The sequence below is a fragment of the Bradyrhizobium sp. USDA 3650 genome, assembly GCF_054057395.1.
In genome coordinates this window covers 4,151,881-4,208,184 of record NZ_JBSRZG010000001.1, presented here as the reverse complement: position 1 = coordinate 4,208,184, position 56,304 = coordinate 4,151,881, and the positions used below count along the sequence as shown (strand labels likewise).

Annotated in this window: 51 protein-coding genes and 1 tRNA gene (2 of these 52 cut by a window edge); 27 read left to right on the top strand and 25 right to left on the bottom strand. The window is 64.5% G+C overall.

Features of this window, described 5'->3' with window-relative positions; genetic code table 11:
• The 8 genes from sucC to ACVIN2_RS19505 all read left to right on the top strand — a co-directional run.
• Positions 1–967, top strand: the 3' portion of a protein-coding gene (sucC, locus tag ACVIN2_RS19540; protein WP_007604323.1) for an ADP-forming succinate--CoA ligase subunit beta. It extends 230 nt beyond the left edge of the window; the window shows 967 of its 1,197 coding nt (coding positions 231–1,197); the start codon falls outside the window, past its left edge; the stop codon is at positions 965–967.
• A 4-nt stretch (positions 968–971) separates the two neighbouring features.
• On the top strand, positions 972–1,451 hold the full coding sequence (locus ACVIN2_RS19535; protein ID WP_456766788.1) for a DUF1579 family protein: 480 nt from the start codon (positions 972–974) through the stop codon (positions 1,449–1,451).
• Positions 1,452–1,485: 34 nt separating this feature from the next.
• Positions 1,486–2,370: a succinate--CoA ligase subunit alpha gene (gene sucD / locus ACVIN2_RS19530; protein WP_027515000.1), complete on the top strand. Its 885-nt coding sequence runs from the start codon at positions 1,486–1,488 to the stop codon at positions 2,368–2,370.
• A 137-nt stretch (positions 2,371–2,507) separates the two neighbouring features.
• Positions 2,508–5,477, top strand: coding sequence for a 2-oxoglutarate dehydrogenase E1 component (locus tag ACVIN2_RS19525; RefSeq protein ID WP_456766787.1), 2,970 nt, complete (start codon positions 2,508–2,510; stop codon positions 5,475–5,477).
• A gap of 181 nt (positions 5,478–5,658) precedes the next feature.
• Positions 5,659–6,903 carry a 2-oxoglutarate dehydrogenase complex dihydrolipoyllysine-residue succinyltransferase gene (gene odhB, locus ACVIN2_RS19520; RefSeq protein ID WP_456766786.1) on the top strand — a complete coding sequence of 415 codons (1,245 nt, stop codon included), beginning with the start codon at positions 5,659–5,661 and terminating at the stop codon, positions 6,901–6,903.
• A 52-nt stretch (positions 6,904–6,955) separates the two neighbouring features.
• Positions 6,956–7,717, top strand: coding sequence for an SDR family oxidoreductase (locus tag ACVIN2_RS19515; protein WP_456766785.1), 762 nt, complete (start codon positions 6,956–6,958; stop codon positions 7,715–7,717).
• A gap of 55 nt (positions 7,718–7,772) precedes the next feature.
• Positions 7,773–9,170, top strand: coding sequence for a dihydrolipoyl dehydrogenase (gene lpdA, locus ACVIN2_RS19510; protein WP_456766784.1), 1,398 nt, complete (start codon positions 7,773–7,775; stop codon positions 9,168–9,170).
• 33 nt (positions 9,171–9,203) lie between these two features.
• Positions 9,204–9,734 carry a hypothetical protein gene (locus tag ACVIN2_RS19505; protein WP_456766783.1) on the top strand — a complete coding sequence of 177 codons (531 nt, stop codon included), beginning with the start codon at positions 9,204–9,206 and terminating at the stop codon, positions 9,732–9,734.
• A 90-nt stretch (positions 9,735–9,824) separates the two neighbouring features.
• Here ACVIN2_RS19505 and ACVIN2_RS19500 read toward each other — a convergent pair whose 3' ends face one another.
• Together ACVIN2_RS19500 and ACVIN2_RS19495 are read right to left on the bottom strand one after the other, a co-directional pair.
• Positions 9,825–10,415 (bottom strand): DUF4337 domain-containing protein, encoded by a 591-nt coding sequence (locus ACVIN2_RS19500; RefSeq protein WP_456766782.1) that lies wholly within the window; start codon positions 10,413–10,415, stop codon positions 9,825–9,827.
• 101 nt (positions 10,416–10,516) lie between these two features.
• Positions 10,517–11,482 carry a tyrosine recombinase XerC gene (locus ACVIN2_RS19495; RefSeq protein ID WP_456766781.1) on the bottom strand — a complete coding sequence of 322 codons (966 nt, stop codon included), beginning with the start codon at positions 11,480–11,482 and terminating at the stop codon, positions 10,517–10,519.
• A gap of 110 nt (positions 11,483–11,592) precedes the next feature.
• Here ACVIN2_RS19495 and ACVIN2_RS19490 point away from each other — a divergent pair, with 110 nt between their 5' ends.
• Positions 11,593–13,803 carry a primosomal protein N' gene (locus ACVIN2_RS19490; RefSeq protein WP_456766780.1) on the top strand — a complete coding sequence of 737 codons (2,211 nt, stop codon included), beginning with the start codon at positions 11,593–11,595 and terminating at the stop codon, positions 13,801–13,803.
• Positions 13,804–13,944: 141 nt separating this feature from the next.
• Here ACVIN2_RS19490 and ACVIN2_RS19485 read toward each other — a convergent pair whose 3' ends face one another.
• Entirely contained in the window at positions 13,945–14,454 is a 510-nt protein-coding gene (locus ACVIN2_RS19485) for a septal ring lytic transglycosylase RlpA family protein (RefSeq protein WP_456766779.1), read from the bottom strand.
• Positions 14,455–15,099: 645 nt separating this feature from the next.
• Here ACVIN2_RS19485 and ACVIN2_RS19480 point away from each other — a divergent pair.
• The 6 genes from ACVIN2_RS19480 (at position 15,100) to ACVIN2_RS19455 (ending at position 21,987) form a co-directional block, all read left to right on the top strand.
• Entirely contained in the window at positions 15,100–15,660 is a 561-nt protein-coding gene (locus ACVIN2_RS19480; protein ID WP_007604340.1) for a F0F1 ATP synthase subunit delta, read from the top strand.
• Complete coding sequence (gene atpA, locus ACVIN2_RS19475) at positions 15,660–17,189, top strand: F0F1 ATP synthase subunit alpha (RefSeq protein WP_456766778.1); 1,530 nt, start codon at positions 15,660–15,662, stop codon at positions 17,187–17,189. Before ACVIN2_RS19480 ends, atpA begins: the two co-directional genes overlap by 1 nt.
• 153 nt (positions 17,190–17,342) lie before the next feature.
• Positions 17,343–18,218, top strand: coding sequence for a F0F1 ATP synthase subunit gamma (locus tag ACVIN2_RS19470; protein ID WP_456766777.1), 876 nt, complete (start codon positions 17,343–17,345; stop codon positions 18,216–18,218).
• Positions 18,219–18,270: 52 nt separating this feature from the next.
• On the top strand, positions 18,271–19,713 hold the full coding sequence (atpD, locus tag ACVIN2_RS19465) for a F0F1 ATP synthase subunit beta (RefSeq protein ID WP_007604346.1): 1,443 nt from the start codon (positions 18,271–18,273) through the stop codon (positions 19,711–19,713).
• Positions 19,714–19,799: 86 nt separating this feature from the next.
• Positions 19,800–20,207, top strand: a complete 408-nt coding sequence (locus ACVIN2_RS19460) for a F0F1 ATP synthase subunit epsilon (protein ID WP_456766776.1) — start codon at positions 19,800–19,802, stop codon at positions 20,205–20,207.
• Between the two features lie 151 nt (positions 20,208–20,358).
• Positions 20,359–21,987 (top strand): adenylate/guanylate cyclase domain-containing protein, encoded by a 1,629-nt coding sequence (locus ACVIN2_RS19455; protein ID WP_456766775.1) that lies wholly within the window; start codon positions 20,359–20,361, stop codon positions 21,985–21,987.
• A gap of 77 nt (positions 21,988–22,064) precedes the next feature.
• Here ACVIN2_RS19455 and ACVIN2_RS19450 read toward each other — a convergent pair whose 3' ends face one another.
• The 9 genes from ACVIN2_RS19450 to ACVIN2_RS19410 all read right to left on the bottom strand — a co-directional run bounded on the left by ACVIN2_RS19450 (position 22,065) and on the right by ACVIN2_RS19410 (position 30,450).
• A complete protein-coding gene (locus ACVIN2_RS19450; protein WP_063992361.1) occupies positions 22,065–22,565 on the bottom strand; it encodes an RNA pyrophosphohydrolase in 501 nt (166 codons plus the stop codon).
• A 64-nt stretch (positions 22,566–22,629) separates the two neighbouring features.
• Entirely contained in the window at positions 22,630–23,133 is a 504-nt protein-coding gene (locus ACVIN2_RS19445) for an RNA pyrophosphohydrolase (RefSeq protein ID WP_456766774.1), read from the bottom strand.
• 75 nt (positions 23,134–23,208) lie between these two features.
• Positions 23,209–24,441, bottom strand: a complete 1,233-nt coding sequence (locus tag ACVIN2_RS19440) for a divergent polysaccharide deacetylase family protein (RefSeq protein ID WP_456766773.1) — start codon at positions 24,439–24,441, stop codon at positions 23,209–23,211.
• A gap of 143 nt (positions 24,442–24,584) precedes the next feature.
• Complete coding sequence (locus tag ACVIN2_RS19435) at positions 24,585–25,940, bottom strand: S41 family peptidase (protein WP_018459850.1); 1,356 nt, start codon at positions 25,938–25,940, stop codon at positions 24,585–24,587.
• Entirely contained in the window at positions 25,937–27,283 is a 1,347-nt protein-coding gene (locus tag ACVIN2_RS19430; RefSeq protein WP_456766772.1) for a murein hydrolase activator EnvC family protein, read from the bottom strand. The genes ACVIN2_RS19435 and ACVIN2_RS19430 overlap by 4 nt, the downstream gene beginning before the upstream one ends.
• Positions 27,284–27,316: 33 nt before the next feature.
• Positions 27,317–27,799, bottom strand: coding sequence for a 23S rRNA (pseudouridine(1915)-N(3))-methyltransferase RlmH (gene rlmH / locus ACVIN2_RS19425; protein WP_027566421.1), 483 nt, complete (start codon positions 27,797–27,799; stop codon positions 27,317–27,319).
• 96 nt (positions 27,800–27,895) lie between these two features.
• The gene (gene rsfS, locus ACVIN2_RS19420) at positions 27,896–28,252 is read right to left on the bottom strand and encodes a ribosome silencing factor (RefSeq protein ID WP_007604366.1); all 357 of its coding nucleotides are present in this window, start codon (positions 28,250–28,252) and stop codon (positions 27,896–27,898) included.
• Positions 28,253–28,489: 237 nt separating this feature from the next.
• Positions 28,490–29,134 (bottom strand): nicotinate-nucleotide adenylyltransferase, encoded by a 645-nt coding sequence (locus ACVIN2_RS19415; protein WP_456766771.1) that lies wholly within the window; start codon positions 29,132–29,134, stop codon positions 28,490–28,492.
• 20 nt (positions 29,135–29,154) lie between these two features.
• Positions 29,155–30,450 (bottom strand): glutamate-5-semialdehyde dehydrogenase, encoded by a 1,296-nt coding sequence (locus ACVIN2_RS19410; protein ID WP_456766770.1) that lies wholly within the window; start codon positions 30,448–30,450, stop codon positions 29,155–29,157.
• Between the two features lie 195 nt (positions 30,451–30,645).
• On the opposite strand from ACVIN2_RS19410, the gene ACVIN2_RS19405 reads away from it, so the two are divergent.
• The gene (locus ACVIN2_RS19405; RefSeq protein WP_456766769.1) at positions 30,646–30,924 is read left to right on the top strand and encodes a type II toxin-antitoxin system ParD family antitoxin; all 279 of its coding nucleotides are present in this window, start codon (positions 30,646–30,648) and stop codon (positions 30,922–30,924) included.
• Entirely contained in the window at positions 30,914–31,210 is a 297-nt protein-coding gene (locus ACVIN2_RS19400) for a type II toxin-antitoxin system RelE/ParE family toxin (RefSeq protein ID WP_456766768.1), read from the top strand. Before ACVIN2_RS19405 ends, ACVIN2_RS19400 begins: the two co-directional genes overlap by 11 nt.
• Positions 31,211–31,229: 19 nt before the next feature.
• Here the strand turns inward: ACVIN2_RS19400 and proB are convergent, their stop codons facing one another.
• The gene (gene proB / locus ACVIN2_RS19395) at positions 31,230–32,351 is read right to left on the bottom strand and encodes a glutamate 5-kinase (protein ID WP_456766767.1); all 1,122 of its coding nucleotides are present in this window, start codon (positions 32,349–32,351) and stop codon (positions 31,230–31,232) included.
• 166 nt (positions 32,352–32,517) lie between these two features.
• Between proB and ACVIN2_RS19390 the strand changes: the two genes are divergently transcribed.
• Complete coding sequence (locus tag ACVIN2_RS19390; protein WP_456766766.1) at positions 32,518–33,483, top strand: Bug family tripartite tricarboxylate transporter substrate binding protein; 966 nt, start codon at positions 32,518–32,520, stop codon at positions 33,481–33,483.
• Positions 33,484–33,630: 147 nt separating this feature from the next.
• On the opposite strand, the gene ACVIN2_RS19385 is transcribed toward ACVIN2_RS19390, so the two are convergent.
• The 3 genes from ACVIN2_RS19385 to ACVIN2_RS19375 form a co-directional block, all read right to left on the bottom strand.
• Positions 33,631–35,265, bottom strand: coding sequence for an alkaline phosphatase family protein (locus tag ACVIN2_RS19385; RefSeq protein WP_456766765.1), 1,635 nt, complete (start codon positions 35,263–35,265; stop codon positions 33,631–33,633).
• A 134-nt stretch (positions 35,266–35,399) separates the two neighbouring features.
• Positions 35,400–36,440 (bottom strand): GTPase ObgE, encoded by a 1,041-nt coding sequence (gene obgE, locus ACVIN2_RS19380; protein WP_456766764.1) that lies wholly within the window; start codon positions 36,438–36,440, stop codon positions 35,400–35,402.
• Positions 36,441–36,541: 101 nt separating this feature from the next.
• Complete coding sequence (locus ACVIN2_RS19375) at positions 36,542–37,021, bottom strand: MaoC family dehydratase (RefSeq protein ID WP_219681801.1); 480 nt, start codon at positions 37,019–37,021, stop codon at positions 36,542–36,544.
• 271 nt (positions 37,022–37,292) lie between these two features.
• On the opposite strand from ACVIN2_RS19375, the gene ACVIN2_RS19370 reads away from it, so the two are divergent.
• Entirely contained in the window at positions 37,293–38,207 is a 915-nt protein-coding gene (locus tag ACVIN2_RS19370) for a DMT family transporter (RefSeq protein ID WP_456766763.1), read from the top strand.
• A 142-nt stretch (positions 38,208–38,349) separates the two neighbouring features.
• Here ACVIN2_RS19370 and ACVIN2_RS19365 read toward each other — a convergent pair whose 3' ends face one another.
• From ACVIN2_RS19365 to rplU, 3 genes are all read right to left on the bottom strand, one after another.
• On the bottom strand, positions 38,350–38,943 hold the full coding sequence (locus ACVIN2_RS19365) for a GNAT family N-acetyltransferase (RefSeq protein WP_456766762.1): 594 nt from the start codon (positions 38,941–38,943) through the stop codon (positions 38,350–38,352).
• Positions 38,944–39,099: 156 nt separating this feature from the next.
• Positions 39,100–39,369, bottom strand: coding sequence for a 50S ribosomal protein L27 (gene rpmA / locus ACVIN2_RS19360; protein ID WP_018459863.1), 270 nt, complete (start codon positions 39,367–39,369; stop codon positions 39,100–39,102).
• Positions 39,370–39,466: 97 nt separating this feature from the next.
• A complete protein-coding gene (rplU, locus tag ACVIN2_RS19355) occupies positions 39,467–39,859 on the bottom strand; it encodes a 50S ribosomal protein L21 (protein WP_456766761.1) in 393 nt (130 codons plus the stop codon).
• Positions 39,860–40,192: 333 nt separating this feature from the next.
• Here rplU and ACVIN2_RS19350 point away from each other — a divergent pair, with 333 nt between their 5' ends.
• Positions 40,193–41,332 carry an ROK family protein gene (locus ACVIN2_RS19350; RefSeq protein WP_456766760.1) on the top strand — a complete coding sequence of 380 codons (1,140 nt, stop codon included), beginning with the start codon at positions 40,193–40,195 and terminating at the stop codon, positions 41,330–41,332.
• Between the two features lie 527 nt (positions 41,333–41,859).
• Positions 41,860–41,949 (top strand) — tRNA-Ser (locus ACVIN2_RS19345).
• A gap of 45 nt (positions 41,950–41,994) precedes the next feature.
• On the opposite strand, the gene ACVIN2_RS19340 is transcribed toward ACVIN2_RS19345, so the two are convergent.
• Positions 41,995–42,906: a LysR family transcriptional regulator gene (locus ACVIN2_RS19340; protein WP_456766759.1), complete on the bottom strand. Its 912-nt coding sequence runs from the start codon at positions 42,904–42,906 to the stop codon at positions 41,995–41,997.
• A gap of 113 nt (positions 42,907–43,019) precedes the next feature.
• Between ACVIN2_RS19340 and ACVIN2_RS19335 the strand changes: the two genes are divergently transcribed.
• The 3 genes from ACVIN2_RS19335 (at position 43,020) to ACVIN2_RS19325 (ending at position 46,776) form a co-directional block, all read left to right on the top strand.
• Positions 43,020–44,660 (top strand): FAD-dependent oxidoreductase, encoded by a 1,641-nt coding sequence (locus ACVIN2_RS19335; RefSeq protein ID WP_456766758.1) that lies wholly within the window; start codon positions 43,020–43,022, stop codon positions 44,658–44,660.
• 94 nt (positions 44,661–44,754) lie between these two features.
• Positions 44,755–45,735 (top strand): Bug family tripartite tricarboxylate transporter substrate binding protein, encoded by a 981-nt coding sequence (locus ACVIN2_RS19330; RefSeq protein ID WP_456766757.1) that lies wholly within the window; start codon positions 44,755–44,757, stop codon positions 45,733–45,735.
• Positions 45,736–45,915: 180 nt separating this feature from the next.
• On the top strand, positions 45,916–46,776 hold the full coding sequence (locus ACVIN2_RS19325; protein WP_456766756.1) for a DMT family transporter: 861 nt from the start codon (positions 45,916–45,918) through the stop codon (positions 46,774–46,776).
• A gap of 13 nt (positions 46,777–46,789) precedes the next feature.
• On the opposite strand, the gene ACVIN2_RS19320 is transcribed toward ACVIN2_RS19325, so the two are convergent.
• Positions 46,790–47,998, bottom strand: coding sequence for an EAL domain-containing protein (locus ACVIN2_RS19320; RefSeq protein ID WP_456766755.1), 1,209 nt, complete (start codon positions 47,996–47,998; stop codon positions 46,790–46,792).
• Positions 47,999–48,541: 543 nt separating this feature from the next.
• The gene (locus ACVIN2_RS19315) at positions 48,542–49,705 is read right to left on the bottom strand and encodes a hypothetical protein (RefSeq protein WP_456766754.1); all 1,164 of its coding nucleotides are present in this window, start codon (positions 49,703–49,705) and stop codon (positions 48,542–48,544) included.
• Positions 49,706–50,044: 339 nt separating this feature from the next.
• Between ACVIN2_RS19315 and ACVIN2_RS19310 the strand changes: the two genes are divergently transcribed.
• Positions 50,045–50,668 carry a LuxR C-terminal-related transcriptional regulator gene (locus tag ACVIN2_RS19310; protein ID WP_456766753.1) on the top strand — a complete coding sequence of 208 codons (624 nt, stop codon included), beginning with the start codon at positions 50,045–50,047 and terminating at the stop codon, positions 50,666–50,668.
• Between the two features lie 82 nt (positions 50,669–50,750).
• Here the strand turns inward: ACVIN2_RS19310 and ACVIN2_RS19305 are convergent, their stop codons facing one another.
• From ACVIN2_RS19305 to ACVIN2_RS19295, 3 genes are all read right to left on the bottom strand, one after another.
• A complete protein-coding gene (locus tag ACVIN2_RS19305) occupies positions 50,751–50,999 on the bottom strand; it encodes a hypothetical protein (protein ID WP_027566442.1) in 249 nt (82 codons plus the stop codon).
• Between the two features lie 123 nt (positions 51,000–51,122).
• Complete coding sequence (locus tag ACVIN2_RS19300) at positions 51,123–51,500, bottom strand: Hpt domain-containing protein (RefSeq protein ID WP_456766752.1); 378 nt, start codon at positions 51,498–51,500, stop codon at positions 51,123–51,125.
• A gap of 158 nt (positions 51,501–51,658) precedes the next feature.
• Positions 51,659–52,357 carry a Crp/Fnr family transcriptional regulator gene (locus ACVIN2_RS19295; protein WP_198034912.1) on the bottom strand — a complete coding sequence of 233 codons (699 nt, stop codon included), beginning with the start codon at positions 52,355–52,357 and terminating at the stop codon, positions 51,659–51,661.
• Between the two features lie 739 nt (positions 52,358–53,096).
• On the opposite strand from ACVIN2_RS19295, the gene ACVIN2_RS19290 reads away from it, so the two are divergent.
• Both ACVIN2_RS19290 and ACVIN2_RS19285 read left to right on the top strand, forming a co-directional pair.
• The gene (locus ACVIN2_RS19290) at positions 53,097–53,519 is read left to right on the top strand and encodes a response regulator (protein WP_456769759.1); all 423 of its coding nucleotides are present in this window, start codon (positions 53,097–53,099) and stop codon (positions 53,517–53,519) included.
• A gap of 423 nt (positions 53,520–53,942) precedes the next feature.
• Positions 53,943–56,304, top strand: partial view of a hybrid sensor histidine kinase/response regulator gene (locus ACVIN2_RS19285; protein ID WP_456766751.1) — the 5' portion only. 431 nt of this gene lie beyond the right edge of the window; the window shows 2,362 of its 2,793 coding nt (coding positions 1–2,362); the start codon lies at positions 53,943–53,945; its stop codon lies beyond the right edge, outside the window.

Genomic DNA, 56,304 nt, shown 5'->3' with positions numbered 1-56,304 from the left:
GGAAGTCTCCGAATTCGCCAAGCAGATGCTCGGCGCAACGCTCGTCACCATCCAGACCGGCCCCGCCGGCAAGCAGGTCAACCGCCTCTACATCGAGGACGGCTCCGACATCGACAAGGAATTCTACCTCTCGATCCTGGTCGACCGCGAGACCTCGCGCGTCTCCTTCGTGGTGTCGACCGAGGGCGGCGTCAATATCGAGGACGTCGCGCACAACAGCCCTGAGAAGATCGTGACCTTCTCGATCGATCCCGCGACCGGCATCATGGGCCATCACGGCCGCACCGTCGCGAACGCGCTGAAACTGTCCGGCGATCTCGCCAAGCAGGCCGAGAAGCTCACCGCGCAGCTCTACGCGGCGTTCGTCGCCAAGGACATGTCGATGCTGGAGATCAACCCGCTGGTCGTGACCAAGCAGGGCCAGCTCCGCGTGCTCGACGCCAAGGTGTCGTTCGACGACAACGCCCTGTTCCGTCACCCCGAGGTGCTCGCGCTGCGCGACGAGACCGAGGAGGACGCCAAGGAAATCGAGGCGTCGAAATACGACCTCAACTACGTCACCCTCGACGGCAATATCGGCTGCATGGTCAACGGCGCCGGCCTCGCGATGGCGACGATGGACATCATCAAGCTCTACGGCATGGCGCCGGCGAACTTCCTCGACGTCGGCGGCAGCGCCAGCAAGGAAAAGGTCGCGGCCGCCTTCAAGATCATCACCGCGGACCCCAACGTGAAGGGCATCCTGGTCAACATCTTCGGTGGCATCATGAAGTGCGACGTGATCGCCGAGGGCGTCACGGCCGCCGTTCGTGAAGTCGGCCTCAGCGTGCCGCTGGTGGTTCGCCTCGAAGGCACCAATGTCGAGCTGGGCAAGAAGATCATCCGTGAATCCGGACTGAACGTGGTGCCGGCCGACAATCTCGACGACGCCGCGCAGAAGATCGTGAAGGCCGTCAAGGGAGGCTGAGGCCATGACCCAGGACCATCTCGCTGCATCATCCCCGCTGCCGGAGCACGCGCGACTTGCCGCGTTCGCCGGTGAATGGAATGGCGAAGAGGTGGTCTTTCCGTCGCGCTGGACGGAGGGCGGAACGGCGACTTCTCGCGTCGTGGCCCACATGGATCTCAACGGCTTCTATCTGATCCAGGACTCGGTCCAGACCCGCGACGGCAAGCAGAGCTTCGCCACCCACGGCATCTTCACCTTCGACCGCGAAGACCGGACCTACAAATTGTTCTGGTACGATTCGCTCGGCTACACGCCGCCCTCGCCCGCCTCCGGCGGCTGGGTCGGCAAGACCCTGACGCTGGTGCGCGGCTCGCTCCGCGGCAATGCGCGCCACGTCTATGAAATCATCAACGACGATTCCTATTCGTTGAAGATCCAGTTCTCGCCGGACGCGGAAGGCTGGGCCGACGTGCTCACCGGCGTCTACCGCCGCATCCACTGACCTCTCACTCGTTAGTTTCGCGAAAGCAGACCTCATGTCCATCCTGATCGACAAGAACACCAAGGTCATCTGCCAGGGCTTTACCGGCAAGAACGGCACCTTCCATTCGGAGGCCGCGATTGCCTATGGCACCAAGATGGTCGGCGGCACTTCGCCCGGCAAAGGCGGCGCGACGCATCTGGGCCTGCCGGTGTTCGACACCGTGCGCGAGGCGCGTGAGAAGACTGGTGCCGACGCGTCGGTGATCTATGTGCCGCCGCCGGGCGCGGCCGACGCGATCTGCGAAGCCATCGACGCCGAGATCCCGCTGATCGTCTGCATCACGGAAGGTATCCCGGTCATCGACATGGTCAGGGTGAAGCGTTCGCTGGCCGGCTCCAAGTCGCGCCTGATCGGGCCGAACTGCCCGGGCGTCATGACCGCCGGCGAGTGCAAGATCGGCATCATGCCGGCCAACATCTTCAAGACCGGCAGCGTCGGCATCGTCTCGCGCTCGGGCACCCTGACCTACGAAGCCGTGTTCCAGACCACCCAGGAAGGCCTCGGCCAGACCACCGCGGTCGGCATCGGCGGCGACCCGGTCAAGGGAACCGAGTTCATCGACGTGCTGGAAATGCTGCTCGGCGACCCCAAGACCGAGTCGATCATCATGATCGGCGAGATCGGCGGTTCCGCCGAGGAGGACGCCGCCCAGTTCCTCAAGGACGAGGCCAAGCGCGGCCGCAAGAAGCCGATGGTCGGTTTCATCGCCGGTGTCACGGCCCCTCCCGGCCGCCGCATGGGCCACGCCGGCGCGATCATTTCGGGCGGCAAGGGCGACGCCGGCTCCAAGACCGACGCGATGAAATCGGCAGGAATTACAGTGTCTCCGTCTCCCGCTCGCCTTGGCCACACGCTTGCCGAAAAATTGAAGGGCTGATTCACTCCTTCGTAATTTTCCGGGCGAAGTTTCGCAGCAAATAGGGTAAATGGTGCCTGTCGCGCTGGTCCTCTGCCGGGGAGCCCAGCGCCAGCGCCGTTTGTTATGCGCGAACCGAAATCGCCAGGAACTCAAGCATGTCTCGCCAAGACGCGAACGCAGCCTTTGCCCTCTCCTCCTTTTTGCAGGGCACCAACGCCACCTACATCGACGAAATCTACGCCCGCTACGAGAGGGACCCGTCCTCGGTCGATGCCGAGTGGCAGGAATTCTTCAAGAGCCTCAACGACCAGCCGGGTGACATCAGCAAGAACGCCCAAGGGCCGTCCTGGGAGCGCGCCAACTGGCCGCTGACCCCGCAGGACGATCTGACCTCCGCGCTCGACGGCAATTGGGCGGAAGTCGAGAAGACGGTCGGCGCCAAGATCGCGGCCAAGGCGCAGGCCAAGGGTGGCGACAAGGCCGGCGGCCTTTCCTCCGCCGACCTGCTCCAGGCCACCCGCGACTCGGTCCGGGCCCTGATGCTGATCCGGTCCTACCGCATGCGCGGCCACTTCCACGCCAAGCTCGATCCGCTCGGCATCGAAGCCCAGCGCAATCGCGAAGAGCTCGACCCGCGGACCTACGGCTTCAGCGAAGCCGATTTCGACCGCAAGATCTTCCTCGACCATGTGCTCGGTCTCGAATACGCCAGCTTGCGCGAAATCACCGCGATCTGCGAGCGTACCTACTGCCAGACGCTCGGCGTCGAGTTCATGCACATCACCAACGCGGCGCAGAAGGCGTGGATCCAGGAGCGGATCGAGGGGCCGGACAAGGAAATCTCGTTCACCCGCGAAGGCCGCCGCGCGATCCTGATGAAGCTGGTCGAAGCCGAAGGCTTCGAGAAATTCTGCGACACCAAGTTCACCGGCACCAAGCGCTTCGGCCTGGACGGTGCTGAATCGCTGATCCCCGCGCTCGAGCAGATCATCAAGCGCGGTGGCAATCTCGGCGTGAAGGAGGTCGTGCTGGGCATGCCGCATCGCGGCCGGCTCAACGTGCTGACCCAGGTGATGGGCAAGCCGCATCGCGCGCTGTTCCACGAGTTCAAGGGTGGTTCGGCCAATCCTGATGCGGTCGAAGGCTCGGGCGACGTCAAATATCACCTCGGCGCGTCCTCAGACCGCGAGTTCGACGGCAACCGCATCCATCTGTCGCTGACCGCCAACCCCTCGCATCTCGAGATCGTCGATCCCGTGGTGCTTGGAAAAGTCCGCGCCAAGCAGGACCAGCACGGCGATCCGCCGGATATGCGCATCTCGGTGATGCCGCTGCTGATGCATGGCGACGCTGCGTTCGCCGGCCAGGGCGTGGTCGCCGAATGTTTCGGCCTGTCGGACCTGAAGGGCTACCGCACCGGCGGCTCCGTGCACTTCATCGTCAACAACCAGATCGGCTTCACCACCTATCCGCGTTATTCGCGTTCGTCGCCGTACCCGTCCGACGTGGCGAAGATGATCGACGCGCCGATCTTCCACGTCAACGGCGACGATCCGGAAGCCGTCGTGTTCGCGGCCAAGGTCGCGACCGAGTTTAGGCAGAAATTCCACAAGCCCGTCGTCATCGACATGTTCTGCTACCGCAGGCATGGCCACAACGAGGGCGACGAGCCGGCTTTCACCCAGCCGGTGATGTACAAGAAGATCGCGGCCCATCCCTCGACGCTCGAGCTCTACGCCCGCCGCCTCATCAGCGAAGGCGTGCTGACCGAGGGCGAGGTCGAGAAGGCCAAGGCCGATTGGCGCGCGCGGCTCGATGCCGAGCTCGAAGCCGGCTCCGGCTACAAGCCCAACAAGGCTGATTGGCTCGACGGCAAATGGGCCGGCTTCAAGATCGCCGATCAGGAAGAAGACGCGCGGCGTGGCGTCACCGGCGTCGACATCACCGCATTGAAGGACATCGGTCGCAAGATCACCAAGGTGCCGGATGGTTTCCGCGTCCACCGCACCATCCAGCGCTTCCTCGAAAACCGCGCCAAGGCGATCGACGGCGGCACGGGCATCGACTGGGCGACCGGCGAGGCGCTGGCGTTCTGCACGCTGCTCAACGAGAACCACCATGTCCGCCTGTCCGGACAGGATTCGGAGCGCGGCACCTTCTCGCAGCGCCACTCGGTCCTGATCGACCAGGAAGACGAGAGCCGCTACACGCCGTTCAACCATCTCGGTCACGAGCAGGGCCATTACGAGGTCATCAACTCGCTGCTGTCTGAAGAAGCCGTGCTCGGCTTCGAATACGGTTACTCGCTCGCCGAGCCGAACACGTTGACCCTGTGGGAAGCGCAGTTCGGCGACTTCGCCAACGGCGCGCAGGTCGTGTTCGACCAGTTCATCTCCTCGGGTGAGCGCAAATGGCTGCGCATGTCCGGCCTCGTCTGCCTCCTGCCGCATGGCTATGAAGGCCAGGGACCGGAGCACTCCTCGGCGCGTCTGGAGCGTTATCTCCAGATGTGCGCGGAAGACAACATGCAGGTGGTCTATCCGACCACGCCGGCGAACTACTTCCACGTGCTGCGCCGGCAGCTCCACCGCGAGATCCGCAAGCCGCTGATCGTGATGACGCCGAAGTCGCTGCTGCGTCACAAGCGGGCGGTGTCGCGTCTCGAGGAGCTCGCGAAGGGAACGACCTTCCACCGCATCCTCTATGACGACGCCCAGATGCTGCCGAGCGAAGCGATCAAGCTCGTCCCCGACGAGAAGATCCGCCGCATCGTGCTCTGCTCGGGCAAGGTCTATTACGACCTCTACGAGGAGCGCGAGAAGCGCGGCATGGACGACATCTATCTGATGCGCATCGAGCAGCTCTATCCGGTACCGCTGAAGGCGCTGGTGGCCGAGCTGTCGCGCTTCAAGAAGGCCGAAGTGGTGTGGTGCCAGGAAGAGCCCCGCAATATGGGTGCCTGGCACTTCATCGAGCCCTATCTGGAATGGGTGCTGAACCAGGTGAACGGTGTGAGCCGGCGTCCGCGTTATGTCGGCCGCGCCGCCTCCGCCGCGACCGCGACGGGTCTGATGTCGAAGCATCAGGCGCAGTTGAAGGCGTTCCTGGACGAAGCATTGAGCTGAACTTTTTCGAGCTGCGTCATGCCCCGCCTTGTGTGCAATGGCGCACTGGAGCGGGGCGTCCGGCAAACCGTGGCGTCCGTGGTGAATGCGAACGTTTCGGCTTGCTGGATGGCCTGCTTTTCGCCGGCCGATGACACCTGAAAATTCCCGACCGCATTGGCGATCTCTTAAGGAAAAGACCATGACTGAAATTCGTGTGCCGACCCTCGGCGAATCCGTCACCGAGGCCACCATCGGCCGCTGGTTCAAGAAGGCCGGCGATGCTGTCGCCGTTGACGAGCCCTTGGTGGAGCTCGAGACCGACAAGGTCACCATTGAGGTCCCGGCGCCGTCCGCGGGCACGCTAAGCGAGATCATCGCCGCAGATGGCACGACCGTTGCGGTCGGTGCGCTGCTCGGCCAGATTACCGAAGGTGCCGCCGGCGCTGCCAAGCCGGCTGCCGCTGCGCCCGCAAAGCCCGCGGCTGCCGCTCCTGCTGCCGCCGCTGCGGCTGCTCCCGCTGCGGCGAAGGCACCGCCGGCCGATGCGCCGCTCGCTCCCTCCGTGCGAAAGCTCTCGGCCGAGACCGGCATCGACGCCTCGACCGTCCCCGGCTCCGGCAAGGACGGCCGTGTCACTAAGGGCGACATGCTCGCCGCGATCGAGCGTGCGGCCTCGGCGCCGACCCCGGTCAACCAGCCGGCCGCAGCAGTTCAGGTTCGCGCGCCGTCGCCGGCCGATGACGCCGCGCGCGAAGAGCGCGTCAAGATGACCCGGCTGCGCCAGACCATCGCACGCCGGCTCAAGGACGTGCAGAACACCGCCGCGATGCTCACGACCTTCAACGAGGTCGACATGACCAACGTCATGGCGCTGCGTGCGCACTACAAGGATGCGTTCGAGAAGAAGCACGGCTCAAAGCTCGGCTTCATGGGCTTCTTCACCAAGGCCGTCGTGCAGGGGCTGAAGGACATCCCGGCCGTCAACGCCGAGATCGACGGCACCGATCTTATCTACAAGAACTACTACCACATCGGCGTTGCCGTCGGCACCGACAAGGGCCTCGTCGTGCCCGTGGTGCGCGACTGCGACAACAAGTCGATCGCCGACATCGAGAAAGGCATTGCCGATTTCGGTCGCCGCGCCCGTGATGGTCAGCTCAAGATCGACGAGATGCAGGGCGGCACCTTCACCATCACCAATGGCGGCATCTACGGCTCGCTGATGTCGACCCCGATCCTGAACGCGCCGCAGTCCGGCATCCTCGGCATGCACAAGATCCAGGAGCGGCCGATGGTCGTCGGCGGCAAGATCGAGGTCCGCCCGATGATGTATCTGGCGCTGTCCTACGATCACCGTGTCATCGACGGCAAGGAAGCGGTGACCTTCCTGGTTCGCGTCAAGGAGAGCCTGGAAGATCCGGCGCGCCTGGTGCTCGATCTCTGATCCCTGATGCTCTGCGAGCGCCGTCGCCTTTCGCGACGGCGCGTGTCGAACCATGGAGGCGCGCGTGACCGATAAAGTCGTTGTCATCACCGGCGGCAGCCGCGGCATTGGCCGCGCGACTGCGATCGCGGCGGCCGCTCGCGGCTTCCGAATCGTCGTCGGCTATGCCAGCAACAAGACGGCTGCCGACGAGGTGGTCGCAGAGATCGCGGCCAGCAACGGCAAGGCCATCGCGGTGAAATGCGACGTCGCCGAGGAAAGCGATATCCTGGCGCTGTTCAAGGTCGCGGACGCGTTCGGCACGCTCGGCGCACTCGTCAACAATGGCGGTATTGTCGGGACCAGCGGCGTGCGCGTCGACGAGATGTCGGCCGAGCGCATCCAGCGCGTCATGGCGGTCAACGTCACCGGCTCCATCCTCTGCGCGCGCGAAGCGGTGAAACGGATGTCGACCAGGCACGGCGGCCAGGGCGGCGTCATCGTCAATCTGTCATCGGTTGCTGCCAAGCTCGGCGCGCCGAACACCTATGTCGACTATGCAGCGTCCAAGGGCGCGATTGATTCCTTCACCATCGGCCTCGGCTATGAGGTCGCCGGCGAGGGCATTCGCGTCGCGGGCATCCGCCCCGGCCTGATCGATACCGAAATCCACGCTGCCGGCGGTGAGCCCGACCGCGCCCATCGTCTGGCCCATATGGTGCCGATGAAGCGCGTCGGTACTGCCGATGAAGTCGCCAATGCCATCGTCTGGCTGATGTCGGACGAGGCCTCCTACGTCACCTCAGCCATTCTCGATGTGTCCGGCGGACGCTGACGCGCCGCGCGGACGCCGACACATCCCTCAACGCTAAACTTACGGGACTTCTCTCATGGCATACGATCTCGTCGTCATCGGCACCGGACCGGGCGGTTATGTCTGCGCGGTGCGTGCAGCGCAGCTCGGCATGAAAGTCGCCGTGGTGGAAAAGAACGCCACGCTCGGCGGCACCTGCCTCAATGTCGGCTGCATGCCGTCGAAGGCGCTGCTGCACGCCTCCGAAATGTTCGAGGAGGCCGGGCATTCCTTCGCCAAGATGGGCGTCAGCGTCTCCGCTCCGAAGCTCGATTTGCCTGCGATGATGAACTTCAAGCAGCAGGGCATCGACGGCAACGTCAAGGGCGTCGAGTTCCTGATGAAGAAGAACAAGATCGACGTGCTCAAGGGCGCCGGCAAGATTCTCGGCACCGGCAAGGTCGAAGTCTCCGCCGACGGCAAGTCGCAAATTATCGAGACCAAGAGCATCGTGATCGCCACGGGCTCGGACATCGCACGTCTCAAGGGCATCGAGATCGACGAGACCCGCATCGTGTCCTCGACCGGCGCGCTCTCGCTGGACAAGGTCCCCGGCAAGCTGCTGATCGTCGGCGCCGGCGTGATCGGCCTCGAGCTCGGCTCAGTCTGGCACCGTCTCGGCGCCGAAGTGGTCGTCGTCGAATTCCTCGACCGCATCCTGCCCGGCATGGACGGCGAGATTGCCAAGCAATTCCAGCGCATCCTGGAGAAGCAGGGCTTTGCCTTCAAGCTGGGTGCCAAGGTCACGGGCGTGGACACCTCCGGCAAGACGCTGAAGGCGACGGTCGAGCCCGCCGCCGGCGGCGCTGCCGAGACGCTGGAAGCCGACGTCGTTCTCGTCTGTATCGGTCGTGTGCCGTACACGGATGGGCTGGGCCTGAAGGAAGCCGGCGTTGCGCTCGACAATCGCGGCCGCGTGCAGATCGATCCGCACTTCGCCACCAGCGTGAAGGGCGTCTATGCCATCGGCGACGTCGTCGCGGGCCCGATGCTCGCGCACAAGGCCGAGGATGAAGGCGTCGCTGTTGCCGAGATCATCGCGGGGCAGGCCGGCCACGTGAACTACGATGTTATCCCAGGCGTCGTGTATACCACGCCGGAAGTGTCCTCCGTCGGCAAGACCGAGGAGGAGCTGAAGCAGGCGGGCGTGGCTTATACGGTCGGAAAGTTTCCCTTTACCGCCAACGGCCGCTCCAAGGTCAACCAGACCACCGACGGCTTTGTGAAGATTCTCGCAGATGCGAAGACCGATCGCGTGCTCGGCGTGCACATTATCGGCCGCGAAGCCGGCGAAATGATCCATGAGGCGGCCGTTCTCATGGAATTCGGCGGCAGTGCGGAGGATCTCGCGCGCACCTGCCACGCCCACCCGACCCGCTCGGAGGCCGTCAAGGAAGCCGCGCTTGCAGTCGGCAAGCGGGCCATCCATATGTAGGTCGCGCCCAGCGCCGAATCGGGCGGGAAACACATGCTACGCCGCCTGCTTCAGCCGCTCTGGGTCCTGCTTGCGATCATCTTCTTGATCGAAGCTTGGCTGTGGGACCATCTCGAGCCGATCGTCGCGCGGGTTGTCGCAATCGTCCCGCTCGCCCGGTTCAAGCAATGGCTGTCGGACCGCGTCGATGCGCTGTCGCCGGCGATGACGCTGATCGTGTTCGCTGTGCCGATCGTTCCGCTGTTTCCGCTCAAGCTGGTCGGCCTGTGGCTGCTCACGCACGAATACTGGACCAGCGCGGTCTTCACCATCGTGTTCGCAAAGCTGCTCGGCGTCGGCGTCACCGCCTTCGTGTTCGACGTGACGCGCGACAAGCTGATGGAGATGGCCTGGTTCGAGCGGCTTTATGATCTGGTGCTGAAGCTGCGTGCCAAGGCCGCCGAGCTGGTCGATCCGATCAAGCGGCGCATCAGGGAGCTGATCGCCGGCAACGGCGAAGGCTGGTCCCCCCGCACGCTCCGCCTGATCCAGCGCTTTCGCAAGAGCGTGCACGAAGCGCGGTAACAATAGACGCGGTCCGTAGCCCGGATGGAGCGCAGCGCAATCCGGGAAAGTGTCCCCGCATTCCGCTTCGCTCCATGCGGGCTACAAGCCTCAATGCAGATGCAGCAGATGCGGCGACCATGCGCCGAGCACGGTCATCCCAAGTCCGGCAAGCGACAGCAGGCCCGCGATCCAGGCGAGCGGCAGCATGCCGGTGATGATGGTGGCTGAGGCCAGCACGATGCCGATCTGGAAGGCGGCGGACGCGAGCTCGAAGTGATGATACTTCGCGGTCGCCTCATCACGCTCATGCTCGGCGTGCTTGGCCTTTTCGGCCAGCTGCTCGGTGCCTTCGCCGGTCTCCGGCTCGGAGCGGTAGCGCTGCGCGGTCTTCTGCCAGTCCTCGATCTGCTTCTGCACGGCCACCTTGTTGGCGTCGTCGCTCGCCGCGCCGAGGATGAGCTTGCCCTGGTCGGCCATGGTCTGCACCACGGTGCGGCGGATGCTCTTGGCCTGGAAGAACGCCCAGAGGTTGGAGGCCTCGACGTTCTTGCTGATCGATTCGGTCTGGGCGCCCTTGCCGAGCGTCTCGGAGATCGCCAGGAACAGCGCCAAAACGGCGATCAGGAGCGCGATCTTCTTGTTCGAGCCGGACGCGTGTTCGGCGTGCTCGGCATGCTCCATGCTTTCATGTGCACTCATAAATCCCTCCTGGCTCGGTTCCCCCACGATTGACCGAACCGCGCGCGCCGCGCAAGAGGCATGCGTGCCGAGAGGCTTGCTATGACAGCTTCATGTCAGCGTCAGCGCCGCGGATGCGCGCTGGCATAGACTTCCAGCAGCCGCTCGGCATCGATGCCGGTATAGATCTGCGTGGTCGAGAGCGAGGCATGGCCGAGCAATTCCTGGATCGCGCGCAAATCGCCGCCGCGTGACAACAAATGCGTGGCGAAGGAATGCCGGAGCGCGTGCGGCGTGGCGCTGTCGGGCAGGCCAAGCGCGCCGCGCAGCCGCTCCATCGCGAGCTGGATGATGCGCGGGCTCAAGGGCCCGCCGCGTGCGCCGACGAAGATCGGGCCCTCGGCCGGCAGCGGATACGGGCACATCGAAACGTAGTCCTGCACCAGTTCGAGCACGTTCTGGAGCACCGGCACCATGCGGGTCTTGTTGCCTTTGCCCGTTACGATCAGCACGTCGCCTTCACCGGGACGCGGCACCTCGCGGCGCGTCAGGCCAAGCGCTTCGGAGATGCGCAGGCCCGAGCCGTAGAGGAGAGCCATCACCGCGGCATCGCGCGCCAGAATCCAGGTCTCGCGATCCTCGCCGGCGCGTTCGTCGGCGTCCGCGAGACGTTTGGCCGACGCCATCGGCAGCGGCTTTGGCAGGCTCTTGGCGACTTTCGGCGCGCGGATCGCCGAGAGCGCCCCGACCTTGCCCTTGCCTTCGCGTTCGAGGAAGCGGCCGAACGAACGCAGGCCCGCGAGTGCGCGCATCAGCGAGCGTCCGGCAATATCGTCGGCGCGGCGCATCGCCATGAAGGCCCTGATATCGGTGGCCTCCAGCGCGGCGAACCGCTTCAGCGTCACCCGCTCGCCCCAATGGCCGCAGAGGAAATTCAGGCACTGCCGCAAATCGCGGGCATAGGCTTCCAGCGTCTTCGGCGACAGCCGCCGCTCCGCGCCGAGATGCGACAGCCAGCGCGTCATCTCCTGCGCGATGTCAGGATCGGCGCTGGCGAGCTCGATCTGTGGGGCGGCGGCTTTGCTCATGCGCTCTGGACGTGGTGATTCCACTCAGTATATCGCATCACACTCGTTTATCGTTCGCTAAGGCCGCCTCAGGGCGCTAGCCTTGAAGCCCCGGGTTCCGATTCCCCTCCATGGACCACACGTCGCGCAGCAACGCCGTCTCCGCCAACGCGACCCGCATGGTCGACGTGCTGGTGCCGGTCGCGCTCGACCAGACCTATTCCTACAAGGTGCCGCGCGGGATGGAGCTGAAGGCGGGCGATATTATCGGCGTGCCGCTCGGCCCGCGCGAGGTGCTCGCCGTGGTCTGGGCCGAAAACGCCAATCCGGATCCGCGCCTGCACAACCGCCTCAAGGAGGTCAGCGAAAAGCTCGACATCCCGCCGTTGAAGCCCGAGCTGCGTGCGGTCGTGGACTGGATCGCCAATTACACGCTGAGCCCGCGCGGCATGGTGCTGCGCATGTGCCTGCGGATGGGCGAAAACCTCGGCCCCGAGCGGGTGCGCGCCGGCGTGCGCCTGGTCGGCGATCCGCCAAAACGGCTGACGCCGGCGCGGCAGCGCCTGATCGAGGTGCTGTCGGACCGGCTGCTGCACGGCAAGTCGGAAGCCGCCAAGGAGGCCGGCGTTTCGGCCGGCGTGATCGACGGCCTCGTCGACGAAGGCACGCTCGCGGTCGAGCCGATGCCGCCGCCTCCGCCGCCGCCGGCCCCAGATCCGGATTTCAGCCGGCCGGATTTTTCGCCGCTCCAGCGCGCCGGGGTCGATGCGATGCGCGCGCTCGCGGCCAACGGCAGCTTTCACGTCGCGCTGCTCGACGGTGTCACCGGCTCGGGCAAGACCGAGGTTTACTTCGAAGCCGTGGCCGAGGCGATCCGCCGCGGAAAACAGTCGCTGATCCTGATGCCGGAGATCGCGCTCACCGGCCAGTTCCTCGATCGCTTTGCGCAACGTTTTGGCGTGCGGCCTCTGGAATGGCATTCCGAGCTGACGCCGCGCACCCGCGCGCGCAATTGGGCGGCGATCTCCGAAGGCAGCGCGCCGGTCGTGGTCGGCGCGCGCTCGGCGCTGTTTCTGCCTTACGCCAATCTCGGTCTCATCGTGGTCGATGAGGAGCACGACCAGGCCTACAAGCAGGACGAGGGCGTGCATTATCACGCCCGCGACATGGCGGTGGTGCGCGCCCATATCGCAAAGGTCCCGATCGTGCTGGCGTCGGCGACGCCGTCGGTCGAATCCGAGGTCAATGCGCGCAAGAACCGCTATCAGCGCATCGCGCTGCCGTCGCGCTTCGGCGGCCAGCACATGCCGCATATCGAGGCCATCGACATGCGCCGCGAGCCGCCGGCGCGCGGCCGCTTCATCTCGCCGCGGCTGGCGTCCGAGATCAGGACCGCGATCGAGCGGCGCGAGCAGGCGCTATTGTTCCTCAATCGCCGCGGCTATGCGCCGTTGACGCTGTGCCGCGCCTGCGGCCATCGCTTCGCCTGCACCATCTGCGATGCCTGGCTGGTCGATCACCGCTTCCGCCAGCGCCTCGTCTGTCACCATTGCGGCTTCTCGATGCCGCGACCGCAAACCTGTCCGCATTGCGCGGCGGAGGAATCGCTGGTCGCGGTCGGGCCAGGTGTCGAGCGCCTGCAGGAGGAAGCGGCGGCGCTGTTCCCGGAGGCGCGCACCATGGTGCTGTCGAGCGATCTCATCACCTCGATCGAGACGATGCGCTCCGAGCTGAATGACATCGCGGAGGGCCGCGTCGACGTCATCATCGGTACCCAGCTCGTCGCCAAGGGCCACAATTTCCCGCGGCTCAACCTCGTCGGCGTGGTCGATGCGGATCTCGGCCTGTCCAATGGCGATCCGCGCGCCTCCGAGCGCACCTGGCAATTGCTCAACCAGGTGATCGGCCGCGCCGGGCGCGAGCAGGGCCGCGGCGTCGGTTATCTCCAGACCCACCAGCCCGATCATCCCGTGATGAAGGCGCTGATCGCCTGCGACCGCGAAGCGTTCTACGACAGCGAGATCGATTTGCGCGAACGCACGCTCTATCCGCCGTTCGGGCGGCTCGCGAGCCTGATCATTTCCGCCGGCGACCGGCCGAGCGCCGAAGGCTTTGGCCGCCACCTCGTTGCGCTCGCGCCGCGCGACGAGCGCGTGGTGGTGCTCGGCCCGGCGGAAGCCCCGCTCGCGGTCATCAAGGGCCGCTACCGCTTCCGAATCCTGGTGAAATCGGCGCGCGGCTTCGACCTGTCGGATTATTTGCGCAACTGGCTTGCCGTGTGCCCGAAGCCGAAGGGCAATCAAAAGCTCGAAGTCGACGTCGATCCGCAGAGCTTTTTGTAAGGGGCTGCTCTCGTGCCCCGGACGCAGCGCAGCGTCTCTTTGACGGTGCGCAGCAGAGCCGGGACACACTCGTCATGACGGAACAAACAAAAAGCCCGCCGTCCCCCAAGACGGCGGGCTTATTTTCGGGCGTCGCGCGTCTTAGGAGACGACTTCCGCGGTGACGCGGCCGACGCCGGCGCCGGTGAGGCCGATGGCGCGGGCAGCGCCCGTGGAGAGGTCGAGGACACGGCCGCGAATGAACGGGCCACGGTCGTTGATGGTGACGATGACGCTCGAGCCGCCATGGGTGACCCGCAGCTTGGTGCCGAACGGCAGCGAACGGTGCGCCGCGGTCATGGCGTTCTGGTTGAAGCGCTGGCCCGAGGCGGTCCTGCTGCCGGACTCGTTGCCGTAAAAGGAAGCCATGCCGGAGAAGGAACGTCCGGTGCCCTGCGACGGCGTCATCGACGCATTGGCGTTACGCCAATCAGAGGTCGTGTTGGCATCGTTCTGGGCCTGATGGCGGTGATGATGGTGGGAATACCGATGGTGATGGCGGGATTTGGCGGAAGCTTCGGTGGCAGTTCCACCGATGAGAAGAGTTGCGGCAACAAAGGCGATCGCCGTACGCGGCCGGGTCACAGAGCCCAGCGTCTTCAAACAAAGCATATATTGGTCCCTAAGCTAGTATTGCCACATATGTGGCAAGTGGAGCCCCCGTAAGTTTGCGAGCGGGACCGCGTTTCGATTCCTAATGAGGCGTGAATTGGGCAGTAAATCCGTTCTGTGTCGCCGTGTAATATCTTGTTACCGGCAGGGATATTCAGCCAACATTCCGTAATATTGAAATTTACGATTCATTAACCTATAGATTACTCGCGAATACTGTAAAACGAAGTCATCGCTTTCCGCATTTAGAATTCGGAAAGTATTCGGCGAGTGAAGCTAGGAGCGCCGGAATCACGCCTCAGCGATCCGTGTTCATGGCCGCTATGCGCTGAGGGCAGGAACCAATGGCCGACATCGGCTCGCAGGTGACCTTAACCGCTGTGGCAATTCCGCGGCATGGCAGGTCGTCGCCGCGTCGTCGTGGACTGCGACGAACTGGCGACAGAACGTCATGCCTTTAATTTGGCGTCATGTTGCACGTGCGCGCCTGCTATGTTAGCAAAGCCGCGATTTTAACGAGCCCGGCACTTCCGTGCGGGGTCGAAAATCGAAGTCCCGCTTGAATTCCAAGGGCTTGGATCGCTAGGCGCCGCTTTGTGGCGACGGTTTTTCCCTTGCGAGTTTGACAGCAAAAAGAGCACGTCTGTGGCTGCAGAAGATACGTCCGTTTCCGGTGTGTCGGGCCGTTATGCAACGGCCTTGTTTGAACTGGCCCGCGACCAGAAAGTGGTCGACGAGGTCAAAGCCGATCTCGAGAAATTCGAGGGCATGCTGAACGAAAGCGCCGATCTGAAGCGCCTCGTTCGCAGCCCGGTTTTCGCGGCCGACGCCCAGTCCAGGGCCCTCTCGGCCGTGTTGGACAAGGCGGGCATCGCCGGCATCTCCGCCAATTTCCTGAAAGTGCTGACCGCCAACCGTCGCCTGTTCGCGGTGGCTGACGTGATCCGCGCCTATCGCGCCCTGGTCGCCAGGTTCAAGGGCGAGGCCACGGCCGACGTCACCGTGGCGGAGGCGCTCTCGGACAAGAATCTCGACGCTCTCAAGGTTGCCCTGAAGTCGGTGACCGGCAAGGACGTCGCGCTCAACGTGAAGGTCGATCCCTCGATCATCGGTGGCCTCGTGGTCAAGCTTGGCAGCCGGATGATCGATAGCTCGCTTCGCACCAAACTCAATTCGATCAAGCACGCGATGAAAGAGGCAGGCTGATGGACATCCGCGCCGCGGAAATTTCCGCGATCCTCAAGGACCAGATCAAGAATTTCGGCCAGGAAGCTGAAGTCTCCGAAGTCGGACAGGTGCTGTCCGTCGGCGACGGTATCGCCCGCGTTTACGGTCTGGATAACGTCCAGGCCGGTGAAATGGTCGAGTTCGAGAACGGCACCCGCGGCATGGCGCTGAACCTCGAAACCGACAACGTCGGTATCGTCATTTTCGGCGCCGACCGCGAGATCAAGGAAGGTCAGACCGTCAAGCGCACCCGCGCCATCGTGGACGCGCCGGTCGGCAAGGGCCTGCTCGGCCGCGTCGTCGACGCGCTCGGCAACCCGATCGACGGCAAGGGCCCGATCCAGGCTGACAAGCGCATGCGCGTCGACGTCAAGGCGCCCGGCATCATTCCGCGCAAGTCCGTGAACGAGCCGATGGCGACCGGCCTCAAGGCGATCGACGCCCTGATCCCGATCGGCCGCGGCCAGCGCGAGCTGATCATCGGCGACCGTCAGACCGGCAAGACCGCGATCGCGCTCGACACCATCCTCAACCAGAAGCCGCTCAACGCGCAGCCGGACGAGAACATCAAGCTGTATTGCGTCTACGTCGCGATCGGCCAGAAGCGCTCGACCGTTGCCCAGTTCGTGAAGGTACTGGAAGAGCAGGGTGCGCTGGAATACTCGATCATCGTCGCCGCCACCGCATCCGATCCGGCACCGATGCAGTACATCGCGCCGTTCACCGGCTGCACCATGGGCGAGTACTTCCGCGACAACGGCATGCACGCCGTCATCATCTATGACGATTTGTCCAAGCAGGCCGTCGCCTACCGCCAGATGTCGCTGCTGCTGCGCCGCCCGCCGGGCCGCGAAGCCTATCCGGGCGACGTGTTCTATCTGCATTCCCGCCTGCTCGAGCGCGCGGCGAAGCTGAACAAGGACCAGGGCTCGGGCTCGCTGACGGCGCTGCCGGTCATCGAAACCCAGGCCAACGACGTGTCGGCCTACATTCCGACCAACGTCATCTCGATCACCGACGGCCAGATCTTCCTCGAAACCGACCTGTTCTTCCAGGGCATCCGCCCCGCGGTGAACGTCGGTCTGTCGGTGTCGCGCGTCGGCTCCTCGGCGCAGACCAAGGCCACCAAGAAGGTCGCCGGCAAGATCAAGGGCGAGCTGGCGCAGTACCGCGAAATGGCGGCGTTCGCGCAGTTCGGCTCCGACCTCGACGCCTCGACCCAGCGCCTGCTCAACCGCGGCTCGCGTCTCACCGAGCTCCTGAAGCAGCCGCAGTTCGCGCCGCTGAAGATGGAAGAGCAGGTCTGCGTGATCTGGGCCGGCACCAACGGCTATCTCGATCCGCTTCCGGTCAGCAAGGTGCGCGCGTTCGAGGATGGTCTGTTGTCGCTGCTACGCGGCAAGAACGTCGAGATCCTCAACGCGATCCGCGACAGCCGCGATCTCTCCGACGACAGTGCCGCCAAGCTGAAGTCGGTGGTCGAAGGTTTCGCCAAGAGCTTCGCATAAGAGAACGGTCGCAAGGCCGGGCTTGTTGTCCCGGCCGTCCGTGCCTCACTGCATGGAAACGAAGACGTGGATGCCCGGGACACGCCCGGGCATGACGACTGGGATAGGCTAGCGGCTTGATCCAGGGGATCGAACCGCCGGGGTGAACGAAGAATGGCGTCACTTAAAGACATGCGCGTCCGCATCGCCTCCACCAAGGCGACGCAGAAGATCACCAAGGCCATGCAGATGGTCGCAGCGTCCCGATTGCGCCGCGCCCAGCAGGCGGCCGAGGCGGCGCGGCCCTATGCCGACAAGATGAGCGCGGTGATCTCCAACATCGCCAGCGCTGCCGCCGGTTCGCCCGGCGCTCCGGTGCTGCTGGCCGGCACCGGCAAGGACCAGGTTCACCTGCTGCTGGTCTGCACCGGCGAGCGCGGCCTCTCCGGCGCGTTCAACTCCTCGATCGTGCGCCTCGCGCGCGAGCGCGCCCAGGCGCTGATGGCGCAGGGCAAGGAAGTCAAATTCTTCTGCGTCGGCCGCAAGGGCTACGAGCAGCTCCGCCGCCTGTACGACAAGCAGATCGTCGAGCATCTCGACCTGCGCGGCGTTCGTCAGCTCGGCTTCGTCAGCGCCGAGGACATCGCAAAGAAGGTTCTGGCCCGCTTCGACAACGGCGAATTCGACGTCTGCACGCTGTTCTACGCGCAGTTCAAGTCGGTGATTGCCCAGGTCCCGACCGCACAGCAGATCATTCCGCTGACCGTGGAAGAAAAGGCGGCGAACGCGCCGTCGACGTCCTACGACTACGAGCCGGAGGAAGACGAACTCCTCTCCGGCCTGTTGCCGCGGAATATCGCGGTGCAGATCTTCCGCGCGCTGCTGGAAAACAACGCCTCGTTCTACGGCGCCCAGATGAGCTCGATGGACAACGCCACCCGCAATGCCGGCGAAATGATCCGCAAGCAAACCCAGATCTACAACCGAACCCGTCAAGCCCAGATCACCAAGGAGCTGATCGAGATCATCTCCGGCGCCGAGGCGGTCTGACGCACGAACCAAACGACGGTCGTTCAAGTAAAGAATTTCGAAGGAGAGCTTCATGGCTACAGCAGCTACCCAGGTCGGTCGTGTCACCCAGGTCATGGGCGCCGTCGTCGACGTTCAGTTCGAAGGCCATCTGCCGGCCATTCTGAATTCGTTGGAAACCAAGAACGGCAACATCCGCCTCGTGCTGGAAGTTGCGCAGCATCTCGGTGAGTCCACCGTGCGCACGATCGCGATGGACGTGACCGAAGGTCTGGTCCGCGGCCAGGAAGTGACCGACACCGGTCAGCCGATCTCGGTTCCGGTCGGTGCGGGCACGCTCGGGCGCATCATGAACGTGATCGGCGAGCCGATCGACGAAGCCGGCCCGATCCAGTCCGAAGGCAAGCGCGCCATCCATCAGGAAGCGCCGAGCTACACCGACCAGTCGACCGAAGCTGAAATTCTCGTCACCGGCATCAAGGTCGTCGACTTGCTCGCGCCCTACGCCAAGGGCGGCAAGATCGGCCTGTTCGGCGGCGCCGGCGTCGGCAAGACCGTGCTGATCCAGGAGCTGATCAACAACGTCGCGAAGGCGCACGGTGGTTACTCCGTGTTCGCCGGCGTCGGCGAGCGTACCCGCGAGGGCAACGACCTCTATCACGAGTTCATCGAGTCCAAGGTCAACGCCGATCCGCACAATCCGGATCCGAGCGTCAAGTCGAAGTGCGCGCTGGTGTTCGGCCAGATGAACGAGCCGCCCGGCGCCCGCGCCCGCGTCGGCCTCACCGGTCTGACCGTCGCCGAGCACTTCCGTGACCAGGGCCAGGACGTGCTGTTCTTCGTCGACAACATCTTCCGCTTCACCCAGGCCGGTTCTGAAGTGTCGGCGCTGCTCGGTCGTATCCCGAGCGCCGTGGGTTATCAGCCGACGCTCGCCACCGACATGGGCGCGCTGCAGGAGCGCATCACCACCACCCAGAAGGGTTCGATCACCTCGGTGCAGGCCATTTACGTTCCGGCCGACGACTTGACCGACCCGGCGCCCGCGACCTCGTTCGCGCATTTGGACGCCACCACGGTGTTGAACCGCGCGATCTCGGAAAAGGGCATCTATCCGGCGGTGGATCCGCTCGACTCGACCTCGCGCATGCTCTCGCCGCTCGTCGTCGGCCAGGAGCATTACGACACCGCGCGTCAGGTCCAGCAGGTGCTGCAGCGCTACAAGTCGCTGCAGGACATCATCGCCATTCTCGGCATGGACGAGCTTTCGGAAGAGGACAAGCTGACGGTGGCTCGCGCCCGCAAGATTGAGCGCTTCCTGTCGCAGCCGTTCCACGTCGCCGAAATCTTCACCGGCTCGCCCGGCAAGTTCGTCGACCTCGCGGACACCATCAAGGGTTTCCGCGGCCTCTGCGAAGGCAAGTATGACCACCTGCCGGAAGCCGCCTTCTACATGGTCGGCACCATCGAAGAGGCGATCGAGAAGGGCAAGAAGCTGGCGGCCGAGGCGGCCTAAGCTGCGAAGGGCGAGCGGGGAGTAGCGAATAGTCGCGCTGCTCCCGCTCCATTTGTAATTCGCTACTCACCATTCGCAGGTTTCCAATGGCCACCTTCCACTTCGATCTCGTCTCGCCGGAAAAGCTCGCCTTCTCGGGCGAGGTCGACCAGGTCGATATCCCCGGCGTCGAGGGTGACTTCGGCGTGCTGGCGGGACATGCGCCGGTCGTGGCCGCGATCCGGCCCGGCATTCTCACCGTGACCACCGGCGGCAAGCACGAGAAGATCATCGTGCTCGGCGGTATCGCCGAAGTTTCCGACAAGGGCCTCACCGTGCTCGCCGACGTCGCGACCTCGCTGGCCGAGCTCGACCGCGCCCAGTTCGCCGCGACCGTCTCGGAGATGGAAGAGGGCTTGAAGGAGCACGAAGGCGACGAGCTCGATCAAGCCATTGCGCGGCTCGACCACTTCAAGAGCATCCAGCACGAGCTCAACACCACGGCTATGCACTAAGCCTCGGTGCACCGCGCCGGGGCTCAAGCTACAAATTCCTGAATGAATCCAGCGCTTGTCACGGAAGTGGCGGGCGCTGAAACTTTGTTGCACGGCGCCGCCGATAGCGCCATTCTGCGCCCGCGAACTTTGTTCCGGGGGCCGGCCGCAGATGAAACGCAAGATCGCAGCGATTTTCGCGGCCGATATTGCCGGCTACTCGCGACTGGTCGCGGAAGACGAAGAGGAGACGCTGCGGCGTCTCGCCTCCTATCGCGAGGTCGTCGACGATTTCATCGCCAGGGCGGGCGGGCGCATCTTCAACACCGCGGGCGACGCCGTGCTCGCGGAATTTCCAAGCGCAGTCGATGCGGTGCGCTGCGCGATCGATATCCAGGAATCCCTGCGAACCCGCAACATGGCCTATCCGCCAAGCCGGCAGATGTCGTTCCGCATCGGCATCACCATCGGCGACGTGGTCGAGCGCGACGGTGATCTGCTCGGTGACGGCGTCAATATCGCCGCCCGGCTCGAGGGCCTCGCCGAGGTCGGCGGCATCTGCGTCTCCCGCGCGGTGCACGAGCAGGTCGCCAACAAGCTGTCGGTGCAGTTCGCCGATATCGGCGCGCAGGAGGTCAAGAACATCCCGACGCCAGTGCACGCCTACATGGTGGCGATGCGGCGCGGGGACGGCAGCTACGCAACGCCGCAGATCAAGAAGGTGGCGAAGGCCGCGCCCGCGCCGAACTGGATGTGGCCGCTGGTGGTCGGTGTCGTCTCCGTCGTCGCCATCGGCGTCGGCGGCTTCCTCTATTTCACCAAGCTCGAGACCACGAGGGCGCCGGCGATCGCAGCGACCGTGCCAAGCGCTGCATCAAGCCCTGTATCAAGCCCCGCACCAACTGCACCAAGCCCGTCATCCACCATGGCGGCGAAAGCGCCGATGCCCATGCCGGCAGCATCGGCTTCGCCGATGGCCGGCAAGTTTCCCGCCGACAGCGTCCCCTTCATCAACGAGCGCATCCGCAACTACCTGGCGAGCGACTATTCCGCTGCGGGCGACTACAAGGCGTTCGCGCTCAATGTCGGCGGTTTCACCGGCGCGTCGTTGAATCAGCCGAACGAGGAAGCCGCGCGCAACGCCGCACTCGATCAGTGCCAGAAGCGCGCCGATGCCGCGCAGTCGCCGCGGCGCTGCGAGCTCTATGCGGTCGGCAACAACGTCGTCTACACACACGGCAAGCCGCCGATGCCGCCGCAACCGTTCGTCCGGCATGATGCCATGACCGAACGCGCCTTCGCCTCGAAAGAGTTTCCGATGGTGCGCGATCCCGCCAAGGTCCGGCTCGAGAACATGTTCGTGCCCGCGGCAAAATCCCGCGCGGTCGCGCTCGGCCCGGGCGGTCAATATTTCATGGTGATGGGCGCAGGATCCGCCGACGATGCCGCGCGGCGTTCGCTGGAATCGTGCGGCGCGATCGCCGGCGTCGCCTGCCTGGTCGTTGCGGTCGACGAGAATTTCATCGTGCCGATCCCGACCCTGCTCCGGATCACCGGCTTCTTCCACGCGGCATCCAACGCCTCGATTGTCGCCGACGCGCGCGACGAGGTGGTGCGCAAGCTCGGAGATGGCATGGGCTGGAACGCCGTCGCGGTCGGCACCGCGGGCCGGCCGGGCCTCGGTGTGAGGGCCGCCGACGAGCAGTCCGCCGTCAATTCCGCGCTCGCCGACTGCGCCAAGCGCGACAGCGACTGCCACGTCATCGCGATCGGCCCGTTCACGGTGGGACCGATCAATTAGGCTCGCGCAAATTTCGGGCGAAAGTTCTCTGTTGATTTCAACCCCGTCCTACTGTGCATGGGGTTGTTTTCGCGTTTTTAGTTCGCGAACGGCGCGAACTGCTGCGCCACGGCGCTGTAGACATGGCGGCGGAACGGCACCACGACATCGGGGACGCGGTCGAGCCGCTCCCAGCGCCAGGCGTCGAACTCGGCGGGCTGTCCGTTGCGCGGCGTCAGCGGATCGATCTCGTCATCCTTGCCGGTGAAGCGCAGCGCGAACCACTTCTGGCGCTGGCCGCGGAATTTCGCCAGCCGGTGCGTCTGCGGCCCGTCATAGGGCGGGAATTCGTAAGTCAGCCAGTCGGTCTCGCCGAGATAGGTTGCGCTCTTGACGCTGGTCTCTTCCCAGAGCTCGCGCAGCGCAGCGTCGCGCAGATCCTCGCCCTCATCGACGCCGCCCTGCGGCATCTGCCAGTCCAGGCCCGGCAGGATGATCTCGGGTCCGTCGCCCTTGAAGCGGTGCCCGATCAGCACGCGGCCATCGGCGTTGAACAGCGCGATTCCGACATTGGGACGGTAGGGTTTTTCAGTGCTCACGCGTGGATCTCTCGTCGTCATTCCAGGCTGTGCATTAGCATCAAGCTGGAACGGCGACTTGAACTTAATCCTGCGCCAGCGGGGAAAATTCCTTCACCACGCGCTCGTAGACCGGGCGCTTGAACGGGACGATCAGCCCGGTCAGGTTCTTCATCGGCTCCCAGCGCCAGCTCACGAACTCGGCCTTGTGGCCGCCGCCGGGCTTTTCGACGTTGATCTCGCTGTCCTTGCCGGTGAAGCGGACCGCGAACCATTTCTGGCGCTGACCGCGGTAGCGGCCCTTCCAGGTACGCCCGGCGACCGTGCGCGGAATGTCGTAAGTGAGCCAGTCCGGAACCTCACCGAGCCGCTCGACGGAACGCACGCTGGTCTCCTCATAGAGCTCGCGCTTGGCGGCCTCCCAATTGTCCTCGCCGGGATCGACGCCGCCCTGCGGCATCTGCCAGACATGAGTGTCGTCGACATGCTCGATGCCACCGGCGCGGCGGCCGATGAACACCAGTCCGTCCTTGTTGAGCAACATCACGCCGACGCAGGTCCGGTAGGGCAGATCCTCGTAACGCGCCATTCCGCCAGACCTCTCGCATGCTGTCGGTAAGGCTGAAGCAGGCCCCGCCGGCCTGTGCCGTACCAATCCGTTGATTTAGCTGGATTTTGATTTCAGCATCGCGGTTGTCAATGGCACCAAAAGGATACCTCGGTCGCCCAATGTCTTGGTCCAGGCGCCGATGCGCTCGATCGAGACCGGGAGGGCGGAGGCGGTGCCCACGGCCACGCCGCGCTCGCGCGCCGCCGCCTCGAGCTTGGTCAGGGCGCGGTCGATCTCGGCCGGGGTCGGCACCGCGTCGATCGCGATATCGCCCTTGCCGAACGGCATCGCCAGGCTGCCGGCGGCCTGGGGCGCGATGCTGCGCGGCGAGGAGCCGTCGTCGAAGAAGCCGAGGCCGCGCTTGGCCGCCTCGCGGATGATCGGCTGCATCGCCGGCTCCGTTGCGATGAAGCGGGCGCCCATGAAATTGGTGAGGCCGGCATAGCCCTGCATCCGGCTCAGATGCCAGTACAGCCGGTCCATGTTCTGGTCGGCACTTAGCGACGTCAGCAGCGTCTGCGGCCCCGGATCGTTGTCGGGGAAGTCATAGGGCTCCATCGGGATCTGGAGGAAGATCTCGTGGCGCTGGGCGCGGGCGCGCTCGGCGAGTTTTCCTGGATCGGACCCATAAGGCGTGAAGGCCAGCGTCACCGCCGCTGGCAGCCGCATGATGGCATCGGTGGTCTTGGCGGCGCCGACGCCGAGGCCGCCGATCAGGATCGCGACCACCGGCATCTTGGCGGCCTTGGCGCGATCGGCATCCGCCGCATAGACGTTGAACGGCTTGAGGTCCCCGGACATCGCGGGGATCATGCCGTAGCGCGATTTCTCGAGGAGTTTTGGGTCGATCCCGGCCATGACGGGCGGCGGTGCGGAGGCCGCGGCCGCCTCGCTCTTGCCGGCAGGATCGCCGCCGATCACCACGTCGTGGCGCGTGCCGGTGGAACCGTCGATCATGGTGACGGTCTTCTGCTCGCCCGCCTGCTTCGGTGTCTCCTTGGTCTCGTGCTTGCTTTCCTGCTTGCTGTCCTGGCCGTGGCCGGAAGCGGCCGGCTTGTCATCGCCGGCCTTGTCTGCGGCACTGGGCTCGCGGATCGCGAGCCGCGTCATCGGCTCGCCGCCGAGCGGATCCTTGTTGAAGATGGCGAAGCCGGCAAAGGTGACCAGGAACAGGCCGAGCAGGACAGCGAGCAGCTGCATGGCCGTGAACGGCAGCCGCAGCCGGCGTTTCCGGCGCGGCTTGTCCCGTCCGAGCGGGGCGCTCAGATCATCGGCCGTTTCAGTCATGCGCGATCCCGAATCACTCGAGACGACGATACCACGCCGGGGTCAAGCGGCGGCAGGCCGGGATAGGCCGGGGATATCAGGAGTTCCAAGCAAAAAGGGCGGCTCCGGGAGCCGCCCTTTTCGTCAGATCGCGATGCGCCGACTTAGTTCGCCGCTTTGGGCTTGTCGGTCGTGGCCTTGTCGCCGCCCGGTGTGGGCGCCGCGGACGCGCTGTTCTTGATGCCGTGGAGCAAATCGTCGGCGAGCTTGAGCGCCTTGTCGTCCTTGGCGTCCGGCGGGACGTAGGATTGCGAGCCGGTCTTCTCGTCGCCGTCGTTCTTGAGATGGCCGCGCAGCGAAGCTTCGCCCTTGGTGTCGGTGCGCGACTTCAGCTCGTCCGGCACGTCCTGCAGCACTTCGATGTCGGGCACGATGCCCTTGGCCTGGATCGACTTGCCCGACGGCGTGTAGTAGCGCGCCGTGGTCAGGCGCAGCGCGCCGTTGCCGCTTCCGAGCGGAATGATGGTCTGCACCGAGCCCTTGCCGAACGAGCGCGTGCCGACGATGGTCGCGCGCTTGTGGTCCTGCAGCGCACCGGCGACGATCTCCGACGCCGAAGCCGAGCCGCCATTGACCAGCACGATGACCGGCTTGCCCTTGGTGAGGTCGCCCGTATGCGCGGTACGGCGCTGGGTCTCCTCGGCATTGCGGCCGCGGGTCGAGACGATCTCGCCCTTCTCCAGGAAGGAGTCGGAGACGGTGACCGCTTCCTCGAGCAGCCCGCCCGGGTTGTTGCGGAGGTCGATGACGTAGCCCTTCAGCTTGTCGCCGATCTGATTCGAGAGGTTGGCGACCTCGCGCTTCAGGCCTTCGGTGGTCTGCTCGTTGAAGGTGGTGATGCGGATATAGGCGATGTCGTCGGCCTCGACGCGGGCGCGCACCGAACGAACGCGGATGTTGTCGCGCACCAGCGTGACGTCGATCGGATTGTCCTGGCCCTTGCGGATGATCTTGAGCTTGATCTTGGTGTTGACGGGGCCGCGCATCTTCTCGACCGCCTGGTTCAGGGTCAGGCCCTGCACCGCTTCGTCGTCGAGATTGGTGATGATGTCGTTGGCCATGACGCCGGCGCGCGAAGCCGGGGTGTCGTCGATCGGCGAGACCACCTTGATCAGGCCGTCTTCCATCGTGACTTCGATGCCGAGGCCGCCGAACTCACCGCGGGTCTGCACCTGCATGTCGCGGAAGCTCTTGGCGTCCATGTAGCTCGAATGCGGATCGAGACCGGTGAGCATGCCACTGATCGCGGATTCGATCAGCTTGGTGTCGTCGGGCTTCTCGACATAGTCCGAGCGCACGCGCTCGAAGACGTCGCCGAACAAATTGAGCTGGCGATAGGTGTCCGCGGTGGCGGCTCGCGCGCTGGAGCCCATGAAGACTGCGCGCGGTTGCGTCACGAACAGCGTCAGCGCCGCACCGGTGGCCGCGCTGAGGAGGATAACTGAAGTCTTGCGCATCATCCGCGAACCTTCTCGCCTTCATTTGCGGCCCACCATGGGCCTGGATCGATTGGAGTGCCGTCTTTGCGGAACTCGACATAGAGCACAGGTTGACTCGCGTTCGTGGCGAGAATGGAGGCGACTTGAGAAGTCGACCCCATGGTCGCGACAGGCTCCCCCGTGAGCACAAACTGACCGATGTTGACCGAAATGCGCTCCATCCCGGCGATCAGCACATGATACCCGCCCCCGGCATTGAGGATCAAGAGTTGTCCATAGCTGCGGAACGGGCCGGCATAGACTACCCAGCCATCACACGGCGTCGTGACCTGGGAGCCGGGCCTGGTCGCCAGCGAAATGCCCTTCTGGACCCCGCCGAGCCCGTCCGAACCGCCGAAATCCCTGATCTTGTTACCGTTAACCGGAAGAGGCAGGAGGCCCTTGGCTGCGGCGAAGGCCATCGCCGGGGTGGTCCGGGAACGATCCTTGAACGCGCCGGGACCGGTCTTGGCGCTGGCGGCCGCGTTTGCAGCCGCCTTGGCCTCGGCCTGCCTGGCGGCCTCGGCCGCCTTCTCGGCGGCCTTGGCGGCGCTTTGCAGATCCTGCTCCATCTTGGCGATCAGCCCCTGGAGATCGCCGACCTGTCGTGAGAGCGCGACGGCGCGCGCGTTCTCGGCGTCGAGGTCCTTTTCGCGCGACGCCTGCTGGCGCTGCCGCTCGTCGACCAGAGCCGCGAGCCGCGTCTGGTCGTTGCGCACCTTGTCGCGGTCGGAGGCAAGCTGGTCGCGCTCGGTCGCGATGGTCTTGCGCAAGGCCACGAGCTCGCCGAGCTCGCTTGCGATCTTCTCGGCGCGGCCGCGCAATTCCGGCACCACGGCACCGAGCAGCATCGCCGTGCGCAGCGATTGCAGTGCGTCCTCGGGCCGCACCAGCAGCGCCGGCGGCGTCCGCCTTCCGGCGCGCTGCAAGGCCGCCAGCACCTCGACGATGTCGGCGCGGCGTAAATCGAGCGAGCTGCGCATCGCCTGCTCGCGGCCGTTCAGCGATCGCAACCGCGCTTCGGCCTCGTCGATCTTGGTCTCGACGGTGCGCACATTGGCGGCGGTGTCGATCAATTGTTGATTGAGCTGGGTGCGGTCCTGGCCGAGCGAGGTGATCTCGGCCTTGAGCTTGGCCTGCGCTTCCTCCGCGCTCTTCTTGCTGGCGCGCGCGGCTTCGAGCTCCTGCTCGCGCTGCTTGATCGCATCGGGCGCGACGGCCGCAGTCTGCGGTGCAGGCGTCTGAGCTTGCGCGAGGCTTGCGCCCAAAATACTTGAGCCCATAACGCCGGCGATCAGCAGCTGGTTGAGAATTGGCGCTCGCATCGCTTTAGGCAAAGGTGCTCGTTGTGGCGCGGATCACGCGCGGTGATAGGGGTGGCCGGCCAGAATGGTGGCGGCCCGATAAAGCTGTTCCAGAAGCATGACGCGGACCATTTGATGCGGCCAGGTCGCAGAGCCGAACGCGATCGCGAGCTTGGCCTTACGGCGCAATTCGGGCGAAAGTCCGTCCGCCCCTCCGATCATGAAGATAGTATGACCGGCACCCTCGTCGCGCCAGCGCCCGAGATGCCGTGCGAATACGGTCGAATCCAGATTCTGGCCGCGCTCGTCCAGCGCCACCAGGACCGATTTTTCGGGAACATGGGCGGAGATCGCCGCCGCCTCTTCGGCCATCCGCGTCGCGGTATCGCGCGCGCGGCTTTCGGGCAATTCGTGGATGGCGAGCTCGCGGAATCCGAGCTTGCGGCCGGCCTCGTCGAACCGCTCGAAATAGCGCTCGGCAAGCTCCCGTTCGGGGCCCTGCTTCAGCCGGCCCACCGCAATGACAGCTATGCGCATGATATGTTCAGGGTCGCGTTTTCTGGACCGCGCGCGATATGCGCGCGCACGACGCTAGCATGCGCGTCGGCCGATTCGAAATCGGCCAGCAGCCTCTCAGATCGCCTTCGCCGCCCCTGGGCCCTGCGTGTACAATCTCTCGAGACTGTAGAACTCGCGGACCTCGGGTCTGAACACGTGCACGATCACATCGCCGGAATCGATCAGCACCCAGTCGCAATTGGGCAAGCCCTCGACGTGGATGTTCTTGATGCCGTTTTCCTTGAGGCCTTTGGCGACGTTCTCCGCGATCGCGCCGACGTGCCGGTTGGCCCGGCCGGTGGTGACGATCATGTAGTCGGAGTAGGCCGATTTGCCGCGAAGGTCGATGGTGACCGTCTCTTCCGCCTTCATGTCGTCGAGGCGGGAGAGGATCAGGCTCAGCGTCTTGTCGGCGTCGGGTTGCGCCTTCAAGGCCGCAGCTTTGGTCGATGTTTTACGCGTCGGCTTGGCAACCTTGGGTAAAACAGACTTCGGTGAAGCCGTCTTGGGTGAGGCTGTCTTGGACAATACAGATGTGGTCAGGGACCATTCCTTTCACTGTATCGCGAACGCCGAATCCGGCGCTCACTGGTTACACTACATCATGTGGGGTTAAGGGTTTCAATATGCCAGAGAGCCCGAAGTCCGAACGCGTTCGCACAATCTGACTCACTTCGTACCTTTCCAGCTTCCGTCCGGGTTCCGTAAGCCCGTCGAGGAGAGATTCAGCTTCATGCCGGTCAGGAATACCCAGGCCGGGGCGGCCCGATCCGCAAGCAATGGCGCCTCATTCTCCGGCAAACGGTAGCGCCTGAGCGCCTGGGCGGCGGGAGAGGCGAGGGCGCGAAAACTCTGTGGCGGGCGGTCGATGACCGCGATCGGCACCTGATCGGCGATCCGCCGCCAGTGCTGCCAACGATGGAATTGAGCGAGGTTGTCGGCGCCCATGATCCAGACAAAGCGCAAGCCCGAGAGGCGGCGGCGCAAGGTGTTGATCGTGTCGATGGTATAGCGCGTGCGAATGACGGATTCGAGACAGCTCACCTCGATCCTGGGATCGTCGGCGACGTCGCGCGCGGCCTGCATGCGCTCGCCGAGCTCGTGCAGCGCGCCGTTCTCCTTCAGCGGATTGCCCGGCGTCACCAACCACCACACGCGATCGAGCTGGAGGCGTTTCAGCGCGAACTGGCTGATTGCGCGATGGGCCTGGTGCGGCGGATTGAACGAGCCGCCGAGCAGGCCGATGCGCATGCCCGAGGTATGGGTCGGTATGGCCTGCGCGAAGAAACGTGGCGCGACGAAATTGTTGCTCAATGCCCCGCGCCCTGCGTCGTCTACGGCCGCGTCTGCCCGGTGCCGTGAACGCGATATTTGAAGCTCGTCAGCTGCTCGGCGCCAACCGGGCCGCGGGCATGGAATCTGCCGGTGGCGATGCCGATCTCGGCGCCGAAGCCGAACTCGCCGCCGTCGGCGAACTGCGTCGAGGCGTTGTGCAGCACGATCGCGGAATCGACCTCGCTCAGGAATTTCTTCGCAGCGCTTTCGTCGGCGCTCACGATCGCGTCGGTATGGTGCGAGCCGTGGTTCTGGATATGCGCGATCGCGCCGTCGACGCCGTCCACCACCTTCGCTGCGATGATCGCGTCGAGATATTCGGTGTCCCAATCGTCCGCGCTCGCGGGTTTGACTCGCGGATCGGTCTTTTGCACGGCGTCGTCGCCGCGCACTTCGCAGCCGGCCTCGATCAGCATCTCGACCAGCGGCTTCAGGTTCTTACCGGCAGCGGCGCGATCGACCAGCAGCGTCTCGGCGGCGCCGCAGACGCCGGTGCGGCGCATCTTGGCGTTGAGCACGATCGACTTCGCCATGGCGAGGTCGGCGCTGCCGTCGATATAGACGTGATTGACGCCTTCGAGATGCGCGAACACCGGCACGCGCGCTTCCTGCTCGACGCGCGCGACGAGGCTCTTGCCTCCGCGCGGCACGATCACGTCGACGGCGCCGTTCAATCCCGACAACATCATGCCTACCGCCGCGCGGTCGCGCGTCGGCACCAGCGTGATTGCAGCCTCGGGGAGGCCCGCTTCGCGCAGGCCCTGCACGAGGCAGTCATGGATCGCGCGGCAGGAGCGGAAACTGTCGGAGCCGCCGCGCAGGATCACGGCATTGCCCGACTTCAGGCACAGCACGCCGGCGTCCGCCGCAACGTTCGGCCGGCTCTCGAAGATCACGCCGACGACGCCGAGCGGCACGCGCACGCGCTCGATGGTCATGCCGTTCGGCCGTTGCCAGCTCTCGGTGACGATGCCGACCGGATCGGCAATGCCGCGCACGATACCGATGCCCTCGGCCATGCCCTCGACCCGCGCCGGCGTCAGCGTTAGGCGGTCGATGAAGGACGAGGTGGCATTGCCTGAGGCGCGGGCCTCGGTGACGTCCTCGGCATTGGCGGCGAGGATCGCAGCTGAATTGTTGCGGATCGCCCGCTCCATGGCCTCGAGCGCCCGGTTCTTCTGCTCCGGCGGCGCCAGCGCCAGCACGCGCGCGGCAGCGCGGGCACGGGTACCGAGATCGGTCATCAGCGCCTGAAGATCGGCATTGCCGTCGACGGCTTTGAGGGGGGCAGCCATAGGAGTTTCAACCTTCTGCTAAGGCAGTGTCCTAGCACGGAAATCCCGCTTTTGCGAAGGGCGGGGCGGGTATGGCAGGGGTCCGGTTCGCGCCGCCTGGTCGGCCAATGGCCTGATTGCGCCGGGCGTCGGACAAATCCTTGCGGGCTGTCAAAATATCAATAAATATTATTACTTGATAACGGAGCCCCCGCCATGGCGAGCAGCTACAGCATTGGCAAGCATTTCGAGGACCTGATCGACAATCTGCTCGAGAGCGGCCGCTACGCCACCGCGAGCGAGGTCATGCGCGAAGGGCTCCGCTTGGTCGAGGAGCGCGAAGAGCGTCGCAAGGTCAAGCTGGAGGCGCTGCGGGAGGAAATCCAGAAGGGGTTTGACAGCGGACCAATGGAAGAGGTCGATGTCCAGGAATGGATGAACGACATCAAGGCGCGGGGACGGCAGCGACTGGCCGCGCGCAAACGTGGCGAATAGATTCCGCAAAGCTCCACAGGCCGACCAAGATCTCGATTCGATCTGGGATTTCATCGCATCCAACAGCGTTCGGGCTGCCGACAAGCAGATTGCGCGCATCGGCGAGATTTTCGAGATGCTGTTGGAAAATCCCTTGGCTGGCCGCGAACGACGAGAACTGCGCGCCAGCCTGCGCAGCTTTCCCGTTGGCAATTACGTGATCTTCTATGTCCCGCTGCTCGATGGAGTCGAGATCATCCGCGTGATGCACGGCCGCCAGGATATCGGTCCTGACGAGATGCAATAGTTGGCGGACTTGCTGGTGCCTATCCACCCATCACCAGATCATCGCGGTGGATCATCTCGGACCTCCCGCTGATGCCGAGGATGGCCATCACATCCGGGGAAGAGCGGCCCTTGATCCGCTCGGCATCGTCGGCGTCGTAGGCGATCAGGCCGCGGCCGACCTCGCTGGTGTCGGGGCCGCGCACGATCACGGCGTCGCCGCGGGCGAACTGGCCCTCGACCTTGACGACTCCGGCCGGCAGCAGGCTGGCGCCCGCGCGCAGCGCCGCGACCGCGCCCGCGTCGATCGTCAGCGTGCCCTTCGGCTCCAACGAGCCCGCGATCCAGCGTTTTCGCGACGTGATGGGATTGGCCGGCGTCAGGAACCAGGTGCAGCGGCCGCCATCGGCGATCGCCTGCAACGGATGCTCGATCTTGCCCGAGGCGATCAGCATATGCGTGCCGCCGGTGGTCGCGATTTTTGCGGCTTCGACCTTGGTGCGCATGCCGCCGCGCGACAACTCGGACTCGGCGTCGCCCGCGACAGCCTCGATCTCCGAGGAGATGCTGTCGACGACCGGAATGAGCTTGGCGTCCGGGTTGTTCTTCGGCGGGGCGTCGTAGAGCCCGTCGATGTCCGATAGCAGCACCAGCAGGTCGGCGCTCGCCATGGTGGCGACGCGCGCGGCGAGGCGGTCATTGTCGCCGTAGCGGATCTCGTTGGTCGCGACCGTGTCGTTCTCGTTGATCACGGGGATCGCGCGCCACTCCAGCAGCTTGCCGATGGTGGAGCGCGCGTTGAGATAGCGGCGGCGCTCCTCGGTGTCCTGCAGCGTCACCAGGATCTGGCCGGCGCCGATGCCGTGGGCGCCAAGGACCTCCGACCAGATGCGGGCGAGCGCGATCTGACCGACGGCTGCGGCCGCCTGGCTCTCCTCCAGCTTCAGCGGGCCGCGCGGCAGTTTCAGGCGGCTGCGGCCGAGCGCGATCGAGCCTGAGGAGACGACGAGCACGTCACGTCCCTCGCGATGCAACTTGGCCATGTCGTCGGCGAGCGCGGCAAGCCAGGACGCCCGCACCTCGCCCTTGTCGGAATCGACCAGCAACGCGGAGCCGACCTTGACGACGATGCGGCGGAATTGACTGAGTTCGGGACTGGCCATGTGTGTATGTGGTGCGTGTATGTGCTGGAGAGCGGGGCCGGTAAGGCCCGCTTTTGCAGCAGGACGATGGCCGGCGCAAGGCGGCAGGCCCGGTAAACGGCGCTTGTCCGGAGCGCCCGTCTGGCTCTAACTGTCGCCAACCATAATAGGCTCAAAGAGGAAACCAATGGATCGCCGCAACTTCATCGCCGGATGCCTCGGGTTGCCGTTGCTGGCGCAGGCGGCCGAGGCGCAAGCTCAGGCCGGGCTGACGAAAATGATCTTCCCGTTCGCGGCGGGAGCGGGCGGCGACACGCTGTGCCGGCTGATCGCGCAGGAGATGGCGCCGGCGCTGCAGCGGACCATGGTGGTCGAGAACCGCACCGGCGGTGACGGCCTGATCGGCATCAAGGCGGTGAAGGGGGGAAGCCCGGACGGAAGCATGGTGCTGGTGACGACCGGGCCCACAATGTACCTGCTGCCGATGGTGGAGACGACCCCGAGCTTCGACACCGCAAAGGATTTCGTCCCGGTCTCGCTGCTGGCGCGGTTTGAGTTCGCCGTCGTCATCAATCCGACGATCGATGCCGCGGATTTCAAGGGGTTCGTCGCCTGGCTGAAGGCGCATCCGGACAAGGCGTCGTTCGGCGTGCCGAGCAACGGCACCATCCCGCATTTCATGGGCTCCAAGCTCGAGAAGGACCTCGGCATTGCCATGACACGCGTGCCCTATCGGGGCAGCGCGCCCATCCTCAACGACATCATCGGCGGTCATGTCTCGTGCGGCATCGTCACGTTGGCCGATGCGCTGCCGCAGCATCGTGCCAAGGGCGTGAAGATCGTCGCGGTCGCGAGCGCCGAACGTTCACCCTTTGCTTTGGAGGTGCCGACCTTGAAGGAGAGCGGCATCGATCTCGTTGCCGACGCCTGGTACGGCATGTGGCTTCCCGCCGGCAGCTCGCCGGAATTCGCAAGCAAGCTCGGCGCGGCCGCAAGCGCCGCGCTCGCCAAGCCCGAGGTGAAGGAAAAGCTCACCGCGATCGGGCTGATCCCGGTCGGCAGCAGCGCGGAAGGTCTGACCAAGGAGCTCGCCGCCAACACGGCGTTTTGGCAACCGATCGTCAAGGCAACGGGATACAAGATCGAGAATTGAGTCTCTCCTCCGTCATTGCGAGGAGCTCTTGCGACGAAGCAATCCAGAATCTCTCCGCGAAAAAATGTGGATTGCTTCGCTGCGCTCGCAATGACGGCGTGGACGAATGTTCGATTGTATCGCTGTTGCAGACTTGCGGAGAGCAACTTACAGCTTCGCGCGCTGCGCGATGCCGTCCTTGATCGACGCCAGCTCCGCTTCGTCCCAGATGCCGATCAGGATGCCGCCCTTCACCTGGAGCTGGTTGTCGGCATAGGCGGCGATCTTCTCGCGGGACGTGGTGATGTGGTCGTTGGGATGCAGCGCCCAGTCGAACAATTCGGCCTGCAGTCGCGCGATGATGCCGGCGCACTCAGGGTCGTCGCCGCGATCCAGAAACTCTTCCGGATCGGTTTCGAGGTCATACAGCATCGGGCGGAAGCCCGAGGCGTGGATGTATTTCCAGCGGCCGTCGAACACCATGAACAGGCGGCAGCGTTCGATCGGCTGGTTCAGCTTCAGCCGCACGTCCTGCATGACATAATCGTATTCGGAAAACGCCACCTTGCGCCAATCCGGCGGGCTCTCGCCGCGCAGCAACGGCAGTAACGAGCGCCCTTCGAGGATGTGGCCCGGCACCTTGCCGCCGAAATAGTCGACAAAGGTCGGCGCGAGATCGATGGCTTCGACCAGCGCATCGTTGCGCGTGCCGCGCGTCGCATCCGCCTCCTTCGAGGGATCGATGATAATCAGGGGGATCTTTGCCGACTGCTCGTGGAACAGATCCTTCTCGCCCATCCAGTGATCGCCGAGATAATCGCCGTGATCGGAGGTGAACACGATCATGGTGGTATCCAGCAGATCGCGCTCCTCCAGAAACTTCATCAGCACGCCCATCTGGTCGTCGATCTGGGTGATCAGGCCCATATAGGTCGGGATCACCTTCTCGCGGGCATCGTCGCGCGCCATGTTGCGGGAGTAGCGCATATCCATATAGGCGCCGAACACTGGATGCGGGTTCTGCCGCTCGCGCTCGGAGCGGATCACCGGGATCATGTCGGATGTCGAATACATGCTGGCGTAAGGTTCGGGCGCGATGTAGGGCCAGTGCGGCTTGATGTAGGACAGATGCAGGCACCATGGCCTGCCGTCGGTCTCGGCCTCGCCGATGAAGTCCATGGCGCGTCGCGTCATGTAGGGCGTCTCGGAATGCTCGTCCGGCACGCGCGCGGCCTTGTCGGCATGCACGAGCAGCCAGCCGTTCTGGAGCGAGCCGTCCTCGGCTGCACCTGAATTGGCCCAATGCTCCCAGGGATTGGGCGCATCGAAACCCTGCTGGCGCAGATATTCGTCGTATTTCGGACGCGGCCGCCCGGTGGGATGCAGGCCGTCGTCGCGCTCATAGGGCTCGAACCCGCATTCGGCGACGTGCACGCCGATCACCGATTCCGGCGGGATGCCGAGCGCCTTCATGCCTTCGAGATCGGGCGCCATGTGGGTCTTGCCCACCAGCACGTTGCGCACGCCGAGCTTCTTGAGGTGATCGCCGAGGGTGGGCTCGCCGACGCGCAAGGGCCAGCCGTTCCAGTGCGAGCCGTGCGAGCGCATGTAGCGCCCGGTGTAGAACGACATCCGCGAAGGACCGCAGATCGGCGACTGCACATAGGCCTTGCTGAACAGCACGCCGCGCTTCGCCATGGCGTCGATGTTCGGTGTCTTAAGCCGGGGATGCCCGGTGCAGCCGAGATAGTCGTAGCGAAGCTGGTCGCACATGATCCAGAGAACGTTCTTCGCGCGCGCCATGAATCATCCCTGCCGTGTCTTGATTGCGGGATGCTGCGCTATCGAGGGCGCGAAGACAACAAGCTATCAGCGATGCACGCGTCTGCGGCCGTACATTCCAGTGTCGTGCCGGCCTTCGCCGGGACGACGAAAAGTCAAACCGACCAAGGCTCCGCTTCGGCCGCGCTCTTCGCTTTCGCAGAGACCGGGCTCTCGCCGATCACATCCGCCAGGGCGCGCAACGCTTCCTGCACGCCGTCGCCGGTGACGGCGGAGAGCAGCAGCGGAGCCTTCTTGGCGGCGCGCTTCAGCCGCTCCTTCTGCTTCTTCAACTCGTCCGGCTCGACCGCGTCGATCTTGTTCAGCGCGACGATCTCGATCTTGTCGGTGAGCTGCCCGGCATAGGCGTCCAGCTCCGTTCGCACCGTCTTGTAGGCCTTGCCGGCGTGCTCGCAGGTCGCATCGATGAGATGCAGCAGCACGCGGCAACGCTCGACATGGGCGAGGAAGCGGTCGCCGAGACCGACGCCTTCATGCGCGCCTTCGATCAGGCCGGGGATATCAGCCAGCACGAATTCGCGGCCGTCGGCATTCACGACGCCGAGCTGCGGATGCAGCGTGGTGAAGGGATAGTCGGCGATCTTCGGCTTGGCCGCGCTGACCTTGGCGAGGAAGGTGGACTTGCCGGCATTGGGCAGGCCGACTAGGCCGGCATCCGCGATCAGCTTCAACCGCAGCCAGATCCAGCGCTCCTCGCCGGGCTGGCCGGGATTGGCATTGCGCGGCGCGCGGTTGGTCGAGGTCTTGAAATGCGCGTTGCCGAAGCCGCCATTACCGCCTTCGGCCAGCACGAATTTTTCGCCCACCGTGGTGAAATCGTGGATCATGGTCTCGCGATCTTCGTCGAAGATCTGCGTGCCGATCGGGACCTTCAGCACGATCGACTTGCCATTGGCGCCGTGGCGGTCCGAGCCCGAGCCGTTCTCGCCCTTCTGGGCCTTGAAGTGCTGCTGGTAGCGATAGTCGATCAGCGTGTTCAGCCCGTCGGCGACCTCGATGATGACATTGCCGCCGCGGCCGCCATTGCCGCCGGAGGGGCCGCCGAATTCAATGAATTTTTCGCGGCGGAACGCCACGCAGCCGTTTCCGCCGTCGCCGGAGCGGATATAGACCTTTGCTTCGTCTAGGAATTTCATGGGCCATAGGTAGGCCAGCCGGTCCCGCGCGGCAACCCGGATAGACCCGCAAATCGGCCGAATTTCCGCGATTTTGGGGCGTGCTTAACCCCGGGACGACGTCAGAGGGGCCGGCGCCGGATCAGGAATTTCTGCGTGCCCTCCAGCACCAGCTCCTTGCGCTGGTTGAACACGGTGCTTTTGAGCGTCACGGCGCCGGTCGAGCGTCCCGGCACCAGCTCGGTGACCTCGAGCGCGGGATAGATTGTGTCGTCGGCGAACACCGGTTTGAGGAACCGGCTGGATTGCTCGAGGAAGCCGACCAGGGAGTCCTCGACCATGAACGGAAACAGGCCCGCGCCGGGTGCGGTGTGGATCAGCGTCTGGAAACCGTGGGCGAGCAGATGCGGCATGCCGCGGCTGCGGCAATACTCCACGTCGTAATGTACCGGATGGGTGTCGCCGCTCGCGGTCTGGAACGCCGCGAACACGGCCGTCGTCTGCGTGCGGCTCGGCAGCACGAAACGCTCGCCGACCACGAAATCCTCAAACCAGCGTTGCGCGGGGATCATGCGATGCCGGGCCGGGTCGAAGTCGGTCATGGCTAAGCTCTTTCCTGGCTGTTTCGTTGGTGGCGCCCATCGCTACCGCGACGCGAAGAGTGCGGCAATCCGTTCAATTCGGCTGGCGTGGGCTTGTCGCGGGCGCTCACGTCAGTAAAACGACCGCAAGCGACTCTGGTCGCCGTTTCGACGCTCTCTCCGCTCGTCATTGCGAGCGAAGCGAAGCAATCCAGACTGTCTCCGCGGCAACAGTCTGGATTGCTTCGTCACAAGAGCTCCTCGCAATGACGAGTTTCCACGAACGACAGCAATGCCCCTCTTCAAAAATCTCTCGGCCTATGACGAACGCTCGGCGCGCCTCGCCGGGATTGCGCTCATGGTGCTGTCGATCTTCATGTTCTCGTTCGGCGATGCCATGGGCAAGTTCCTGGTCGGGACTTATTCGGTAGGGCAGCTGCTGTTTCTGCGCGCCTGCGCGGCGCTGCTGCTGCTGTCGCCGCTGGTCTGGCGGCAGCGTCACCAGTTCCTGCAGCTGGAGCGGCCGGGCCTCCAGCTGTTTCGCGTCGTGCTGTCGACGCTGGAAGTGGCGGCCTTCTTCCTCGCGACGGTCTACCTGCCGCTCGCCGACGTCATCACCTATTATCTCGCCGGGCCCATTTTCGTCACCGCGATGTCGGCGATCTTTCTCGGCGAGAAGGTCGGCTGGCGGCGCTGGACGGCGATCCTGATCGGCTTCTGCGGCGTGCTGATCGCGCTGCGGCCATCGGCACAGACGGTGAGCCTGCCGGCGCTGATCGCGCTTGGCGGCAGTCTTTCCTTTGCAACGCTGATGCTGATCACGCGCAGCCTGCGCAAGACGCCCGACATCGTGATGGCGTCGTCGCAATTCGTCGGCACGTTCCTGCTGGGTGCGGTGCTGTCGGCGTTCCACTGGGTGCCGCCGACACCGGGCAGCCTCGTGATCTTCGCGCTGGCGGGATGCGTCTCGGTCACGGCGCTGTTCTGCGTCAACCGCTCGCTCAAGCTGGCGCCGGCCAGCGTCGTCGTGCCCTATCAATATTCGATGATCGTCTGGGCGGTGATCTTCGGCTTCGTCGTGTTCGGCGACGTGCCCGAAATCGCCACCATCGTCGGCGCCGCGATCATCATCGGCGCCGGGTTCTATATTTACTTGCGTGAGCGCGATCTCGGGCGGGGCGACGCGGATGTGAACCCGCCGGCGTAATTCCAACCACCGTGTCGTCCCGGCGAAGGCCGGGACCCATAACCCCGACTGTTGCTGATGCTAAGACTCTCACTCCGAGTCTTCGCCCAACTACTCCCTGTGGTTATGGGTCCCGGCCTTCGCCGGGACGACAGTGTCCGCCCTACCTCACCCGCCTCGCACTGCTCCAGCTCTTCAGCGACGCCCACACACTGCGCGAGAGACGGAAGCAATCGACGGGCGTGGACGAGCCCAGCGCCAGGAAGCGATGCAGCTGGACGCCGCTCCACTGGAAGCCGCACTTCTCCAGCACGTTGCGGGAGGCCGGGTTGGTGACGCGCGCGCCCGCATAGAGATGATCGTCCTCGAACTCCTCGAAGAAGAAGTCGATCGCGCCGCGCGCGGCCTCGGTGGCAAAGCCCCGGCCCCAATGTTCGACGCCGAGCCAATAGCCGAGCTCGGCATTGCCGGGCGTCGAGCAGTCGATGCCGACCATCCCGATGGGGCCGCTGTCATGCTCGATCAGGAACACGGTCTCGCCGCCGGGCACGGCGGTGGCGCGGATGAAGGCGACGGCGTCGTCTTGCGAATAGGGATGCGGGAGGCGCCTTGTGTTTTCGGCAACGCGAGGATCGTTGGCGAGGAGGGCGATGGTCCTGACGTCGGCGAGGGTCGGCCGCCGCAAGGTCAGCCGCTCGGTGGCGACGACATCAGGTCTCGCCTCCCGCAAGGTCACGCTCGAAAAATCCTGCAACATGTCCGGCTCCGTCGAAGTCACTAAAGTGAAAAGTGAGCACGCAAACGAAAGGGGAGGCCGGTTTCCCGCCTCCCCTGGAGCCTTCGATCTCTTTTGATCTCAAGGACTCCGCCGGTTCGGTCTGGGACCCGGCGGACTCCAAATTTGATCCACCGTCTATTCAGCCGCCTCTGCGAGCGGGAGCACCGAGATGAAGGTGCGGCCGTTGGCTTTGGCCTGGAACGTTACGCGGCCCTCGATCTTGGCGAACAAGGTGTGGTCCGTGCCCATGCCGACATTAAGGCCGGGATGCCAGGTGGTGCCGCGCTGACGCGCAATGATGTTGCCGGGAATCACAACTTCCCCGCCGAACGCCTTGATACCGAGGCGCTTGCCCTTGGAATCGCGACCGTTACGCGATGAACCGCCTGCTTTTTTGTGAGCCATGGCTCGTCTCCGAAATTCTACGTATTTCTAGATCAATTCCTTGACGGAATCATTTCACAATTTCTCACGCATCACTTCGTGATGATGCGTGATCAAATTATGCGGCGGCCTCTTCGCTCGTGGTCTCCGGCTTGGCGACCTTTTCCCGCTTCGGACGCGGCCCCTTGGTGGGCTTGGCGCCGTCCGTCAGGATCTCCGAGATGCGCAGCACGGTGATCTCGTCGCGATAGCCGCGCTTGCGGCGCGAGTTCTTGCGGCGGCGCTTCTTGAAAGCGATGACCTTGGGACCGCGCTTATGGTCGAGCACCTCGACCGCGACGGAGGCGCCTGCGACCGTGGGCAGACCCAGGATCGGCGTGTCGCCGCCGACCAGGAGAACTTCATTAAGCTGCACGATCGAGCCGACTTCGCCTTCGATCTTGCCTACTTCCAGGACATCATCCGGAACGACGCGGTACTGCCGGCCGCCGGTTTTGATGACTGCGAACATCGTTGTTTTCCTTCGTGTTCATTCCCGGCCTCGCGACATAGTGTCGGGGCCGGCTTTTTGTCAGTCGTTATGGGTTTATGCGAGTTTTGTGCGGGCGGGAGTTATCCCTTTGAAAACCCACGCAAAAACAGGCGGCGCGAGAAACGCCCCGCGCCGGTTGCGGGATTTATAGCCGCTGACAGCACGGAGTCAAGGAAAAGCCGGTGAAAACGCCCCGGATTTGAAGCATTTAGGCCCGATCCGGCCCGCAGGCGAATTTCGGCCCGCGCCGCAACCAACGGGTTCCCCCGCCGTTGTCCCGGCGAATTCAGTCACACGGGCAAGGGGCTTACCATGGCAACAGACGAGCTGGTCAAGACGACGACGGGCATCGCCCATCACGGCGCGGAGCGGCTGCCGTCGGTGGATATCGACAGCTTCAACATCGAGATGAAGGACGAGGATGGCTTCATCGGCGACCGCGCCAGCAAGGGCGCGTTCCGCGAGATCCTCGAGCGCTGGCGCAAGCCGCTGCGCAAGTCCGGCGAGGACCCGTTCGGCAAGGAGCCGTCGGAGGAGATCAGCAAGAAGACGCTGGACGCCATCCTGGTCGGCGATGACACCGAGGCCTGGGCGGTGGTGCATAGCGCCATCGAGGACTTCGCCCAGGAGCTCGCTTACGTCACCCGCCGCTTCCTCAAGTCCAAGGCCTGGGCCAAGACCGAGCGCATCGTGGTCGGCGGCGGTTTTCGCGATTCCAGGCTCGGCGAGCTCGCGATCGCGCGCACCGAGATCATCCTCATGGCCGAGGATTTCAAGATCGACATGCTGCCGATCCGCCATCATCCCGACGAGGCCGGCCTGATCGGCGCGCTGCATCTGGCGCCGTCATGGATCTTCGAGGCCCATGACAGCATCCTCGCCGTCGATATCGGCGGCACCAATATCCGCTGCGGCCTGGTGGAGACCAGCTGGAAAAAGGCAAAAGACCTGTCGAAAGCCAAGGTCGTGAAGTCCGAGCTGTGGCGTCATGCCGACGACGAGCCGACGCGCGAAGGCGCGGTGAAGCGGCTCACCAAGATGCTGAAGGGGCTGATCAGCGAGGCCGAGAAGGAAGGCTACAAGCTGGCGCCGTTCATCGGCATCGCCTGTCCCGGCGTGATCAACGCGGACGGCTCGATCGAGAAAGGCGCGCAGAACCTGCCGGGCAATTGGGAGAGCAGCAAGTTCAATCTGCCGGCGAGCCTGCTCGACGGCATCCCTTCCATCGGCGAGCACGACACCGCGATCCTGATGCACAATGACGGTGTGGTTCAGGGCCTCTCCGAGGTGCCGTTCATGCAGGACGTCGATCGCTGGGGCGTGCTCACCATCGGCACTGGGCTGGGCAATGCCCGCTTCACCAACCGTCGCAAGGACAACGCTAAGGACAAGGATAACGGAAAAGACGGGGATTCCACGGGCAACGGTAAGAAAAAGGCCAAGTCCGACTGAAGCGTTTTCGAGCGAAGTGGACACCGGTTCGCGTGAAGAAAACGCGCCAAAAACATGATTCTGGAGCCCCGTTCCGATCCGATCGGAACGGACACGGCTCCAGAGTAACCTTGACTGGTTAGGTTAAGGACCGGATTGCGTTGCGGTGCACGGGCCGCACGCTACGGTCGGAACCGTCGCCTCACCTGGCCGGCGAAGCCGCCCTTCCCAGCCAGTATTTCAATGAGCGGCACGGGACCGCCAGTGTTTACCGCGTCTGGCGGTCCCACCCCGCCTTTTGCGGGTACCAGTGATTCGGGCACCGACGTGCCGCATCGGGCTCGCACCGGGTCAGCGGCGAACGGCTCAGGCCCATTCCCGCGCAAACCGCCGCCGAAATCCGTGATCGCCCCCGATCATCACCGTGACATCGTGGCTCCAGTCGGAAAACCGGCCCGATTTTCGCCCTCGCAAGCCTTGTCTGGCCCGCCATCCTCGCCTATTAACGCCCGAACCACAGGGGCCATGCTCCTTACTTGGCGCCTTCAGGAGAGGTGGCAGAGTGGTCGAATGCACCGCACTCGAAATGCGGCATAGGTGCAAGCCTATCGGGGGTTCGAATCCCTCCCTCTCCGCCAACATCATCCGCCACAACAAAATGGCTTTTTAGAAAGCTCGGTAGATCAGTCTGATCTTGCCGGCTCTCGCTCCGCCAGCACCGTCCGTGCCGTCGCCACAAACGCCTGCGCGGCTGGCGACAACGTCCGCCCCTGGCGCTGCAGCAGCGACACCGGGCGGGTGATCGCAGGCCGTATCAGCGGCTTTGCGATCAGAGTTGGAAATTGATCCGCCGGCAGCATCGTCGCAGGAAGGATCGCGAGGCCGAGACCCTGCGCCGTCATGGCAAGCGCGGTGTTGATCAGCGTCACTTCATAGGTTGGGTTGAGGTGCTTGCCCTGGGTGCCCAGCGCCTGATCGATCTGCATGCGAATCCGCGTCTCGCCCCGCATCGCGATCGTCGGCATCTGAGCCAACTCGTCCCATGTCAGCGAGCGCCGTGCCGCGAAGTCGGCGGTGCGCCGGCCGATCGCGCTCAGGCGGCCGCGGGTCAGCGTCTCGACCGTCAGCTCCGCGAATTCTCCCTCGACGCTGCCGATCGCGAACTCCGCATCCGTCGCGATCAGGCGCGGAACGAGATCGTCGGCGGCGACGTCGCGCATGTCGATTTCGATGTCGGGATAGCCTGCCCGGAATTTAGCGAGCACCGAGGGCAGCAGCGCCGATGCGGTACCGGCTGAGGCGAGAAACGCGACCCGGCCGGCGCGCGCCTGCGCCAGGTCGCGCATGCGCCGCGACAGGCCCAGCGCATCGCCCAGCATGCGTTCTGCGGCATGAACTGCCTCGTCGGCGGCCCGCGTCGGCTGCACCGAACGCGTGGAGCGATCAAACAGTTTGACGCCGAGCTGCGCTTCGAGCTGCTGGATCAACAGGCTCGCCGCCGATTGCGTGATTCCCAGCTCACGGGCGGCCCGCGTGATGCTGCGCGTCCGGTACACGCCGGTGAAGGCCTGCAATTGCCGCAAGGTGACGTTCATAGGCAAAGCTCATGAATTGATGAGTTCTTTCCGGCTTATCACATAAGCGAGCATGCAATAAAATGCATGCCGTGGACGGTGAAGCCGCGATCGCCAACGGATCGGAAACGAACATGAGAACACAGGTGCTGGTGGTGGGCGCCGGGCCCGTCGGATTGACCGCGGCGATGGATCTGGCTTCCCGTGGGATCGACGTCGTGGTCGCGGAGATCCGCCATGCCGGCGATCCGCCCAGCGTCAAATGCAATCACGTCTCGGCGCGTTCGATGGAGATCTTCCGCCGGCTCGGCGTCGCCGCAAAGCTGCGCGACGCAGGCCTGCCCGCAGATTTCCCGAACGACTGCTCCTACCGGACCACGGCGACCGGCATCGAGCTGTGCCGCATCGACATTCCCTCGCGCGCACGTCGCTACAGCGCCACCGGTGGTCCCGATACCTGGTGGCCGACGCCGGAGCCGCCGCACCGGATCAACCAAGTCTATCTCGAGCCGATCCTGTTCAGCCATGCCGCCGCTCAGTCGCGCATCACCATTCTGGCGCGCACGGAAATCACGGACATCGAGCAGAATGACGACCATGTGGTCGCACTGGCGCGCGACCTCGACAGCGGAAGCTCGCTCCGCATCGAGGCTTCCTTTGTGATCGGTTGCGATGGCAGCCGTTCCCTGGTTCGCAAATCGATCGGTGCCAACCTGTCCGGCACGCCGGTGATCCAGCGCGTGCAATCGACCTTCATCGAAGCGCCGCAGCTCAAGGAGCTGATGGGCGCGCACAAGCCGGCCTGGATGGTGCTCTCGCTCAACCCGCGACGCTCAGGCACCACGGTGGCGATCGACGGTCGTGACCGCTGGCTGATCCACAATCACCTGAAGCCAGACGAGCCCGAATTTGATTCGGTCGATCGGGACTGGGCCATCCGCGCCATTCTCGGTGTCGACGAGCGCTTCGAATACCGCGTCCTCAGCAAGGAGGACTGGGTCGGCCGCCGGCTTGTCGCCGATCGCTTCCGCGACCGCAGGGTCTTCATCTGCGGCGACGCCGCGCATCTGTGGATGCCGTATGCGGGCTACGGCATGAATGCGGGCATTGCGGACGCCGTCGACCTATGCTGGCAGGTGGCGGCGCATCTGAACGGGTGGGCGCCGGCGTCGATCCTCGATGCCTACGAGGCGGAGCGCCAGCCCATCACCGAACAGGTGTCGCGCTTTGCCATGGACCACGCGATGAAGATGATGGCGCAGCGTGGCGGAGTCTCCGCGGAGATCGAGGACGACACGCCGCGCGGCCACGCCGCGCGCGCAGCGCTGGCCAGGGCGGCCTACGATCTCAACGTGCAGCAATATTGCTGTGCCGGATTGAACTTCGGCTACTATTACGATGCCTCGCCGATCATCGCCTATGACGGCGAGACGCCGCCGGCTTACGCGATGGGCAGCTTCACACCCTCCACCGTGCCGGGCGCTCGCGCGCCGCACCTATTTCTGCGGGACGGGCGCTCGCTCTACGATGCCTTCGGCGTCGGCTACACTTTGCTGCGGTTCGATCCGGCGATCGATGTGGCGCCGCTTGAGGCTGCCGCAAAGCAGCGCGGCATTCCGCTCGCGCTGCTCGACATCGCGCCGGACGAAGCGAACGGCGCGTATGCCGAGAAGCTGGTGCTGGCGCGGCCCGATCAGCACATCGCCTGGCGCGGGCAGGCCGCGCCCGCGGACCCACAAGGCTTGCTGACGCGCATCACTGGCGCTTCGGCGTGAGGCGATTTGAAGCGGACGGTCTCGCGGCGAAGTCCGTCAGGACGTGGTCTACAAAGTCGTGGTTCACAAACAAGAACGCACCGGGGAGGGAAACGTGTTTCACGTTGTAAGCCGCCGCATATTGGCCGTGCTGACGGCCGCGAGTTTCGCCGTGCTGCCGATGGAGGCGGGCCGAGCGGCCTATCCAGAGCAATTGATCAAGATCATCGTGACCTTTCCGCCTGGCGGCAGCGCCGATACCGTCATCCGCGCGCTCGAACCGCTGGTCACTGCCGAGCTCAAACAGGGTCTCGTGATCGAGAACCGCGCGGGTGCTGGAGGCAACATCGGCATGGCCGCGGTCGCACAGGCCAAGGCTGATGGCTATACCCTCGGCGTCGCGCCGGCAGGCAGCCTGACGGTGAATCCGCATCTCAATTCGTCGATGCCGTTCGATCCGAAGGATCTTGCGCCGATCACCCTGCTCGCGGAAATTCCCTTCGTGCTGGTTGCGTCCGCGAACGTGCCGGCGCATACGGTCGCGGAAACGATCGCGCTCGCCAAGGCCAAGCCGGGCGCGTTGTCGATCGGACATGGCGGCAATTCGACAGCCATGCACTTGACCGCAGCACTGTTCACGCAGAAGACCGGGATCGCCATGGAGCTGGTCCCCTATCGCGGGACCGCGCCGGCGACGGTCGACGTTCTCGCAGGCCATGTCCCCTTCGCGGTGCTGGATATCCCCGCATCGAGGCAACTGATCCTCGAAGGCAAGCTCAACGCCATCGGTGTGTCGTCTGCCCAGCGTCTTTCGTCCTTGCCCGATGTGCCGACACTCGCCGAGAGCGGGATTGCGGGTTTCGAATCCGTTGGCTGGTTCGGGCTGGTTGCTCCGGCCGGCACGCCAGCCGATATCGTCGGCCGGCTGAACGAAGCCTTCGGAAAAGCCCTGAAGGACCCGTCGGTGGTCGAGAAGATCCGGACGCTTGGCGCAGAGCCTGCACCGACCTCGCCCGAGCAGTTCAGCCGCTTCATCCAAAGCGAAAGCTCGAAATGGGGAAAGCTGATCAGTGAAGCGGGCATCAAGGCGAATTAAGTGTCGCCCAGTCGGACGATTCCGGCCCCCTGTAAGTCATTGATCTTCTTACCCCCGTCTACTGTGCATGGGGTTGTTTTCACGCTTTTTGTTGTTGGGCGTTGGAAAGCTTACAGGTAATCGTCACGCCACCCGGCTGGCCTCTCCAGTTGGGATCACCACCGACAAGGCGAGACGGGCATGCAATCTTCCGGCAGCGGCTGGGGCAACGGGCTTCTTGGCGTCATCATCTTCAGCGGCTCGCTGCCGGCGACGCGCGTGGCGGTCGGCGGGTTCTCCGCGCTGTTCCTGACCTCGGTGCGCGCGGTCATCGCGGCGCTGATCGGTGTGGCCGTGCTCGGCCTGCTCCGTCAGGCGTGGCCTCAGCGCAAGGATCTCGTCTCGCTCGTCATCGTCGCCATCGGCGTCGTGGTCGGTTTTCCCTTGCTGACGGCGCTTGCGCTCCAGCACATCACCTCGGCGCATTCGATCGTCTTCATCGGGCTCTTGCCGCTGTCGACCGCGATCTTCGGCGTGCTGCGCGGCGGCGAGCGGCCGCAGCCGATGTTCTGGCTGTTCGCGATTCTCGGCAGCGCCACGGTCGCGGGCTTTGCGCTGTCCAACGACGGCACCGCATCGCTCACCGGCGATCTGCTGATGGTCGCGGCGATCGTGCTGTGCGGGCTCGGCTATGCCGAAGGCGCCGCGCTGTCGCGCCGGCTCGGCGGCTGGCAGGTGATCTCCTGGGCGCTGCTGCTGTCGCTGCCGCTGATGCTGCCGGTCGCGATTCTCACCTGGCCGTCGACGTGGAGCGGCGTCGGTGTGCCCGCCTGGATCGGGCTCGCCTATGTCTCGATCTTCAGCATGTTCGTCGGTTTCATCTTCTGGTACCGCGGGCTCGCGATCGGCGGCATCGCCCGCGTCGGCCAGTTGCAGCAGCTCCAGCCGTTCTTCGGCCTCGCGCTTGCCGGCCTGCTGCTGCACGAACCGGTCGCCTGGAGCATGATCGTCGCGACCGCGCTGGTGGTCGCCTGCGTGTTCTTCGCGCGGCGGTTTGCCTGAGGCCGCCTCACTCTCACCCCATCACCGTCCGCGTCAGCGTGCTCCGCGCGAACTTCTTCAGCGGCATCGGCTTGCCGAACAGAAAACCCTGCACGAGGTCGAAGCCGAGCTCGTTGGCGGCGACCAGATCGGCGCGGCTCTCGACGCCCTCGGCGACGGCGCGCACGCCATAGCCATGCGAAAGCTCGACGATGTGGCGGCACACGGTGCGCTTGAGACGATCAGTGCCGCTGCCGGTGACGAAGTGCCGGTCGGCCTTCAGCTTGATGAAGGGAATTTTGCCGAGGTCCATCAGCGACGGCCAGTTGGCGCCGAGATTGTCGACCGACAGGCCGATATTGTGCAGACGCAGTTCGCGGGCGACCTCGACCAGGAGATCGAGGTCGCGGATCGCCTCCTCGCTGTCGATCTCGATCGTCAGCCCGCCGAACGCCGGATGCGTCGGCATGCGGCGGCAGAGATCGCGCACGGCCTGCGGCTCCTTCAGATATGACGCCGGCAGGTTGATCGCGAGATCGACCGGGCTCTGCTGCTCCAGCAGATAGTGCCAGTCCTGCATGGCGCGCTCGATCACGAATTCGGAGAGGTCGCGCAGATTCGGGTCGTGCTCTTCGGGGATGAAATAGGCGGGCGGCACCACGCCCCAGGTCGGATGCCGCATCCGCACCAGCGCCTCTGCGCTATTGCGGATCAGCGTGCGCGCGTCGATCTTGGGCTGGTACCAGAGCTCGAGCCAGCCGGCGTGCAGGGCCTCGCCGACATGCACGGCGGGGCTCGGCGCCGGCTCCTCCGGCAACAGCATCGCGACGCGGTCGCGCAGCGTCTCCGCGGCAAACGGCGTGGTCAGCGGCGGCAGCATCTTGAGGCCGTATTCCTCGCCGACCTGCTGCACCGCCCTGACGATGATCGACTCGCGGGCGCCCACCGTCAGAATCTTGCCGTCGAAGGCCTCGCGCACCAGCGTCTCCAGAAATTTGCCGGGCTCGATGCCGTCGGCGGCGATGCCGAGCAGGATCAGGTCGGGCAATCCGCTCGTCAGCACGCTCTGCAGCTCCTCGGCGCTGGCGCATTCGGTGGTGACGAAGCCGAGATCCTCCAGAACTTCCGCGAGAAACGCGCGCAGATGGCGCTTGCCGTCGGCCACGCAGGCGCGCGGCTTCATCTTTCGCCGTCCGAAGGTCTTCGGCCTTCGTTCGGCGAGTTCTACAATTTCGTCGTTCATCGCAAGCACTCCCGTTCCGTGCCGGTGTGTAGCGACGTGAGCAGTTTCAAATATGGAAGGCTTCAGTCGATTGTCGAATTATCTGGGTAACGTTAAAGCACCCATCATGTCTAAAATTGTCTGGGTCTCGTTCGAGAAGTTTTTACGTCTGCCCGCGCATCGGGCGCAGGGTTGCGGCAATCACGGGAGATTTCGCGACGTGCAGTAAGACTGCATGCGCGCGCACTGTCCTGCAATTGGACCAAGCCGCGCGCGCCTCGCCCAATTGAATAATGGAGCGCCTCAATTGCGCGCCATGCGCGCATTTTCCCGGTTCGCTCGTGACGGTTCTGCGACAATGCGTCGGTGCGCGCCGGCGCCAATGTGAAGCACATCACAAGCGGATTGCTGCACGTGCGCTATTGCTCTGGGCAGCCGGTGGTGGGCTGTCGAGGATCGCAGCAATGACGTCGCGGCGAATAATGTATTGGTGGTTCAGGTTCGTGCTGTCAGGACGATTTCTCGATCGCTTCCTGTGCCTGCCGCGCGCGCATTAGCGCGGGATCAGGTTTGGCCGATCAGCTTGCGCAACGCGGCCGCGCCGTCCTCGATCACATCGCGTCCCTTCCAGGCCAGATAGGACAGCTTTCCACCGAGCGTGTCGTGGCTGCGCAGCCGGCGCGAGCCGAGAATGTGGCCGACATTGGAGGGGAAGCGGCTCACCTCGGCGGACACCAGCGCCGCGATCGCGTCCATCAATTGCTGGAGCCGAATGCCCCACTCACACTGCTCGATGCCGTCGATCCGCACCTTGAGCGCATATTCGGTGTCGTAGATCTCGGCGAGCAGGTCGCGCGCGATCAGCACCCGGTTGTGCCGGAGCGCGATGCGCAAGGCGAGGCGCCTGTCGTCGAGCTGGTCGAGCACCATGTGAACGACGCAGGCATAGGGCGTGGCGGCGACATCGGCGGCGCTCTTGCTCGCGGCGGCCTTGGTGGCAAGGCGCACCAATTGCCAGAACGTCTTCAGCCGCTTGGCCACCAGCGTGAGCGCGAACGGCAGCGCCTCGGGATGGGCCTTCTTGAAGGCGTCCAATCGTGCGGTGATCTGATCGACCGTGCCGTCGTCGAATTTCGCGATCTTCTCGGGCAGCTTTTCGCTGAACTTCGGCAGCGCGGCGCCGGCGCGCAGCACATGCTGCATCTTCTTCACGTCGTCGAAGGCGGTGCGCGATGCGGTATATTGCGCGAGCTTGCCGCGCGCGAACTCGGTGCTCTCCGCCGATGCGAGGGTGCTCTCGAGAACCTTGACGACCTTGGTCTGGAAGGTCGATGCGATCTTCAGCACTTCCTTGTGATTGTTGGCGGCGACCTGGTCGTTGATCGCCTTGATGTAGTCGCGCGCCATGGTCGGCAGCAGGTCGCGGCAGATCCACTCCCAGATCGGGGTGAGGGTGTTGCGCGAGATCCGCCCCACATTGGCATGCTCGGGCGCGCCGTCGATCAGAAGCAGCTCGAGCGGCGCAAAGAAATGGCGCGAGGGACTGGTGGCGCGCGCCTGGCTCGATCCGTCCTTGCGAAATTCGGCGCGCAGCCGCGATTGGAGGTCGGATGAGCCCGGCATGTCGATGCCGCACAGCTCAAGCCGTTCGAGCTCGCTGAGCAGACAGCTGCGCGACAGCGGCGTCAGCTTCTGCAGGAAGTTCGATAGCTGGTCGATCTCGTTCATGGCACGCAATCTTCCGCAACGATTCCAGCAGGCCGACCGGCCCCATGCATGGAGGCATTTGCGCGCTCTCAATTGCGACATAGAGAAGCAAGCCGCCGTTAATATATTCGTAAAATCGGGGTCCGCAGGTAATCGGCGCCGATCGGATCGTTAAGAAGGCTTCGGGTCGTCCGCCATCATTTGGGCAGATTCGGCAACCTGAGAATGTCGAGGGGCACTTTTACTCAAGCATAAAGTGTGCCTGCGCCGGGGTTTCAGCACAAAACTGCCAAATTCACCGTAGTCTTACGGAGCAAAAAGTTAACTACAGATCGCGTGGGGTTCCGCTAAACGAGTGACATGGGGTCACAGAATGATACGGCCACTGATTCGCGGCCGTCGGGATGGTACGAAAGCAACGCCGCTCCAATTGAAGAGCTCGATGTCGTCCGCCTGAACGCCGCCCGCGCCAAAGCCGCCGACGAAATGGCCGCCGCGATCGCTCGCGAGCTCAACGGTCCCCTCACGGCGCTCCTGCTCTACATGGGCGAGATCAAGCATCACAGCGATCAGCTCGCGCCGGTGACGGGCGACCGTGCCTATTTGCAGCGGGTCGTGGAGAATGCGCTGGTGCAGACCGAGCGGGTTTGTGGCCTCGTCAAACAGCTTGCCGGTTCTCCCACGGGTGGCCTGCCGGGCGCGTCCAGGGCCGAGGACGCCGAATCGAAGCTCGCGCGCGCACCACAGCCGCAGCGCCTGCCGAGCGCCGAAATGCTCGGCCTGTCAGGCCAGAAGCGGCTGACCAAGCGCGAGCGCGAGGTGCTGAGGCTGATCAGCGAGGGATATTCGAACAAGCAGGGTGCGCTTCGGATGCAAATCAGCCCGCGCACCTTCGAGAGCCATCGCGCCGAGGCGATGCGGAAGCTCGGCGCGCGCAACACGGCGGACCTCGTCCGTGCGGCGCTGCTGCATTCGATCGACTGAAGGCTCTTGCCTCGGACCGCTCGCCAGCGGTGAGGGCGACGCGTGAGAGATTTCTCGAGAACGACCCGCGGCTCCGTCGTGCTCAGAAATAATCTTCGGCGAAGGGACGCGTGCGCGACGAGGGCCGCAGCGGCTTGAGCTCTTCCTTCGGCGCGTTGGGAATGATCGTGATGGTCCAGCGGGGCGGCATGCTCGATTCCTGCTCCAGCACCGAGCGCACGAAGCCGGTCACCGTCTCCTCGCCAGCGGCCACCGTCGCCATCCGGCCGTTGAACTGTGCGATGCGGAAGCGACGAACTTCTTTCTGGTCCGCGGTCTCGTAGGTGAACATGGAAACCCTCCTGGTTTCCGGCGACTATCGCCGCCTATGATTAGCCATCTGTGAAAATCCCAAGCCGTAGAAGTACGGCGGGCATGCACGCGTGAGTGGTTACGGCGTTTTCGAGCGAGCGCGTCAGCGCTCCGGCTCCTGCGCGCGCCCGGCGGCATAGGCCGCATCCATCAGGTCCAGGAGGTCGCGAAATCCGGCGTCGCCAAGGCTCTCCGCGGTCTTCTCAAGCCGCAGCGCCAGCGCCGCGAGCCGGACATAGCCGAACGTCCCGGCCGCGCTCTTCTGCGAATGCGCTTCGCGCGCGATCCTGCCGTGATGCTGCGCGAGCGCGAGCGTGCGGAACAATTGCAGGCGCGCGCAGGTGTCGCTCCAGAACACGTCGCGCACTTCGCAAGCACCGTCCTCGCCGATCTCGCGCACCAGCGCCTGATACGCGCCCGGCTCGCGCGCGGGCTCGGCATCAAGCGCTGTCTGCGCCGGCGCGACGGTGACTTCGAACATGGTTTGGCCTGCCTTGATCACGGTTCGTTTGCCGCCGGCCCGGAGAGGCGCGCGCGGCACGTTGCGTGTCTACGGCATCCGGATTTCAGTTCCGGTAGCAGGACAATCCGTGTTTGCGGGCCGGAATTAGCGAACGGTTTACCACGGCGCAGCACCAGTCAGCGCGGGCCGAGCAGCCGGTCATACTGCGCCTTCACGGTGGCGTAGCATTCGCACGCCGTCTGGCGCAGGCCGTCCAGGTTGAGGATCTGGATGTGTCCGCGGCTGTAGTGAATGAAATTCGCCTGCTGCAAGGTATTGGCGACCAGCGACACGCTGTTCCGCCGAGCGCCGATCATCTGCGCCATCGCCTCCTGGGTCAGCAGCAGCCGGTAGTCGCCGGAGAGGTCATGGGTGTGCAGCAGGCAGCGCGACAGCCGCGCCTCCACCGGATGGGCGGCGTTGCACCCGGCGGTCTGCTGCACCTGCGCGTAGACCGCCAGCCCGTGACGCGTAAGCAGTGTTCGCAGGGTGCCGCTCTGGTCGGCCGCGACGCGCAGCCGGTCGAGGTCCATCATCGAGGCGGAGCCGGGAACCAGCACGATGGCGGTGTTCAGCGCGCAGGCATCACCCATGGTCGAGAGCGTTCCGAGCAGGCTGTCGCGGCCGATCATGGCGACTTGCACGTGCTCGCCCCTGGCGAGTTCCACCACCAGCGAGATGACGCCACGATGTGGAAAGTAGGCGCGCTTGAGCGTTTCGCCGGTCTCCACCAGCACCGCATCATGCGGCAGGTCGCCCGTACGCAGGTGCGGACGGATCAATTCGTAATCGTCTGCCGACAGCGCGGACAGGAAACCGTTGGAGGAACGCACCATCGTTTCCAAAGTAGCCTCCCGTCTTCCGGACCAGCGGGCCGCAGCACGCGAAACTGCTTGCCGCCCGGCCAAGTTCCATCATGTTCTCGCCGGGATATCTTGGCAATTGGGACAAGATGTCCGAGCGGCGATCGCCGCTGCGACGCGGCCCTCGCCAAGACAGATTCCCTGACCATTTCCCCGGTACCGATCCGGGAACCCAGCAGATCCAGATTGTCGGCTGGCGCATCGGTTTGGAGGATGGTCGCGGTCATGGTTGGATACGGCGCATTTTCGAAGTGATCTGCGCCGCGTCCGCTTCGTCATTCAGTTGCGCGGCAACAAAGTGTATTATACTGGTTGTGTCGCTCAGCGTATACCCGTTGGGGGGCAGACGGCTGGTGCATTTGCGGCGGAAATGAGAACGGCACGCTGATTCGCTCATAAGCCTGCGCGCCAGCCTGCAAGGGTTGCGCAGGTAAAAGCGGCAAGAGGCCCTTCATGAGGCGGAAGCATTGCATCCGCACTGCCATCGGACGCCGGTCGATCCGTGCACCCTCTTTGGTCGGACGAGTGGCTGCCGTCCTCAAACATTGCTTCGAATCTTGGCGCCGCGTGGCCGCAGATTTCGCGTCCATCGTCTTCCCCGCTCCGCCAAGCACGTTTTCAATAGTCCATTTCTCGAGCAAAGGAGCATGGCGTGCGCCACGGTTCAATTATTGAATCGCCAAATCGGGAAGCTCAAACGGGGACAGAAGGTCTGCGCCATATTCTCGTCGTCGACGACGACCCAATGGTCTGCATGGCCATCGAGGTCTATCTCCAGCGCAACGATTTTCGGGTGACGATCGCCCAAGGAGGAGAAGCCGGACTTCGCGCGCTCGAACACGAGCAGTTCGATCTGATGATCATCGATATCTTCATGCCGCACATGCGCGGGTTCGAATCGGTCAGGATCTTTCACGAGCGGGCGCCGGCCGTTCCGCTGATTGCGATGTCCGGCTACGCGTTCGCAAATCTGAATTCGCCAGCTCCCGATTTCCTCCGGATGGCGCTGGAGCTCGGTGCGGCGCGGTGTCTGCGCAAGCCGTTCACGCCGCACGCGCTACTCGCCGCCATCACCGATTGCCTGGCGGAGCACCGTCCCCACGGCGACCTCGCCTCGGCCGCGCGCCTGGGTTAGCGCGGGACCGGCCGCAGTGGACGCCGGTAACGGTTCGTTTACCGCAAATGCGGGTCTTGCGTATCCCGGCAAAGCACCAGGCGAAAGTGGCGGGACCGCCCCGGATTGCAGGCGGCTCGATACAATTCCGCGAAGATCGCGCATATCGTCCTTCACAAGCAGGGCTTTCCCGCGCGCCTGGTCCCGCTGTTATCGGCACGTTCACCTCACGCGTCTCGCCGTTGCGGCGTGGTGCCGGTTTGCCGAAAAACGCTGTCGTATGCGGTCGAACGGCAAACTTGTCTTCAATATCCGTATTAGCACGGAGGATGAAATTAACGGGACCGTGAAAGGGGATGTCTAACGATCCAAGGCGGGGACTTGCGTTCATGCCAAGCGCGGCTCGGGCGTCGAGTCCAGATCCAGGTCAGTAAGGCGTAGCTCATGGATGATCTGTTGCGGGAGTTTTTGACGGAAACCAGCGAGAGCCTGGACACCGTGGACAATCAGCTGGTGAAGTTCGAGCAGGAGCCGAACAACGCCAAGATCCTGGATAACATCTTCCGCCTGGTCCACACCATCAAGGGGACGTGCGGCTTCCTCGGATTGCCGCGCCTGGAAGCGCTGGCGCATGCCGGCGAGACGCTGATGGGCAAATTCCGTGACGGCATGCCGGTGACGGGGCAGGCGGTGACGGTGATCCTGTCGTCGATCGACCGCATCAAGGAAATTCTGGCCGGGCTGGAGGCGACCGAAGCCGAGCCCGAGGGTACCGACCGCGACCTCATCGACAAGCTGGAAGCGATGGTCGAGCAGGGCATGGCCGCTATGGCGGCTGTAAGCGCTGCTCCTGTGGCTGAAGCGCCGCCGCTGGTGCCGGAAGCACCTGTCGCCGCTGAAGCCGCGCCGACCTCCGGCGTGCTCGCCGACCAGAGCCTGGAGCGTCCACTGCGTCCGGGCGAAGTCTCGCTCGACGAGCTCGAGCGCGCCTTCCGCGAGACCGCGATCGAAGTCCCGGCCCCGGTTGCCAAAGCCGAAGTCAAGGCCGAGCCCGCGCCCGCCGCTGAAGCGCCGGCGGCTGTTGCCAAGGACGCTGCCAAGGAAGCCAAGGCGCCCAAGGAAAAGGCCGCGCCGAAGAAGTCGATCGCCGACGAGGGCGCCGCCGAGGGCGCCAGCATCGCCAACCAGTCGATCCGCGTCAACGTGGATACGCTGGAGCATCTGATGACCATGGTCTCCGAGCTGGTGCTGACCCGCAACCAGCTATTGGAGATCTCCCGCCGCAACGAGGACACCGAGTTCAAGGTGCCGTTGCAGCGGCTGTCCAACGTCACCGCCGAGCTGCAGGAAGGCGTCATGAAGACGCGCATGCAGCCGATCGGCAATGCCTGGCAGAAGCTGCCCCGCATCGTTCGCGACCTCTCGAGCGAACTCGGCAAGCAGATCGAGCTGGAGATGCACGGCGCCGACACCGAGCTCGACCGCCAAGTGCTCGACCTGATCAAGGACCCGCTCACCCACATGGTGCGCAACTCCGCCGACCATGGCCTGGAGACCCCCGCCGAGCGTCTCGCCGGCGGCAAGGGCGAGCAGGGCACCATCCGCCTGTCGGCCTATCACGAAGGCGGTCACATCATCATCTGCATCGCCGACAACGGCCGCGGCCTGAACACCGACAGGATCAAGGCCAAGGCGATCTCCTCAGGTCTGGTCACCGAGGCCGAGCTCGAGAAGATGAGCGAAGCCCAGATCCACAAGTTCATCTTCGCGCCGGGCTTCTCCACTGCTGCCGCCATCACCTCGGTGTCGGGGCGCGGCGTCGGCATGGACGTGGTGCGCACCAATATCGACCAGATCGGCGGCACCATCGACATCAAGTCGGTGGCCGGTGAAGGCTCCTCCGTCACCATCAAGATCCCGCTGACGCTCGCCATCGTCTCCGCGCTGATCGTGGAAGCCGCCGGCGACCGCTTTGCGATCCCGCAGCTCTCCGTGGTCGAGCTGGTGCGCGCCCGCGCCAACTCGGAGCACCGCATCGAGCGCATCAAGGACACCGCGGTTCTCCGGCTGCGCAACAAGCTGCTGCCGCTGATCCACCTCAAGAAGCTGCTCAAGATCGACGATGGCGCGCTCTCCGATCCCGAGAACGGCTTCATTGTGGTGACGCAGGTCGGCAGCCAGACCTTCGGCATCGTCGTCGACGGCGTGTTCCACACCGAAGAAATCGTGGTCAAGCCGATGTCGACGAAACTGCGTCACATCGACATGTTCTCGGGCAATACCATCCTGGGCGACGGCGCGGTCATCATGATCATCGACCCCAACGGCATTGCCAAGGCGCTCGGCGCCGCCGGCTCCTCGGCCCATGACATGAACAACGAGAACGGGACGCACAGCATCGGATCGGGCGAGCAGACCACCTCGCTGCTGGTGTTCCGCGCCGGCTCATCCCAACCCAAGGCGGTCCCGCTCGGGCTCGTCACGCGCCTGGAAGAGCTGCCGGCCGACAAGATCGAGTTCTCGAACGGCCGCTACATGGTGCAGTACCGCGAGCAGCTGATGCCGCTCGTCGCCATGGAGAGCGTCACCATCGCGAGCCAGGGCGCCCAGCCGATCCTGGTGTTCTCCGACGACGGCCGCTCCATGGGCCTCGTCGTCGACGAGATCATCGACATTGTCGAGGAACGGCTCAACATCGAGGTCGGCGGATCCTCCTCCGGCATTCTCGGCTCGGCCGTGATCAAGGGCCAGGCCACCGAAGTGATCGACGTCGGCCATTTCCTGCCGATGGCGTTCTCCGACTGGT

What these genes read in the sequence shown, in the direction of transcription:
- sucD (WP_027515000.1), top strand. Translation starts at nt 1,486, where the DNA reads ATGTCCATCCTGATCGACAAGAACACCAAGGTCATCTGCCAGGGCTTT.
- ACVIN2_RS19305 (WP_027566442.1), bottom strand. Translation starts at nt 50,999, where the DNA reads ATGTTCACCTACGAGACCGCGGACCAGAAAGAAGTTCGTCGCTTCCGC.
- ACVIN2_RS19500 (WP_456766782.1), bottom strand. Translation starts at nt 10,415, where the DNA reads ATGAGTGCACATGAAAGCATGGAGCATGCCGAGCACGCCGAACACGCG.
- ACVIN2_RS19365 (WP_456766762.1), bottom strand. Translation starts at nt 38,943, where the DNA reads ATGTTGCAGGATTTTTCGAGCGTGACCTTGCGGGAGGCGAGACCTGAT.
- ACVIN2_RS19390 (WP_456766766.1), top strand. Translation starts at nt 32,518, where the DNA reads ATGGATCGCCGCAACTTCATCGCCGGATGCCTCGGGTTGCCGTTGCTG.
- ACVIN2_RS19370 (WP_456766763.1), top strand. Translation starts at nt 37,293, where the DNA reads ATGCCCCTCTTCAAAAATCTCTCGGCCTATGACGAACGCTCGGCGCGC.
- atpA (WP_456766778.1), top strand. Translation starts at nt 15,660, where the DNA reads ATGGACATCCGCGCCGCGGAAATTTCCGCGATCCTCAAGGACCAGATC.
- ACVIN2_RS19440 (WP_456766773.1), bottom strand. Translation starts at nt 24,441, where the DNA reads ATGACTGAAACGGCCGATGATCTGAGCGCCCCGCTCGGACGGGACAAG.
- ACVIN2_RS19445 (WP_456766774.1), bottom strand. Translation starts at nt 23,133, where the DNA reads ATGGCGCGTTACGAGGATCTGCCCTACCGGACCTGCGTCGGCGTGATG.
- ACVIN2_RS19470 (WP_456766777.1), top strand. Translation starts at nt 17,343, where the DNA reads ATGGCGTCACTTAAAGACATGCGCGTCCGCATCGCCTCCACCAAGGCG.
- ACVIN2_RS19455 (WP_456766775.1), top strand. Translation starts at nt 20,359, where the DNA reads ATGAAACGCAAGATCGCAGCGATTTTCGCGGCCGATATTGCCGGCTAC.
- odhB (WP_456766786.1), top strand. Translation starts at nt 5,659, where the DNA reads ATGACTGAAATTCGTGTGCCGACCCTCGGCGAATCCGTCACCGAGGCC.
- rplU (WP_456766761.1), bottom strand. Translation starts at nt 39,859, where the DNA reads ATGTTCGCAGTCATCAAAACCGGCGGCCGGCAGTACCGCGTCGTTCCG.
- ACVIN2_RS19490 (WP_456766780.1), top strand. Translation starts at nt 11,593, where the DNA reads ATGGACCACACGTCGCGCAGCAACGCCGTCTCCGCCAACGCGACCCGC.
- lpdA (WP_456766784.1), top strand. Translation starts at nt 7,773, where the DNA reads ATGGCATACGATCTCGTCGTCATCGGCACCGGACCGGGCGGTTATGTC.
- obgE (WP_456766764.1), bottom strand. Translation starts at nt 36,440, where the DNA reads ATGAAATTCCTAGACGAAGCAAAGGTCTATATCCGCTCCGGCGACGGC.
- rlmH (WP_027566421.1), bottom strand. Translation starts at nt 27,799, where the DNA reads ATGCGCATAGCTGTCATTGCGGTGGGCCGGCTGAAGCAGGGCCCCGAA.
- ACVIN2_RS19375 (WP_219681801.1), bottom strand. Translation starts at nt 37,021, where the DNA reads ATGACCGACTTCGACCCGGCCCGGCATCGCATGATCCCCGCGCAACGC.
- ACVIN2_RS19505 (WP_456766783.1), top strand. Translation starts at nt 9,204, where the DNA reads ATGCTACGCCGCCTGCTTCAGCCGCTCTGGGTCCTGCTTGCGATCATC.
- ACVIN2_RS19460 (WP_456766776.1), top strand. Translation starts at nt 19,800, where the DNA reads ATGGCCACCTTCCACTTCGATCTCGTCTCGCCGGAAAAGCTCGCCTTC.
- ACVIN2_RS19385 (WP_456766765.1), bottom strand. Translation starts at nt 35,265, where the DNA reads ATGGCGCGCGCGAAGAACGTTCTCTGGATCATGTGCGACCAGCTTCGC.
- ACVIN2_RS19315 (WP_456766754.1), bottom strand. Translation starts at nt 49,705, where the DNA reads ATGAACGAGATCGACCAGCTATCGAACTTCCTGCAGAAGCTGACGCCG.
- ACVIN2_RS19300 (WP_456766752.1), bottom strand. Translation starts at nt 51,500, where the DNA reads ATGTTCGAAGTCACCGTCGCGCCGGCGCAGACAGCGCTTGATGCCGAG.
- ACVIN2_RS19340 (WP_456766759.1), bottom strand. Translation starts at nt 42,906, where the DNA reads ATGAACGTCACCTTGCGGCAATTGCAGGCCTTCACCGGCGTGTACCGG.
- ACVIN2_RS19525 (WP_456766787.1), top strand. Translation starts at nt 2,508, where the DNA reads ATGTCTCGCCAAGACGCGAACGCAGCCTTTGCCCTCTCCTCCTTTTTG.
- ACVIN2_RS19310 (WP_456766753.1), top strand. Translation starts at nt 50,045, where the DNA reads ATGGGGTCACAGAATGATACGGCCACTGATTCGCGGCCGTCGGGATGG.
- ACVIN2_RS19535 (WP_456766788.1), top strand. Translation starts at nt 972, where the DNA reads ATGACCCAGGACCATCTCGCTGCATCATCCCCGCTGCCGGAGCACGCG.
- ACVIN2_RS19295 (WP_198034912.1), bottom strand. Translation starts at nt 52,357, where the DNA reads ATGGTGCGTTCCTCCAACGGTTTCCTGTCCGCGCTGTCGGCAGACGAT.
- rpmA (WP_018459863.1), bottom strand. Translation starts at nt 39,369, where the DNA reads ATGGCTCACAAAAAAGCAGGCGGTTCATCGCGTAACGGTCGCGATTCC.
- ACVIN2_RS19410 (WP_456766770.1), bottom strand. Translation starts at nt 30,450, where the DNA reads ATGGCTGCCCCCCTCAAAGCCGTCGACGGCAATGCCGATCTTCAGGCG.
- ACVIN2_RS19435 (WP_018459850.1), bottom strand. Translation starts at nt 25,940, where the DNA reads ATGATGCGCAAGACTTCAGTTATCCTCCTCAGCGCGGCCACCGGTGCG.
- proB (WP_456766767.1), bottom strand. Translation starts at nt 32,351, where the DNA reads ATGGCCAGTCCCGAACTCAGTCAATTCCGCCGCATCGTCGTCAAGGTC.
- ACVIN2_RS19320 (WP_456766755.1), bottom strand. Translation starts at nt 47,998, where the DNA reads ATGAACGACGAAATTGTAGAACTCGCCGAACGAAGGCCGAAGACCTTC.
- atpD (WP_007604346.1), top strand. Translation starts at nt 18,271, where the DNA reads ATGGCTACAGCAGCTACCCAGGTCGGTCGTGTCACCCAGGTCATGGGC.
- ACVIN2_RS19405 (WP_456766769.1), top strand. Translation starts at nt 30,646, where the DNA reads ATGGCGAGCAGCTACAGCATTGGCAAGCATTTCGAGGACCTGATCGAC.
- ACVIN2_RS19495 (WP_456766781.1), bottom strand. Translation starts at nt 11,482, where the DNA reads ATGAGCAAAGCCGCCGCCCCACAGATCGAGCTCGCCAGCGCCGATCCT.
- ACVIN2_RS19350 (WP_456766760.1), top strand. Translation starts at nt 40,193, where the DNA reads ATGGCAACAGACGAGCTGGTCAAGACGACGACGGGCATCGCCCATCAC.
- ACVIN2_RS19335 (WP_456766758.1), top strand. Translation starts at nt 43,020, where the DNA reads ATGAGAACACAGGTGCTGGTGGTGGGCGCCGGGCCCGTCGGATTGACC.
- ACVIN2_RS19325 (WP_456766756.1), top strand. Translation starts at nt 45,916, where the DNA reads ATGCAATCTTCCGGCAGCGGCTGGGGCAACGGGCTTCTTGGCGTCATC.
- ACVIN2_RS19515 (WP_456766785.1), top strand. Translation starts at nt 6,956, where the DNA reads ATGGAGGCGCGCGTGACCGATAAAGTCGTTGTCATCACCGGCGGCAGC.
- ACVIN2_RS19485 (WP_456766779.1), bottom strand. Translation starts at nt 14,454, where the DNA reads ATGCTTTGTTTGAAGACGCTGGGCTCTGTGACCCGGCCGCGTACGGCG.
- ACVIN2_RS19430 (WP_456766772.1), bottom strand. Translation starts at nt 27,283, where the DNA reads ATGCGAGCGCCAATTCTCAACCAGCTGCTGATCGCCGGCGTTATGGGC.